Raw genomic sequence first — 57,671 nt, forward strand, 5'->3', positions numbered from 1 at the left:
AACTTATTATCCATGCCTCCCAGCCGGTATATTCATGTTTCAGCTTGGTGCCAACCCCTTCATACAAAACAACAATATCCTTTGTTTTAAGTCGCTCATCATAAGGAGGGTTCATCATTAAAACACCACCTTTGCCAATGGGATGAGTTTCACTAAAAGCAGCCACCTGAAAATCGATGTATTGTTTCAATCCAAAATCCAGAGCCGATTGCCGGGCTATATCAATGGACTTTTTAGACATATCACTTCCTGAAATTCTACAATCGGGGCGATTAACTTTACTTTTGGCTTCCTCAAGAACAGTTTTCCACAATTCCGGATCAAAATTATTCCATCTGGAAAATCCAAACTCTGTTCTTTTGATATTCGGAGCCATATTGGCAGCAATCATAGTTGCTTCCATTACAATGGTTCCCGAACCGCACATAGGATCGTGAAACGGACGAACACCGTCCCAACCTGAAAGCAATATCATTCCGGCTGCCAACACCTCATTGATGGGTGCCGGATGCTCGCCTCCCCTGTATCCCCTTCTGTTAAGAGGTTCACCGGAACTATCCATGGATAAAGTAAATTTATCTTCAGCCACATGGACATTAATCAGCAAGTTGGGTCGTTCCACATCAACAGAAGGGCGTTTACCGGTACTTTCTCGAAACTGGTCACAAATGGCGTCTTTGGTTTTAAGCGCCACATATTTACTATGTTGAAAATACTTTGAAAAAACGACTGCATCAATGGCCAAAGTCTGGTCGTTGCGCAAGTAAGGTGACCAATTAAACGCCTTTACCTTTTCGTACAATTGTTGCTCATCTCTGGCGGTAAAAGTCGTTAGAGGTTGAAGAATCCGGATAGCAGTACGCAAACACAAATTACTTTTATACAACAACTCTTTGTTGGATTCAAAAGAAACGGCTCTTTTTAAAATTTGAACATCTCTGGCTCCCATCTCTTCCAGCTCTTTAGCCAGAACAGGTTCCAGTCCGTGAAAAGTTTTAGCAACAAGTTTCAAAACAGGTATATTTAAATGAATTTTTTACAATGCAAAAATAGTAAAATCAACGGTTAAATCGTTTTAAATAAAACAGGTTAAACCTCAAAAAAGGTTTAACCTGTATTTTGTTCCAAAAGTCTGCTAAATGAAAAAACTATTCAGCTGCTGTCTCACCTTGAGCACGCATGGAGAGAATATCTCTGTCGAAAAGGTACAATCCGCCATCACCCAAGAGATTAAGTTTGTCAATAATAGTCTGAGCAGAAGCCTCCTCCTCAATTTGTTCTTCTACAAACCACTGAATCCAGTTATGTGTTGTAAAGTCCTTTTCATTCAAACATACAGCCACAATGTCATTAATTGACTTGGTAACATATTGCTCGTGCGAAAGAACCTGCTCAAACATTTTATGGACATTATCAAAATCAACAGGGGGCTTTTCAAACGCCGGGATAATGGCTTTGCCACCTCTTTCGTTAACATATGCAATAAATTTCAGCATGTGCATACGTTCTTCATCCGCTTGTGCATACATCCATTTGGATACACCTTCCATTCCTTTGGTTTCGGCCCAACTGGCCATGGCTAAATAGAGGTTGGATGAATAACCTTCTTTTTCTATTTGCGCTACCAAAGCTTTTTCTACTTTCTTATTAAGCATGGTTAATTAGTTTAATTGGTTTATCAATATTAATTCAAAAAACAGTGAAAAGTTCAATTATATCAACTAAAATGCCTAATTTGGAATTATTCTAATTAAACAATTTACATATTAGAATGTTCTATTGGTTGGATGTTACAAAAATGTAACATTCTGACATATGAATAAATTACTGATTATATTACCATTAAATGCCTGCACATTGTAATGTTTTAAAATAATCTGAACTTCCCCTTTAATAAAATCCAATTGCTTTATGATAAAGAAAATTCTTGTAGCAAACAGAGGAGAGATCGCCGTAAGAATCATCCGTACGTGTCGCGAAATGGACATAAAAAGTATAGCGGTTTTCTCAGATGCAGACAGAACTTCCTTACATGTAAGGTATGCTGATGAAGCATACCGAATTGGCCCTCCTCCATCGGCAGAGAGTTATTTAAATATGGATGCAATTATCAAGATTGCAAAAAAATCAAAAGCAGATGCCATACACCCAGGTTATGGCTTTTTGTCTGAAAATGCAGAGTTTGCAGAAAAAGTGCGGAAAGCAGGACTCATTTTCATTGGGCCATCAGCTGAAGCCATCATAGCCATGGGAGATAAAATGAGAGCCCGTGAACTGATGCAAAAAGCTGAGGTCCCGGTTGTTCCCGGTTCCGGAGCCCTGCCCGATGATGAAGCAAAAATAAAAGAGTTGGCATCAGAAATTGGCTATCCTGTTATGATTAAAGCTTCAGCAGGTGGAGGTGGAAAAGGGATGCGTCTTGTTCATAGCTCAAAAGATCTGATCAGTTCAAATAGACGTGCCCGATCGGAAGCAGCATCAGCCTTTGGAAACGATGCGGTTTATTTGGAAAAATACCTGGAAGAACCGCACCACATTGAGTTTCAGATTTTGGCAGACAATCATGGAAATGTCATTCATCTGTTTGAGCGTGAGTGTAGCGTTCAGAGGCGCCATCAGAAAGTAATTGAGGAGACACCTTCCCCATTTTTGACTGATGAAATAAGACAGGAGATGGCTAAACATGCCATAGCTGCGGCAAAATCGGTTAATTACTCCGGAGCAGGAACCATTGAGTTTCTCATGGATAAGCACCATCATTTCTATTTCCTCGAGATGAACACGCGTCTACAGGTAGAGCATCCAATTACCGAGCGTGTAACAGGGGTTGACTTGGTTAAGGCACAAATTCTAATCGCCAACAATGAGCCGTTACATCTTCAACAAGACGAGTTAAAGCAGTCAGGACATGCCATAGAAGCCAGGATATATGCCGAAGACCCTTACCACAACTTTATGCCTGGTGCCGGATTGATTCGTCACATTTCAGAACCATTAGGCCTTGGTATGCGAACTGACGGCTATGTTTTTGAAGGTTATGAAGTTCCGGTTTACTACGACCCGCTTATTTCGAAACTGATTATTTGGGCACCCACACGAGCAGAAGCTATTGACAGAATGAAGCGTGCCTTATATGAATACAAAATCACAGGTATAAAAACCAACATTGCTTTTATACAACGCATCATGGAGGCCAACGATTTTATTGAGGGTAATTACAACACGCATTTTATAGAAGAAAATCTGGATTTTTTGTTGCAACCATCAGTACAATCTAAAGAGATTGAAGATATTGCCATGATCATGGCATATCTTGATTACCAAAACAAGCAAAACAAGCGTAAGGATTTTGTGTCTCATCAACAAAAACATCATTCCAACTGGAAAAATTTTGGACGACTGTTCCGGCACAATCCTTATTAAATGAAGTGATTGTGATAGATAAAATGGACACCATAAATCAAGCCTTATCGGAAAGCTACAATGCAAAGTAAAATAATAATTGGCGAGTACCATTTGGCCTTAATAACTAAATTTTGACACATGAAACGAGCCATGAGGATCAATTCTTACACAGGGGAATGAATATGATGGCGAGTTCCATGTGACCGTTGAATAACAAATTATAGACACATGAAAATGATGGTTCAAAACGGGAAAACAAATAAAACCGTTAAAGTAATTGAAAAAAATGGTGATATTTTTAAAGTATCCATAAACAATAAAATATATGAACTTGATGTTGTAAAAGCAGCAGAAGGGGTTTATTCAATTTTATATAAAGGCCGAAGCATTGGTATGGAGATGATTGAAAGTGGCGAGGCAGGTAATTATAAAGTTAATACGTTGCATAATTACTTTGAGTTGAAAGTAATTCCAGCGATTATATCCAGCTCCAACGGGAATGGGAAAAAGTTGAAAAACCAACTGATTAAAGCTCCTATGTCAGGAAAAATTGTAAAACTAAAAGTTAACAAAGGAGACAAAGTAGAAGCCGGGACCCCTCTCATAGTGCTTTCGGCCATGAAAATGGAAAACGAAATCACAAGTGATATATCAGGTACTGTTGAAAAAATAGACGTTTCAGAGGAAAGCCTTGTCAATGAAGGACAATCGCTGATACATATTAAAAGCAATTAGATCATGTTAATGCCATTCAATGCCATTTTCATTAAAGGACATTGGAATAAACTTACCGTCATTCCATTCCATCAGTTTGGTATACCCTGCTTCCATCAATAATTTTGCTACCTGAGAGAATCCGGAAGTTAATTTCTCAGGATCATGAGCATCACTGTTAATTGTAGCCGGGATGTTGTTTTCGAACATCCATTTAAAATGCTTGCTATCAGGAAAAAGCAAACCGTTTTTGGCAAAGTACTTGGTATTTATCTCTACTATAACATTTTTCTCTTTAGCCATTAACATGGTCTCACGAACCAGATCAACATACCAGTCATCGTCCTCATCAAAATGCTGTTTAACTACATTATGCATTCGAATTTTATCCATGTGACCGATGATATTTGGAGGCTGGTAACGGAGCATCTCTATTTGAAGTTGGAAATACCGAGATACAGCACTTCTCACATTACCGTTAAAAATTTCTGCAACGCCTTGTTCAAACTCTTCATTGCTGTTATCAATGGACCAATGTTGACCGGATGGAAACCGATCCACGTAATGAATGGAACCAACAACATAATCCAGGTTGGCCGCCAAAATGTCGGGATGCAGTGAACCAGCTATCTCAGGTATATAATCCACCTCCAAGGATTTCAAAACCAGAAGGCCATTGAAATTCTTACTTTGTAATTGTTCAATATCCAAAAGGTATTGCGGAAGTTTATCTCCCGGCATTGTCCACCCGGTTTCGAAAGGAACCGGTGCGTGACATGAAAAACCGATAATCTTCATACCTTGCTCCAAAGCTGCGGGAATATATTCTTCCGGTGCTTTTCGCCCGTCACAATAATAGCTATGTCCGTGATAATTGCTCCAACTCATAACATCATCTTTACATCTAACTTCAAAGTACGCAAAATTCAATCAAATAAAAAAGTGGAATTATCAGTGGCATAAAATGGATGGCCGAAAAAAAACCGCTATTTTTGCAGCCTCAAAAAACAACAGATGACATTTAAAGAAGAAATACAACGTCGGCGAACTTTTGGAATCATCAGTCACCCCGATGCCGGAAAAACCACTCTTACCGAAAAGTTATTGCTTTTTGGAGGAGCCATTCATGTGGCAGGAGCCGTAAAATCTAATAAAATTAAAAAAACGGCCACCTCCGATTTCATGGAAATTGAAAAGCAACGAGGAATTTCCGTTGCCACCTCGGTCATGGGATTTAATTATAACGGATACAAGGTAAACATACTTGATACGCCCGGCCACCAGGATTTTGCAGAAGACACTTACAGAACCCTTACAGCAGTTGACAGTGTAATCATTGTTATCGATGGAGCCAAAGGTGTTGAAGCTCAAACCCGCAAACTTATGGAAGTTTGCCGTATGAGAAAAACTCCTGTAATTGTATTTATTAACAAATTAGACAGACCCGGAAAGGATGCCTTTGAACTACTAGATGAAGTAGAAGAAGAACTTCAGATAAAAGTGCGTCCATTGGCATGGCCAATGGGCAATGGCGATCAGTTTAAAGGAGTTTACAACATTTTAGAAGAAAACCTCTATCTTTTTACACCTAACAAACAAGTTTTAGAGGATGGCATTGAGATATCCGACATCAACGATCCTGAAATTGAAGAGTACGTAGGTAAAACAAGTGCTTCAAGTCTGAGGGAAGAATTGGAACTTCTGGAGGGAGTATATCCTGAATTTGATAAAAACGAGTATCTGGCCGGCAACCTGGCTCCTGTTTTCTTCGGTAGTGCATTGAATAATTTTGGCGTAAGAGAATTACTGCACGCATTTTTAAAAATAGCCCCCTCTCCTCTTCCTTCAAAAGCAGAAGAGAGAGTTGTTGATGCTTATGAGGATAAATTCACCGGTTTTGTGTTTAAGATCCATGCCAACATGGATCCAAACCACAGAAACCGTCTGGCATTTGTAAAGATATGCTCCGGCCATTTTAAGCGCAATACCAACTACTTACATATCCGACAGGGAAAACAGATGAAATTCAGCAGTCCCACCGCATTTATGGCCGAGAAGAAATCTATCATTGATGAGGCATTCCCCGGGGATATCGTAGGGATTCCCGATTCAGGAAATTTTAAAATCGGAGATACATTAACAGAAGGTGAAATGCTACACTATAAAGGATTGCCAAGTTTCTCACCTGAACTCTTCAGGTATATTGAGAATGCAGATCCAATGAAAGCCAAGCAACTTGCAAAAGGTGTAGATCAACTAATGGACGAAGGTGTAGCTCAGTTATTCATCAATCAATTCAATGGGCGAAAAATAATTGGGACAGTGGGAGTTTTACAATTTGAAGTCATTCAACATCGTTTGTTACACGAATACGGAGCTTCATGTAGGTACGAACCAATTAACCTATATAAAGCTTGCTGGATAACCTCCGATAACAAAGCTGAATTGGAGGACTTTAAAAAACGAAAAACCCAATACATGGCCAAAGACAAACATGGACGGGATGTATTTTTAGCAGACAGCTCCTATATGCTGCAAATGGCTCAGGAAAATTTTAAAGATATTCGATTCTACTTTACCTCCGAGTTTTAATACAATTCATTTTCGGGTAAGATAAATCATTTGCGTCATATTGGTGAGATGAATCTTGAGATTCATTGCTTTATGCAAGAACCTGACCAGGATTCAAAAATAGAGTAAAAGATGCTGAGATCACAAATTATTAAAAATCAGTGATTCTTCATCAAATCATTGAGAAATTGGTTAAAATTAGATGAGATAGCATCTCTATTTTCCGGTACCATCACATCATATAACGAAAATGTCTGACAGATCATTTCGGTAAACATTATTGCCAAATGCAATAATGCATTCAATTCTTGGCGTCGTTAGACACAAAACAATTTTATAACGGATAATATTGATTCATAATAAATCAATATCGTTTAGTTAAGACCTCACAGGTTTCGATATTCTAATTAAGACAGGATGATAAAAGAAATAATATCAATAGTTACCGGAAAAAACCTGTCAGGTTTTTTCGCTTAATTAAGCGACATTGCATAATAAATACTTAAAAACATATGTTGGAAGTTTGTTATTACTGGGAATAACTATAAATTTGAGTGAATACAATTGAATGTCTTAATAAGGATCATATATGAGTACAAACAAAATAGAAGAAGGCTTACGACTGACATTGGAGAAAAGAGTTGATGATGATGATTTGGCAAATAGACTGGGAACTTCTGGTGTTAAAGCATTTTCAACGTCAGCACTTATTTTGTTTATAGAAAAAGCTGTGACCAACCTCATTAAGCCATATCTTGACGAGAATAAAGAAACTGTTAGTTCCGAAATCAATGTAAAACATTTTAAACCGGTTGGTAAAGGGGAACTAGTGCGGTGCATGGTACATCTTAAATTTATAGAGAATAACAAACTGTTTTTTGATGTCGTTGTATTGGATGAAAGTCTTGAAGAGATTGCCATTGGTGCTCATAGTCGATATGTAGTCGATATTGAACTTTTTCATGCGTCAATTGTAAAACACTAGTTTAATGGAATTTTACGATACTTTCTGGTTTACCTGGGTCATCATACCCTTTTTGATATTTTTAGCACGTGTATCCGATGTTACCATCGGAACACTACGTATTGTTTTCATTTCCAAAGGATATAAGATACTTGCACCCATTCTTGGTTTTTTCGAAGTCTTTATATGGTTATTAGCCATGGGAAAGATATTTCAAAATCTTGATAACTGGATGTATTACGTAGCATATTCCGCCGGTTTTGCGGTGGGGAACTATATTGGCTTAATCATCGAAGAAAAGCTGGCACTTGGCTTTATGAACCTGCGGATTATTACTCACGAACAAGGAGATGCATTAATAAAAAGACTGGCAAACGAAGGGTTTGGAATAACATCATCGGAGGCTCAGGGTACCAGATCCAGGGTTAATATTATCTACTGCGTCATCAAACGAAGTGATTACAAACTGGTTGCTGATATCATTCAGGAATATAACCCGAATGCCTTTTATACCCTCGAGGATATCAGGTTTGCTAATATGGGAGTATTTCCTGTCAGATCTATGATGCGTGGCAATGGAAACTTTCCATGGCGTAAAGGAAAATAGCTGCTAAAATAGCAGTGTTTTCTTGCAAAAACCCTTTGAAACCTTTATATTTGTTATAGGTTCATTGAAATAAAAATCGGTATAGAATCAAGGTTAATTACTTGAAAATAAAACCGCATCAACTGCTAGTGATTGTTAAACTCAACACTAATAACATACCGAGAAAGCTATCCTTTTCAAGGACAGGCCTCAACCTTCGGGTTGCTGTTCGCAGCACAGAGGATCTTCGCGATTAGGGTGCACTCAAATTCCTGTCATTTAGGAGTTTAATTAGTCTCAGTTGATGCGGCCCCATAAAAAAAGCAGCATGGAAATGCTGCTTTTTTTGTTCTATATTTGTGATTTGATGTATCACTACAAATTCCGTAATAAAACATTCTCCTTCATTTCGGCTTTCTGTTTGGAAAAAGCATCAAGAATCTCTTTTAAAGTTTGATAACCTTCAGATTCCTCGAAATGAAAATCTGATGAACCATGTGAATCTATTTTATCAATGATACAATTAACAGACATTTTATCGATGTCAAATGCCGGAGCATAACCGATGTCTCTATCGTCGTCAATTGATAAAACCTCCACTAAAACACCTGCTTCCTCAAGTTTTCTGAGAAGTTCAGAAACCAAGCGAATTGGCAGTTTAAGACTAACCGATATTTCACTCAAAGATGGAGCAGGCTTCTCATCCCTGAAGGCATCTACCAGGTATTTTACAACGAGCAAGCTTACTAAACGCCTATAATGAAAACTCATTTTTTGAGTATCGGCTTCGAACTCAAAGCTTTTTTCATTTTGAAATGCGTATGAAAGTTCTGCACCAAATAAAACAATCAGCCAAGAGATATTCATCCATATCAAAAACAAAGGCAATGCTGCAAAACTACCATAAATGGCATTATACTTTGACATGCCAATCTGGAAGGTAATATATGCAAACTGAACAAATAAGAACAAAGAGCCGGCGATAAATCCTCCAAAAAAACCGGCAGATGGTTTAACCTTAGTATTTGGCATTAAAATAAACATCAACGAAAACACAAGCCAAATTGCAAGGTAGGGAGAAGCCCAGACAATAATGGGTGTAGCCACCCTTCCTACATCAAATATTTCAATGCTGTTAGTTATAAAAACCAAGAAACTGGAAGAAAGCATCATTAGAACGGTAGCCACCAGAACAAATGAAATATAATCACTGAACTTTCTTACAATTGATCGGGAGTGTTTTACATCCCAAACATCATTAAATGATTCCTCAATGCTGCCAAGAATCTTCATTACACTCCACAGAAGAATCACAATTCCAATACCGGCAATCATACCTCCCTGAACATTATCAAGATAGCTGAGAGCAAATTCCTGAACCCAATTCATAACCTCCTGATGACCTGTAAGTTTTGACTGAAGTTCTTCCTCCAATCTCTCCCGAAAGCCAAATCCTTTTGCAATGGCAAAAGCCAAAGCAACAACCGGGACTACAGATAATAAAGAATAGTAAGTAAGTGCTGATGCTTTAATCTGGCAGTTATCAACCATGAATCTTTTTACAGCAAGAACAAAAATGCGGAAAAATCGGATGGTCAAATATTGCCGCTTAGACGTTTTTTCTTTCCTGATGCGCCAAATATCCTCCTGCACAAATTTCTTTACCTTATCTATTTTATTTTTCACGAGCGAACAATTAAAAAATTAGGAAAAGAAAAAGCAGCAAGTCTATAAGCCGGATTCTGTACTGATTAACAGTGTCTGTCATTTATCTAGGATTGCAGTCACCTGCGATCTCCAGCGACCTACCCTCCCCGGCTGAAATCAACAGGGCGAGCAACCCTGCTTCTATAAAGAAACCGGGGTATACATGGTCTTGCAACACGTGTGACGTACGGCTTCCGATGTCACCACCGGAACCGGTGAGCTCTTACCTCACCTTTTCACCCTTATTCCGGCAAGCCGGAACGGTCATTTTCTGTTACGCTGAAATACCCTCACGAGTATCTTCCCGTTAGGAAGCACGTTGCTCTTTGTTGTCCGGACTTTCCTCTGCAAACTACAGCTTACAGCGACAGACCGACCTGCTGCATTATTTTATTTATTCGATACGATACCTCTCATACTGGTCAAACCTAACCAGAAAGGCATCTGGATACCCTTTTCTCTTTACATTTTCCAACTCCTGAAGAGCTGTATTACCTAGGAATCGACCAGTTGTATATCGAAAGATTCTATCCTGCATATAAAACTCATACACAGTCTCGAATTGTTCAAATTCTGAAACATAAACCGGAAATCTGTAGGCTGCAAGCTGTATGGTATATTCCCGGTTTGGGTCAGGAACAAATCCTTCAACCCCTGTTGACTGGTAATCACTTCCTTTTAAAGATATTTTTCTTAGATTTAAAACAAAGGCATCCTGATATCCTTTTGCTTTCACTTGATCCAAATCACGGGCAGCTTCTGCAAAAGTTCTATATTCCCCTACTGTGTATCGTACAAATCCATCGGTTGAAATAAACTCCCGTGCCACCTCTATATCATTAAAAAACTCAGGATTTCCTGGTGGTTCTGCCAAAGCCAGAATTTGAATAGTAAAATATGGCGCAGTTATATCATGCACAGTAATTATTCTGCGAGCTGAACGTAAATGCTCAAGCTTGTCACCATAAGCAAATATCGTGCAAAACAACAGTGGAATTATAATAAAGCTCTTTATCAGGTTCATCACTATAAATTTTGTATTAGGTTCAATCTCCAAAATTCGACATTTTCATTCAATTATGAAAGTTCAATGGTTTCAAAAATTGATATTATTGTAAAAACCGCCAAATTACAACCTCAACGCGTCGGTTTTCGAGATGTTCAGAATCACTACATAATTTGCCTCTACTGCAGTTATTTAACAAATATCTCTCTCCATATCCTCTGGCAATGATATTATTACCAGAAATACCGTTGGATTCCAGATATGATTTTGCTACTTCAGATACATTCTGTGAAGTGGTAAGGTTATTCATCCGATCACCGCGTGCATCGGTATGCGCATTAAGACGAATTACAACATGAGGGTTGTTTTGTAAATAACCTGCCACTTGATCTAAAATTCTGTATCCTTCCTGGGTAATTTCAGAACCAACATATGGTATAATTAAACCACTGATCTCATTCAGCGCAGCTTCCCTAAATATGCGAGTAAGGGTAATACCATTTCTCTCGATCTCGGTTAATTCTAGAATATTGGCGACAAGTTTTCGTGTATGATATTCTGATTTGGAAACTTCAATTTCAAACTCCTGTCCCTCTCTTCTGTAATTATCAGGAATTGTTATCAAAAACCGACCATTGGAACCGGTTGAACCACGAGCAACCACGCTGCCTGTAAAAGAATCTAAGATCCTTACTGATGCGTTTTCAAGAGCATCTTCATCAAAAGAACTATTAACCATTGTTCCAAATGTTGAAGGGAACATAGAAAGATCAACTGTTGGTTCTTCAACAACAGGCTCTTCCACAATAGGCTCTTCAATTACAGGCTCAGGTTCAGAATCGGGCAATCCAATGACAGGGATTACGTCCGCGGGCTCACTTTCAACTCTATCTTCAGGTTCACGAAGCCTCACCGCATATAATTCATCGTTATCACCATCTCCTCTTCTGTTCGTTGAAAAGAACCCATGAGATGGATTATCCGGGTTAATAACAAATGCAAAATCATCAAAGGAAGAGTTCATAGGCTGCATCATATTCTCTACATTTCTCCAGTTGCCATTTACATTGGCAGCTTTAAAAACGTCTAAACCGCCAAAACCAATGTGTCCATCACTGGAAAAATACAATACATCATCCTGACTGATAAAAGGAAAGACCTCATTACCGAAAGTATTAACTTCTGGTCCAAGATTTCGTGGTGGACCATAGTTTCCTCGCCCACGAATTTCTACCATATAAATATCCATTCCTCCATAGCCACCAGGCCGGTTTGAAGCAAAATATAGAAATTTGCCACAAGGAGTCACGGCCGGATATCCTGTATCAAAATCGTTGCTATTAAAAGGTAATTCGCGTTCATTTACCCAGTCCCTTCCATCATGTTCAACAGAAAAAATCTTAAATACAGACCCTCCGCGTACACGTACAACGCGGGTATAATACATTCTTTTCTGATCAGGAGTAAAAGAAGTTGCACCAACGTGTTCAGGGAAAACCAGATTCTGAGAAAAGAGTCTCCGTTCCGAAGAAACACTTCCATTGGTAAGTTCGGAGTAATATAAATCAAGCATACTTCTTCCTGTTCGGTCTCTGCGTCCTCGTTGACCTTCATCCTCGGGAGATGCTGAAGAATAAACAACTCCATCACCGAAATATTGAATACCAAATGACTGACCAAACGTTGGTATTAATGATGGTAAAACATTTATGTCTTGGTCGAATATGGGATTGGCAAGCGCCCATTCACAAGCCCTGATTAGTTCATCTATTTGACCTTGAATACGAGGGTTTTCAGGTCTGGCGCGTCGATATAAATCAATAGCTCCCTCATAAAAACCAATTTTATGTGTGGAAGAAGCGTATAGAAAAAGGTAATGACCAGTTAAATGCTGTTCCAATTCAGAAAAAATACTCCATGCTTCCATGATATTATTCCTGTCGTAATGACAATGCGCCACTTTAATTCTGGATTCAATATCAAGTTCATAACCACTAGCAACAATTCTTTGAAAGAGTTGAAGCGCTTCATAGTACTCTCCCCTGTTGTACTCATTATTAGCACGGCGTAATAAAGCTCCCTGACTCCAGGCAAGCGTAGAGCTTAACAGAAAGAGAAAAATAAATATGGACTTTAGGTATGGTCTCATCTCGTAAAGATTTATTTTCTATAGATTTTCAGATGTATCCCAACTTATTTAAAAACATCTGTGATTTTTTTAACTATTCTGTGTATCCGGAATTCAGGATACAACCAATTAGAAATACCTGATTGAACGCATTCCTGGTCTCCGGTTGAATGAAAAATCAAATTGGAGACTTATTTCATGTGATCCAAATTTTGCATGTCTGTTCATAGAATTAAACGGATAATCGGCCGAATATCGGACTGTAAATTGCCGGTTAATAATATATTCCAGCAAGAAAACCATATCGGATATGGAACGATAGGCCAATCCTACCCAAACTTGATCAGCTAAGAGCACAGATGTGGAAAAATCGAATACTAAAGGTGCACCATAAACTTCTCTAATCATAAGCGTAGGTTTCACTTTCACAGGATGCCAGTCAAACACATAACCTCCATACAAATATTTATGTATATTCTTATAATCTATAGAGTTCTTAAAGCCTTCGCTTCTTTCATCAAATTGATCAGTAAAAAATTTAGGAATAGAAAAACCAATAAAATAATCATCGGAAAAATAATAAGCACCAAAACCAAAATTGAAATTCAATTTTGTTTCTTTACCTGAAAACAAAGGATCCTCGTAATCGATGATAACGGCATCGGTTCCATCGTAGACCATGGAGCTTAAACCAAACTGAAGACCAAAAGAGAGAAACTTTTCATCATAATCCAGACGTAATTTGTAGGAAGCTGCACCAAACAGATCCAATGTATTGGTAAATCCTATCCGATCATTCACGATGGATAAACCAAGTCCAACATCGGTATCTTCAATTGGGCCATGTATATTTAAGGCCTGGTTCATAGGAGCACCCTCCAAGCCAACCCATTGACTGCGATGAATCATCAGTCCGCTAATAATGTCCCTGGTTCCATTGTAAGCAGGGTTTAACAAACCCTGATTGGCAATGTAGTGGTTGAATTGATATTGATTTTGACCAATGATCATTCCGCCACCCACAGTCAACACTAAACCTATTAATATCAGATACTTTTTAATCATAATATAGGGACTTAATTGTAACAGGTTTAAACCTGTTGCAATTGGGTTACTATCTCAATTCTTATCTTCTCAGTTCAATAAATCCGCTAAAGGTTCTATTAATTAACTCTTCATCAATATAAACCTTTACACTAAACACATAAAAATAGACTCCAACAGGTAGTTCTTTTCCAATAGAAACCATATCTCCTGAATTGGCGGTTCCATCCCAATCGTTATTATACCATCGGCCTCTGCTTCTATAAACTACAGTTCCCCAACGATTGAACACTTCCAAATTAGATTCATAGGTGTTGTCCAAACCTTGTATGATGAAGAAATCATTTAAGCCATCACCATTAGGTGAGAAAGCATTTGGTAGAATAAACGATAAACGTTCATCAATATCCTTGTTTCCAACGACTATTGTAATGTTTGCAGTATCATAACGATTCTGTAATCCAGGTTGAGTGTTTCGTACACTGTATTGAACTGAATCAATACCGAAATAACTAACCTGAAGCTTAGAATATGATACTTCACCAGTTTCAGTATCAATTGACAATTCAGCTATTGGAACATTGGCAACATCATTATCCAAATACAAAGTGAATCGTTCAACCTCAGCCTCCAACATTGGGTCAATGAGCATAAATTCAAGATGACCTTCATCAAGGAAAGGATCAAATCGGTCATTTCTGGCAACATCGATAATGCCTGAGAACCTGTCGATACCAAGATAGAACACATCATCATTGGCTCTAAAATCAGGCAATTCACTGTCAATATGTATGATGTTATCCATAAACGCCTCACAGTCGCTGGTTTCATGTTGCGCAACAACAGTATAATAACCGGGGATATCAATGTAGCCAAAGTTGACAGGCGAACCAGTACCAGGACGGATATAGTTAATATCATCAAATATAAATCGTCCATTTCTTAGCAAGAAATACCATACTCCTTGCTCTGAGCCACTGAGTACAAATTCCTGCGAATCAGTGGTACGTGTTAGACGGAATATTTCAGGCGATGGTAAGGCGGTGACGGTAAAACTAGGTTGATCAACGGTTACACATGCGTCACTGGTTTCAATCTCATAATAGATTCCATCTGAGCTACCAATAATACCTTCGAAGAAAATAGAACCTCCATTACCACGACGTGTATAATAGTCCCCATCTGCAACAATGTCGTAATAGACTCCCGTTACAGTATTATCAATTCTTACAGTAACACCATCCCCATCGGAACAATACTCGGTGTCTAAAAAGACATTCGAAACGCCTCCTGAAATAATATTAACCAAAACCTGATTACTACTAGCAGGACACAGATTTCCAGGGATTTCTGCAATGACCCTGTAAAGTTCAGTACCTTGATTTTCAATTATCCATACTAATGGAGCACCAGTTCCAGGCATTATTTCACCGACGGCATCATCTTCATCAATAACCAATTGATAATTGACTCCGACTTCACTTTCTGACAGCGTTAAAGTGACTGAACTGACGCAACCATCTTCACTTTTAGTAAGTTCACCAATTGATAGACTTTCCTCAATAGTAAGTGTAAACTCATCTACTAGTACCTCACAAGCTCCATTGTATGAGGCATAAATTGAATAGACACCTGACTCGGTAATGCTGCCAAATATTATACTGTTTTGAACATCTACATAACGGTTTTGAACTAATTCACCGTCATGATATAATGAGTAATGTACTCCGCTTTCAACACCAGATAGATGAATCTCAGCATAACCACAATCAAATTCGTTGTCGTGACCAGAAATAATTAGATCTGATACATCTGGAGTGTCTCGTATTATTACTTCAACCTCGCCATTCATACTTGAGGTACAACCCGTAATAGAGTTTCGTGCATATACAGTATAGTACCCCTCTTCAATTTGAGACTCGAAGAAAATCTCACTACCACTACCCGTAATAGTATCTCTGTTACGTCGAATTCCTGCATCATCAAAAATTAATGTGTAAATCACATTTTCTTCTGAACCATCAAGACCAATTACAGCACCGACATTGTCATCACAATAAATACCGGAACCAGTTAATTGATATGCTATTGGCAATGAATTGAAACGCAGCTCCACCATACCATGCATCGGTATTGAATCACAATCAGCATTGCTACCTACAATTATATAATCACCTTCATCAGATATTAAACCAAAATCGATTCGCTCGCCAGCAGTAAAATCATCAATAAATGAAACAACTTTATTACTGCCACCTACACCACCTCCAAGTGACCATAAAGTATAGGTTACCCCAAGCTGAGATGATGAAAGCTCAATTTGTACACCTGCATCTCCTTCACAGATAGTTCCGTCTCCTAAAACTAAAAATCTTTGAATAGCGCCAGGTACGTTAACATATGCAGGACTAATAAGAAAATCTGAGCAACCATCTAATTCGGCAAGTATTAGATATGTTGCATTAACATCAACAACCCTTTCAGGAAAGTCAACATTGCTGCCATCACCAATAACAATATTTCCGGTTGGTCCTTGATCGGACCCTATCTGGTACCATAATTCATAAACAACACCAACTTCTGAATTCAGTATTGTTATTAACGCACCATTCTCACAATCTGCACCATCATTATCTACTACAACTTGTACATCCAGTTCTGGCATTGGTTTGGAAGCTAATTCTAGTATTCCATCCATCATAACCTCGCATCCAGTAGCAATGTTGGTAGCCAAAACGCTAAATTCGCCTTCATCAGCATATTCAAAAATGTGCTGTCCACCATTGCCAATAAAAATTTCACCAGTTGGAAGTCCATTGTGCCAAAGTTCATAACTGATTCCAGTCTGTGATTGCGTCAAAAGAATTTGAGCGATGCCTGGATCAGCACAGAAATCATTACCTTCAATAGTGAATATTTCAGGTAATTCATTTCTGGTCAATTCAATGGTTGCAACAATACCAATACACCCAGCTTCTGTAATACCATAGACAGTATAAATGCCTGGTTGGTCAAACAAACCTTCAAAGGCACGTACATCTGAATCATCTGCAGGAAGTGCATCAAGTTCAGCAACTAAAATTGTATTAAAATGTAACTCATATCTAACATTAGCCTGAGAACCTATCAGTCGGATTTCAACACCATCACTTCCTTCGCAGAAATGACCATTGTTATCGGCTTCGATGCCTCTTGGTTCTGGTAATGAATTCATAACAATTACAGCCTCTGACATGGGATATCGACATCCGCTGCCAACTTCAATAAAGACCTGATAGACACCTGGGATTGTGTATAATCCAAAATGGATTTCTCCTCCATCTTCACTTAATATCTCATTTTGAAGTAAACCTTCTCGATACAATTGATAATTTACGCCGACAGTGGATTCAGAAAGGTATAAGTTTACACCCATTCCACCTTCACAAAACTGTCCATTTTCAGGATCCATTAACAGATCATACAAATTTCCAACAGGCGGCAAATCAAGATCAACTTCGCCATTCATCCATGCTGTACAACCGGTTGCCGGATTTGTGGCAAGAATGGTGTATACTCCAACCATATCAAATTCACCGAATAAAAGATCACCACCGGTACCCGTTACCTCAGATCCAATTAACTGTACTCCATCGCGGTAAAGCATATATATGAAATCCTCTTCTGAACCGATCAATTCTATAGAAACAGGACATGTTTCAACTGTTCCTGCTGGCTCAACGTCAAATATAGTTGGTGTTGGCTCCATGGAAACTATTACATCGTCGGGGAACCAAATATTGGGTTCAACACCCAGAAGACGAGTAGCACGAACACGATATGTTCCGGCAGGAACATCGTTCCATACTAAAACGCCTGATTCAACAACGCCTGTGGCATATGGTGAATCGAGATCAGTAACATCATAAAGATCGTATCTTACCCCTTCCTCGTAATCTTCGAGATATAGTTGAACCCCTGTGGCATCTGCACAATAGAAAGGATCAATTGGTAAGATATTAAAGATGAATGGTAGAGCATCTACCATGATTTCTATGGTATCACTTCTGGTGATACATCCCAAAGCTGAACGCGCATCTACATAAACAAGGTCTCCATCTTCAGGATTATTAAAATCATATGTATTATCAGAAATCCATCCTTCAGGAACTTCAACATCATTAATATAGAATAAAAACTCCACCCCATTACCGATAGCTTCCAGAGTAACATCTTGACCTTCAGAAATATGATTTGACGGTAACACGTTAAGTGTTACCTCAGGGTTAGGATTGACAGTCATAATTACACTTGGTGAAATCCCGTTACATGAATTTTCATCACGTACAACGACATATACTTCATCACCATCCTGCAGATCAGTAGTTGAGTAAGTATTTAACAAGCCATCCTGAACTTGAATATCAGCGCCATCTCTCAAAATAAAGAAACGATAATTCCATTCAGGATCAGCAGTGGCAGTAAAGATAACCTCTTCTCCTTCACAAATGGTTTCATCAGTTACATCAACATTCAGATTTACTATAGGAACGGGATTCACAATTAGTTCTCTCACATCTGATGCAGCCACACAACCAAATTCATTGGTGATAACTACATATATCTCGTCGCCATCAAGAGGCGGGAAATGCTCAAACACAGGATTGGTAGTCTCACCTTGAGAATTGCCGTTAAGGAAGAACTCAAAGAGTTCTCCTGCCGATGCAGTAAAACGCACAGTTTCATTGGCACAATGTTCAGGTCGGTTTGGTGAAACAGCCATTGTTGCAACTGGCGTATTAACCTCCATTGTAACAGTTTCTTCATTAAAACAACCATTGGCTCCTTCGCCCACAACTCTTACAACCTGTCCATCCACTAAGCTGTTAGTTGTCCAGGTATTTCCATTTCCAAAGTCCTGCACCAAGTCTCCGTCTAAATAGAATTGGTAATCAATACCTCCTCCTGCAGTAAATATAACATCTTCTCCATCGCAGGCAATGTCATTTGTCTGATCACTTTCTAAAGTAATTTCAGGTAGATCACGGATTTCAATGGTCAAAGGTCCTGTTAAAGTAGAACAAAACTCTGAGCTGGTTCTGACCGAGACCAAATCCCCATCTACGAAATTAGAATATTCAAATATATTGGATTCGGAATTCTGAATAGAGGTACCATTAATTCTGAAGTCGTAATTTACATAACCAGAAGTTGCCTCAATGATAATCGGTTCACCGGAACAAACATTGTTTGTATTTTCAGAAATTGACACCACAGGTAAAGGATGTATGGTTATTGTAATCATTTCTGAGTCAACACATCCATTCACATCGATTACTTCAACCATCACAACATCACCATCGGATAGATCAGATGTTGTGTAAGTATTTAAAGCTCCCGGGCCTTTCACGGAAGTTCCATTAACAAAGAATTCATATGAAACACCTCCTCCGGCAGAGAACGTAACAGGAATTCCTTCACAAACTGCATCATCGGTAACATTAAGAACGGCTGTTGCAAAGGTAACCACCACTTCTATGTCCATCGACTCACTATCACAGTTACCATCATTCACGATAACGGTATAAACACCTGCATCGTTGTTTTCATCTGCATTATTAATAACCAAGGTATTATCTGGTCCTGTTTGGATGGTATTTCCACCAAATATCCATGTGTATGTATATACACCAGTACCTCCTGTAGCTTCAGTAGTCAACGTAAGATTATTGCCTCTACAAACCTGATGTAAAGTTGCATGTGGAGAGTCACTATCCAAAGAAGAGATAACAGGTCGCTCATTGACTGTGACATCAATATCAGCTGAAGCACTTCCGCAACCATTGGCATCAGTAACAACAACAGTATAAGTACCAGAAGCAGATAGTGTAACATTTGTTAATTGCGGCTCTTCCTCGTCGGATTCAAAATTATCAGGGCCATCCCATTGGAAATTATATGGGCCTGCTCCACCGGTAACTGTGACTTGCAAAGTAAAATCACCATCTTCGCATACAGAAAACGCAGCCATTGGAGTCACTTCCGGAGCAGCATTTACAGAAAAATTAATCTCCTCAAAGGCTTCACAACCATTTGCATCAACTATTTCAACGCGAAGTGTATAATCATCGGCACTTAGTGCAGGGTCAGTATTATATTCATTATCTGCTGACCACCCTTGAACCTCAGCACCATCTATTAAAAATCTATAAGATACTCCGCCGCCGGCAGTGTATGTTTCAGATGTATTTTCACAAAACACTAATGCACCATCCAAGGTGGCAGTTGCCTGAGTTACTTCTACAGTTAATGATGCCGGATCACTTTCGCAACCGGTGTCGCTGTCGATGGCTACGACGCTATACTCAACTGCATCAACAAACTGAGCATTAATTATGGTGTAAGTTGAGTTCTCTTCTCCAGGAATGACAGCGCCTGCACGGTACCAGCGGTAAACATAATTACCGCTTCCTCCTGACGGTGTAGCTTCTAATTCCAGATCTTGTCCTAAACAAACCTGATGTGAAGGACTGTTGTCACTATCGATATCCACAGTTGGATTCTCATTCACAATAAGTTCAATCTCCAAACCTACGGGGAACAATTCACATCCATTGGCATCTTCAACAGAAACGATACTATAAATAGTATTTACGACAGGTGACACCGGAATAGAAATGGAATTTCCAGAAATATTATTTTCAGTAAAGGAATCTGTTCCATCACTATACGTAACAGACCAAGGAGCTGTACCAACAGATAATTCTATGATAAGGTTTGTACTTCCCGTTTCGCAAATTGCGGGATCCTCCAATGAAATGATCACTGTAGGCTGAGGATTGACAGTAAACTCAAGTTCTTCAAAATCCTCACAACCATTTGCATCAACTATTTCAACGCGTAATATATATGTACCTGAAGTTAAAGAAGCATCAGTTGTGTATTCATTATCAGCAGACCAGCCTTGTACTTCAGTTCCATCAATCAAGAATCGATATGACACTCCTCCTCCGGCTGTATAGGTTTCAGTTAGTGTCTCACAGAAGGATAATTCCCCATCTAAAGTAGCTGATGCTTCTGTTACAACAACAGTTAATGAAGCCGGTGTGCTTTCGCAACCGGTGTCGCTATCAATGGCAACGACACTATACTCAACTGCATCGGCTATTTGTGCATTGGTGATGGTGTAAGAGATGTTCCCTTCTCCAGGAATGACAACTCCGTCACGATACCAGCGGTAAACATAATTACCGCTTCCTCCTGACGGTGAAGCAAACAACTCCAGATCATTGCCAACACAAACCTGATGGTCGGGGCTGTTGTCACTGTCAACATCAACAGTTGGATTCTCATTTACAACGAGTTCTACCTCCAAACCTACGGGGAACAATTCACATCCATTGGCATCTTCAACAGATATAATACTGTATGTAGTATTGACGGCAGGTGATACCGGAATAGAAATGGAATTTCCGGGAATACTATTTTCGGTAAAGGAGTCTGTTCCATCACTATACGTAACCGTCCAAGGAGCTGTACCAACAGATAATTCTATGATAAGGTTTGTACTTCCCGTTTCACAAATTGCCGCATCCTCCAATGAAATGATCGCTGTAGGCTGAGGATTGACAGTAAACTCAAGTTCTTCAAAATCCTCACAACCATTTACATCAACTATTTCAACGCGAAGGGTATAATCACCGTCAGTCAATGCAGGATCCGTGGTGTATTCAAAATCAGCTGACCAACCCTGAACTTCAGACCCATCCAATAAGAATCGGTAAGAAACTCCTCCTCCGGCAATATAAGTCTCAGTAGTTGTTTCGCAGAATGATGCAGCTCCGGACAAAGTGGCTATTGCCTGTGTTACTTCAACGTCCAATTCATCAGAATCACTAAAGCAACCGGTATCAATATTTGTTACAATAACACTATAGGTTCCTGCATCATCTAAGGTTACGTTACTTAACGTTAATGTTGAACCAGTTTCGGATAACACATCCGCTCCATGAAACCACTGGTAAACATAATTACCAACAGCAGGGTCGGGTGTAGCCGTTAAAACAATAGTTCCATCCAAACAAACTTGGTGTGAAGGAGTGTTATCACTATCAATAAATACAGTTGGATTCTCATTCACAATAAGTTCAATCTCCAAACCTACGGGGAACAATTCACATCCATTGGTATCTTCAACAGATATAATACTATATGTAGTATTTTCTGTAGGTGATACGGATATTGAAAAGGTATTACCGGGAATATTACTTTCGGTAAAAGAGTCTGTTCCATCACTATAAGTAACTGTCCAAGGTGCCGTACCTGTTGTTAATTGAATAATTAGGTTGGTATTGCTACCTGCACAGATTTCAGGGTCTTCAAGTGAAATAGAAACAACAGGAAGTGGATAAACTTCAACAGAGATATCTGTTGTATCGGTACAACCATCATTTGTATGAACTACAACGCGAATCACACGAATTCCTACGTCACCAACAACAGGAGTATATTCTATAAAATCTATCGTGGATTTTGCCTGTACCAACGAACCATCGATGAAAAATTCATATTCATCGCCACCCGATCCAGTGTAGGTTCCTGTTGAACCAACACACAATTCATCTAATCCCAAAAGCTCTGCTTCAGGATTGTCAAAAACCACAACAATTTGTGATTCTACATCGCTAAAACAACCATTGCCATCTTCAACAATAACAGTGTAAGTCCCGGCATCGGTTAATGAAACCGGATTGATTGTTAAGGTTCTTGAGTTATTAGGAATGGGCATACCACCTAATTCCCAATGATAAGTATAATTTCCATCACCATTGGTTGGTTCATCAATTGAAAGTGTGATTGAACCGCCTTCACAAACATCTCCCGTGTAATCAATCGCGCTAATTTGTGGTCTTGGATTGATGGTAATGTTAGTTGAAGCTTCATCAGAGCCGCAACCATTGTTGTCGGTAACTACAACAGTATAAATACCGGAATCGTTTACAACATCAGCTCCATTAATTGAAATTGTAGATGTGGTAGATGGCAACCCCATGTCATCTCCATCTTTTTCCCAGTAATACGAGAAAGGGCCAGTACCTCCATCAACAATTGCCTGAATTGTAAAATCCGAATCCTCACAAGCTTCTTCAGGAGCTATGATGGAAACTTCAGGGTTTTCATTAACGGTAATATTTATTGTTGTGGTGTTTTCACAACCATTTGCATCTCTTACAAACAACGAAAACTGGCCATGATGGTCAGCTCTGGAAGCATTTGATATAATAGGGTTTTGATCAGTTAATGTGGTTGCACCATCAGGGAATGTCCATTCATATAGAACCATTCCGTCAGGTTCTGCAGAGAGTTTAATTTGATCTCCTTCGCAATATGTAGGTTCATCGGAGGAAGCTATTGGAGTGGGTAGAGGGTAAACTTCGAGATCAATCTCCCCGTTCATAACTGCCTGGCATCCACTGGCAACAATCTCAGCTCGTACAGTGTATAATCCCGATGTACTAATATTAGGAAATGAAATAGGATCACCTGTACCATCGATAAGAGTAAAAGTATAAACATCATCTCTAAAAAGTCGATAGCGTACTGCTGTTTGACTACCACTTAAATCAAGAGTAATTGGAGATCCAGAACAAGTTTCTTCTTCGCCGGTTAAATTAAAAATAGTAGGTATAGGTAGAACCGTAGTTTCATCACTCATTGATGTGGAACGAAATCCAGTACTTGTAACCTGGAAGACCTCGAATTTGAGGGTTCTGCTTAAATAAACATCTGCAAGCAATTCAGGATTAAAGTAAAACTCAGCATCTAGTCCCTCTCCTATCTTGGTAATTAAATTTTCTGGAGTATTTATAATCACACCACCAACACTAATTTCCCACTCAAACCCCACAGTTGAACCTAGTATGGTCCAATCATCATTTGGATATAACAGGACAGATCCAGAATTTTGGCAATAAGCTGGCTCAAGACAGTCCAGAATATCATTGATCCCCGCAAGAATAATATATTCTCCAATATCACCTTTTTCCAGTGCCTCTCTAGCTTCCTTTCTAATTCTCTCATATTCCGAAAGAGTTGATGTTTCTCTTTCTTGCGCAAAACCAACGAATAAGCTGCAAAAAGAAAAAATCAACATAAAAAACAATCGCAGTAAATATCTATAATTCATATCCCATAAATTAGGGTAAGACATTCAATATCATTAAAAACAAAAATGCTCGTAATTGAGTCCAGAATAAATGGTTGTTTGAAAAATATTTAACCTTCTTGTAACCATTACATTCCATATAACCCGTTAAATCTTCACAAAAATAATGGAATTCGCCTATTGAAACGCGATTCTAAAGGATAAAGTGCAGTAATTAATCAAAAAAACACCTCTTGCAATGATTTGATGTTAGACATATCACTCTTATAAAATCAGTAATTTGTCACAATTGAAATTCCACCAAACCATAACAATGTAATAATCTTTCAATTACCACACAGATTTTTCATCCATTTTGTGAATTGCATATACTTAAATAATCCTCTTTAGAATTATTTTAATCTATAAACATTTTTTACGATAAATTTCACTATATGTTACAAAATGCTCTAATTCTAAGCACATTTCTTAATTGCAAAAACAAATAACTACACTCTTAAACGACGAAAAAGCTCTGGTTGCTCATCCAATGCAATTTTTGCAATCTTCAAATAATCACTCACCCACTCTTGCAACTCTTTAACTTTCTTGCGCTTAACGGCAGTTTGGTTTTTGGATTCGTTTTTAAGTTTTTCACATTCCAGAGCCTTCGCTCGCAATTTATCCAGATCGGACAAAAGTGTTGCGACATCCTTTTTACTGATGCCATATTTCTTGAGAACAGAGATCCATCTCTCCTCTCCCAATAGACGATTACCAAAAACTGAAACCTGATTCATCCAATCATCAAGTTTAGTTTCTCGAGGACCTTCAAGCTGCAGTGCTTTTGAAATGATGATATCTTTATCGAAAGCAATTCGCGCTATCTGCAACATTTTCATGTATTGTTTTCGAACCAGATTATGCAATTTCTTTCTCTCTTCATGTGCTTTGATCTTGTCTTGTATGACTTTTTCCTGAGCATCATTAAATTGCTTTACCTTCCGGTAAAACATCTCCCCCTCTTTAATTCTGGTTTCATCATAGCCAAACCTACCAGTTGCTTCGACAATACGCGTCTCATTCAGCGAATTACCAATCAGACCAGCCACTTTGACCATAAAATCATCAAACGACAGTTTTGAAAAATGCATCGTTAATAAATTTTGTCTATACAGCATTCTACAAATCTATAATTAATTATTTATTTCAACAAAATTTTTATTTACTTTTTTTATATTTTTATTGATCTATTATAATATTCTAAATTAATCTATTCAATATTTATTCATTTTTCTAATTTAAATTTGAAAAATTTATTTCTGATTATTAATTTTTAAACAATATACCCATTTCTTATTAAAGATTATAAATTATAATTATATCCCTATAATTTTTATATCAGAATCACTAATATTTGATACACAATTCATTTTTTTATATAAAGATATATCAAATTTTAGTTCTACATAAAAATATTCTTCTAACGATTAATAGAAACTTAAGTAGCCTTATAAATTTTATTTAAGCATTATAATTTTATTATTAGACAACATTTATTTAATTACAGATAATATTAAGGCTCTTCAGACTTGAAAGTTTTAATTCCGCAAGAGTTGGCAAACTACCATTTTGACATACATCATAGGCGGATAAATAAAATTGACCCATATTTGCACATTGGAATGTTAATCATGCAGAAGTGAGAGTAAAAAAATATTTCAGCGAATTTAAATCGAACTACAAGGCAAACTCCAAACTTGCCATACCGGTAATTTTATCTCAGGCAGGTCAGGTTATAGTTGTTCTGGCAGATAATTTAATGGTTGGCCGTTTGGGAGCAACTCATTTAGCAGCCGCAGCATTAGCAAACAGTATATTTATAGTTGGAATGATGTTCGGAATCGGTCTGGTTACCGGACTTACTCCTTTAAGTGGAAAAGCTTTTGGCGGAGGCAACAGAAAAGAGGCAACGGAATGGTTTAAGCAGGGAATATTCACATTCCCTGTATTGGCAGTCATTCAAACCATCATATTGGCTGGAATCGCATTGTTAATCCCTTACATGGGACAGCCAAAAGATGTTGTCGATCTGGCTATTCCCTATTATCTGATTCTGGTTCTCACACTTGTTCCTTTCCAGATTTTTTTCATATTTAAGCAATATGCAGAAGGATTAGGTAATACACGAATTGCCATGGTAATTACCATTACAGCCAATTTTCTGAATATTATCCTGAATTACATATTAATTTATGGGAAGCTGGGTCTGCCTGCTTATGGGTTGATGGGAGCCGGATACGCAACTTTTATAGCTAGATTTTTTATGATGGGAATCTTTGTCTGGTTCTTTTTTAAATTTAGTTTTTTCAAAAAGGATATAATATACTGGCGCTACACCCGCTTTAATCTTTCAAAGTCAATCAAATTATTAAAACTTGGAATACCGATTGGTGGTCAGTACATTGTTGAGATGCTTTCGTTCAGCCTCGGTAGTATTATGATGGGATGGATCAGCGCAAATGCCTTAGCTGCTCACCAGGTTGTTATGAGTCTTGTGAGCTTCACCTATATGATTTCAGCAGGTTTGGCAGCGGCAACCACCATAAAGGTAAGTCATTTCAGAGGTCAGGAAAATTTTCAGCAGGTTAGAAAATCCGTTTTTGCTTCCCTGCATATGGTCATTGCCTTCATGACTTTTAGCCTTATTATATTTTTGGCTTTTAGATTTAAAATCCCGGCACTATTTGTACCAGCTATTGAAACGGAGGTCATTGCCATTGGTGCAAGTCTCATGTTTATTGGTGGGATGTTTCAACTGTTTGACGGAGTCCAGGTGGTATCTCTTGGTGCTTTACGCGGTCTTGAAGATGTGAAAATACCTACCATAATGGTAATTGTAGCCTATTTTATTATAGCACTGCCTGTAAGTTATGTGGCTGCTTTTATTTTCAAACTGGGTCCGCAAGGGATATGGCTTGGTTACATGTCGGGTTTAATGATGGTCAGCATGCAACTTCTGTTTAGATTTTTGTGGTTAAATAGGGGGTGAAGTAGATGGTTGATGCGAAGTTTGAAGTTTAAGGTTTAAAGTTATAAGTTTGAGGTTTAAGGTTTGAGGTTTGAATATTGCGGTACTTCGAGGCTATTTAATTTTAAATTCTGAATTATCTGAGACGTCAGAGTTCGTTCGCTATTTACATATGTGATTACAAAGGATCTATTATCCAACCACATTTACCTCTCTTTCAAGTTTTATGGAAAAGGCATAAAAAACATCGTTTTCAATGCGCTCGGCAAGTTCAACAATTTCGTTTCCTGAGGCATTCCCAAGGTTCACAAGAACCAGGGCCTGTTTATGATGAACACCTGCATTGCCTATTGATTTTCCTTTCCAGCCACACTTTTCGATGAGCCATCCGGCCGGAATTTTCACCAGTGAGTTCTTTCCCAGTATGAAATGAGGGATTTCAGGAAATGATTTTTGAAGATTTAGAAATTGAGTGAATGAAATTACCGGATTCTTAAAAAAACTGCCGGCATTCCCAAACTCTTCCGGATCCGGCAGTTTTGACTGCCGGATTTTTATCACAGCCTGACGCACATTTTCAAGAGTTGTTTCTCCAAGCTTATTGACTTCATCAACAAGTGATCCATAATCAAGAATAAAACCTGGTTGCTTTTTCAGTCGAAAATATACGTTTGTTATGACTACCTCTCCTTTCAATGAGGTCTTAAATATGCTTTGCCGATAATCAAACTGACACTCATTACCCGGAATAACAAAATGAGATGCGTCATTAAGGTATAATCCCTCAACTTTTTCAATTACATCCTTAACCTCCACACCATAGGCTCCAATGTTCTGAACTGGTGCAGCTCCCACGTTTCCGGGAATAATTGAAAGATTTTCCAGTCCATAAAAGCCATTTTCAACAGACCAATTTACAAGATGATCCCAAACAACTCCCGCTCCAACTTTGATTATTACCTCCTGATTATTTTCCTGAATCTTTTCAATACCTTGAATCCCGGAATGCAAAACAACCCCGTTAAAATTGGAAACAAACAGTAAATTGCTTCCCCCACCTAAAATTAATATTGGCACATCTCTAATCTGATCTGAGTCAATGATATGTTTCAACTCATCTTCTGAGGTGTAAAAAATATATCTATCTGCGCTGGCATCAATCCCGAATGTGTTAAGGTGCTTTAATGAGAAATTGGAGAGTATCTTCATTCTTATGTTTATCTAAACTCTTTCTTTTATAATAATGTTGAATAATTCAAGCAGTCATGACTGCTTGATCAGCTCTTACTCTGAAAATAACCTGATGCATAATAACCGTAGCCCTGTGGCGCCGATGCAACATCATTCATCACCACCCCAATGCATTTAACATCTTCGGCAATTAAATTGCTTAGAGTAATACCAAAATGCTCTTTATTGGTCACACCAGCTCGAACGACATAAAGATGACATTCAGCCAGATCCATTAATATTCTTGCATCAGAAACCAGGCCAACAGGTGGTGTATCCACCACAATGATATCAAAGTTATCCTTTAGTTTTTCAAAGAAATAGACGGTATTAGAACCGGAAATAAGTTCAGAAGGATTGGGCGGTATGACTCCGGCAGGAATAACAAACAGGTTCTCATGGTTTGTTGGTCTTACAATATCATCAAACTCCACCTGACCAATTAAATAGTTGCTGATTCCCGGATGATTTGCGACATCAAAAATTGCTGAAAGCCTTGGTTTCCTTAAATCAAACCCAACCACAGCGGTTTTTTTACCTGATATGGCAAAAACCGAAGCCAGATTTATGGAGCAAAAGGTTTTCCCTTCGCCTGTGTTGGTAGAGGTAACTGAAATGACTTTACCCGGATTTTGAGATAACAAAAAGCGAAGTTTTGCACGAAGTGACCGAAATGATTCAGCTACAACAGAGTTTGATTGATCAAGAACAACGTTCTCTCCCCCATCCCGGTTTCGCAAAATATCTCCTACAATTGGTACATTGTTTAATATTCCCTGTAAGTCTTCACGGTCTCTGACTCGCGTATTGAACAGCTCCTTTAACCCAATGATGAGAGCTGGGATAATAAGACCTGCCATTAAGCCTTTTGTGTAATTACTTCTTTCGCTTGGAGTAATGGGGCCACTAACCGAAGCCTGGTCAAGTACTTCATTATCGGGCACATTGCTTGCCTTAGCAATTTGCATTTCAGAACTTTTCTGCAACAAAAAGGTATAAATGGCATCATTCAGTTTATGAGTTCTTTCCAAAGCAAGAAAATCACGCTCCAATTCGGGCAAATCTCCTATTTCCCTGGTAAGCAAGCCAATGTGCCGATCAATCTCTGCACGCTGCATATCAATGGTTTCCATCTGCTTTCGAATGGCAGTCAGCAAGGTTTTTTCCGAAAGCTCAATTTGCTTTCTTAACTGCTGCTGATATGGATTGGCTTCTCCAGCCTGACCTGCAATCAATGTTAGTTCATTAAGTAATGCCAGATGATCCCTGACAAACTGCTGAACAATCCCTGCAGGTTCACTGGAAAAAACCGGGAGAAGATAATCATCCTCATTCAGGTCATTATCCTGTATACGTTGTTTAATAATGGTAAAATACTCATAACTAACATCAAGCAATCGCCGTTCTCTTTCCTTCTGAAAAAATTCTGACGACAAACGCTGTGACACTTCAGATGGCATCATAAAACGGTTTTCACGCCTAAAATCCATCAACTCCTGCTGGGTTACCTGTAGTGTATCCGAAACTTGATTCAACTGTCGCTGAATAAAGTCGATGGATCGAGTGGCCATATCGTTCTTCCTCTCCAGGTTGTTGATGATGATTTCCTCTGAAAACACATTTAAAAATCTGACCAATTTTCGAGGTTGAAACCCTGTAACAGAAATAAATGTAATAGAGGAACCTTCCCGATAAGGAGAAACCGATAAACGTGAGCGAAAACGGGAAGCAAGTGCTGCATGGGAGTTGAAAACGATATAGTAATTTCCTTGTTCTATTCTACCATTGGCTGAAGTAGGATTAACCGAAAATTTAAATGCACTATGCTGAATGGTATCTCCAAATGAAATTGTTCTGTCAAAACTTACCGGACCCGAAAATGACTCATTAGCAGAAGTTTTATAATTGTGCAGCCAGTTTCCATCACTTTTTACTGAAACCTGAATTTGTCCATTTCCTAAAACATCAATATTAATAGGCGTGTTTAGAAGTTGTGGATGAAGCGAGTCGAATTTGATTTCAAAAGGCGTTGGGTTGTAGAGCTCGGTATCTTTAAATCTGCCACGTGCATAGTAGGCTACACCAAAATCCAACCGGTCAATGGCACGTCGCACCATTGACTGTGACCGTATGATAAAACTTTGATTCTCAAAACTTCTCATCTCCGGCGAGAGGCCAAAACCTTCGGTCAGTACCGAACGCGAAATAGAACGCTCGCTGCTGATCTGGAATAACATGGTGATGGATGCACGATATTCAGGTGCGGTATAGCGATGGTAAAACCAGGCGGCGCTTAATCCCATTGGAATAAAAATGACGAACAAATACCAGTGCGCCAGAATGAGCCGAATGATTTTTCGTATATCGGAAAATCCATCGGTTCGATGGTTTACTGGTGTTTTGATTCCTCCCTGGTGTGTTGGTACAGCCATCAGTTTAAATATTTAACAGCAATTGATCCAATGCTTATTCAGAAATTAGACAACAAAAAAAATTAATATCTTAAGGTTAACGGCAAATATACAAAAGCTTTATAACAATATTTAAGGTTCGCCAAAATCAACTGAACAATTTACAGACTGTTTAAATTTTGTAATAAATCTGCATTGAAGATTTATAGTCCAGATTCACTCGGGATTAGACTGATAAACAAGATTAAACAGAAAACATGATCAATCTAACCATCTTCCCCAACTGCCCTACCTGCCTGATATCTACTAGTCTAATATCTAATCCCTAATGTCTCGGGAAAAGTCTAACGTTCTATTGTTCTATTGATAGATAAAACTTATTTACAGAAAAACTGACCCACTTTTGAAAAGTTTTTCAAAAATAACGTTCCAATGCCTCCAATTTTATTTCTACGAATGATAAGAAAATCTTCAGAAGATTTTCTTAAAATATTCCCCAAACTTCTATTACTGGCTCCACCTGTGGGCATAAGCACCATGATTTTGTCTAAATAGAATATTTTCAGATCCTCTCTTTTTAAAGTTCGTACCAACCAATCGTAATCGGCAGCAATTTGGTAATTGGTATCAAATAAGCCTGTGAGGTTCAAAACCTCCCGCCGGAAATATACAGTTGGATGCGGTGGCATCCAACCATTTGAAAGCCTGGATTTTGAAAAGCATCCGCTTTTCCAATGACGAACAACTTCGGTGGAATTTTTGGAGGAGATATACTGAAGATCGCCATAAAGAAATTCGAAACCATCGTAAGAAAGTTTTTTTGCTACCGATGACAACACATCAACAGAAGCAAATCTGTCACCTGCATGTAAAAAACCAATCACTTCTCCGGTTGAAATATTTAATCCTTTGTTCATGGCATCGTATATGCCATGATCAGGTTCACTGATCCATTTAGAAATCAGATCCGTATTCTCCTTAATAACTTCAATGGTATTGTCCGTGCTTCCGCCATCAATAATAATATACTCAATAATCGGAAAGTTCTGATTTCTTATTGAATCAAGAGTAACACGTAAATCTTCTGCACAATTATAAGTAACCGTAATTAAAGAAATCTGCATTTCAACCGGATTGAGAGTTTGATTATACAATTTTATGTCGATTTTTACTTCTCAACATTTTCTTACGTCTTCGACCAATAGCGAAAGATGGCACTTGAAAAATCAGAAATCCCAGTACCAGATTTAGTATTAAAAGCTTGAGCATTCCAAAGTCACGCAAAATATAGGAAAGAAATATAAAAATAAGATTGACTGACCCAAGCAAGATGGCAATTTGGATGTGTGAAAACCCTAACGTGAGCATTCTGTGGTGAATGTGTCTTTTATCGGCAACAAAAGGCGACTGACCTTTTGATATTCGGAAAAAGAAAACCCGGATGGTATCTACTATCGGAACGATTAAAATGCCTAAAGCCACCGCCGGTGCCGATGTCATAGTATAAGTAAGAGCAGGACGCACCGACTCAGCATTATACTCCATAAATCTAATGGCAAACACAGAAACAATAAAACCTATCAATAAAGATCCGGTATCTCCCATAAAAATTTTCTGAGTTCTGGAAAATACATTAAAATATAAAAATGCAAGCAACGAACCAATTAATATGGCTCCCAGAACAGGCATGGCGTGATCTCCATTAATAAAAAACCAAAAAGAAAAAGCAGCAGTGGAAATGATGCCTGTTACAGCTGCCAATCCGTCAACACCGTCGATCAGGTTAAATCCATTGATAATAAACACCACAAATACAATGGTAAACGACATGCTTACAAAATAATCTGGTTGCAAACCAAAAAAGCCATGAAAATCGGTAATTCTGAGGTCACCAAAGCCAACTATAATAAAAGCGGCTAAAAGCTGTCCCAAAAGTTTCATAATTGGTGCAGTCACCATAATGTCATCTTTAATTCCAATAGAAAACACAATAAGCAGCGCGGGAATCAAAAACGGAATGGTTCTGTGATCAAACCAATCTAAATAAAATAAATAGGTAAAAATAATTCCAAAAAATATGGCTAATCCTCCCAGCGTGGGGACATTCTCTTTATGTACACGTCGTCTGTTCGGAACATCAAACAAATTCTTGGAATACGATACTTTTAATATGGTGGGAATAGAGATAAACACCAATATAAAAGAGAGAAGTCCGGCAGAAAGAATTTGTAAAATGATGGTATAATTGTTCATCTTTTTCTTAGGCTTTTGGTAATTTTAAACGGGTATTTTGGGTTTTAAATATCAATTTCGCACAAATTTACAAAAAACATCATTATCCATCATATTTACACTTTAATTTATCAAAAAGTTACGATATTCAGATAAAAAGGATGTTACACCCTAGAATAATTTACTATTTTTGATGTTTGAACAATCATCAAAAATTATTTGCAAATTGCATCTATTCAATTATTAAACATATAAATAGACCAAAAACATATGTCTTTGTTTACAAGTAACAAAATAAAGATCCTCAGTCCTGTTCTAATACTGTTTATGCTATATTTCAACAGTTGTATTCCACATCGTGAAATCATCTATTTCCAGGATCTTGAAGATACAAAAGGATATGATAATCCTTTTGGTGAGTTGGAAACAGTCACAGAAAGATACATTTTGCAGCCCAATGATGCTCTGATTATTAGAGTCAGGACATCAAATCCTCAGTTGTATGAGTTTTTTAACATGACCTCTTCTCAAAATGTTGCTCAGGCCACACAATGGACATATCCAATCGATGATAATTACGAAATAGACTTTCCCTTTGTTGGTAAAATCAACTTGAAAGGTTGCACCAGACAGGAAGCAAAAGAAAGAATTATTGAAGCATTGCTTCCATTTCTAAGTGATGCACAAGTGACGGTACGCATAGCGAACCCCTCATTTGTTGCTCTTGGAGAGTTTACAAGTCGTGGCCGAATTGCCATGGGGCGCGATCAGGTAAATATTTTTGAAGCCGTTGCGCTGGCAGGTGATGTGAGACCTTTTGGAAAAAAACGCGAATTAACCATTATCAGACCAACAATGGATGGTTCTGAAACTATTGTTGTTGATTTAACTGATAGGAACCTGATTGATTCCGATCATTTTTACATTTATCCCAATGATATTCTTTATATCAGACCAATGAGAGCCCGACAGTGGGGAATTGGAGAGTCATTCTCCTTTGGAATATTGACATCACTTATTGCATTTTATTTTACGTTAAACGCGATATTGAACTAAAACAACCTGCTTAGGCAAGAGTAGTCAATGAAGCTTTGTTTGAGAAATTTATAATGAACTTTTTTGTGGTTGAGACCAACCACAAATGAAACTAAATCGACCAAAAATACTAACACCTACGTGTTAGTATTTAACATCAATACCAGAATTTAATATTTAGCCCAAAGAATTGGGATTAATGATCTTTTTTAAATGAACTATCAGCTAAAACCTAACAATAATAATAAGCAGCCACTAAAAAGTGACTCAACATCACCGTTTGTCCTGGATTACAAAAAAATTCTGGTTGATATTCTACGTTATTGGTGGTTGTTTATCATTACATTGGGTTTGTCACTGTTTACGGTGTTTATGATGCATCGCTATGCACAGCCCGTTTATCGTGCATCAATGACTATGCTGATGGAGGAGCGAGGAACCGATACACCCCAAAGAAATATGATGGAAGGGTTCGGGTTGAGTGGTGCAATGCGTAGTACAGATAACCAAATCGCTATCCTGAGATCGTTTGAAACAATACGTGAAGCCATTGAGGAATTGGACTTCCATGTTTCTTACTATAAAACCGGAAGGGTTAAAAGCACCGAATTGTACGGAAACGTTCCTTTTACAGTTCATTTCGATTCAATTTCTCCGCAGATAATTAACACCCCAATTTACTTGTCTATTATAAATGAGAACACCTTCAGACTCAATATAGACACAGAACAAGCTGCCACTTTTCATTACGGACGCAATCAGGTTCTGGGCAATACAGGCTCCCTTAGTTTCTCGGAAACGTTTCGTTTCAATGAGCCCATAATGACCCCTTTCCTATCTATTATTGTTGAAAACCACAATCTTAACAGACCCGAAGAGAGAGGGTATTATTTTCAATTTAACAACCCAAATATACTGGCATCTTCATACCAGTCCAGATTCAGCGCTCCCCGCCCCAGCGAAAACACTTCAATTGTAAGGCTTTTTGTTACAGGACATAACAACACTAAAAATATAACATTCCTGAATAAATTGGCCGAAGTCTTCATCAGAATCAATCTTGAACGGAAAAACCAAATAGCCACAAACACCATTCAGTTTATTGAACAACAGTTGATCATTATCTCTGATTCCTTGGCAGAAAAAGGAACTGAATTAAGTCAGTTCAGAACAACGCATCAGATTCAGAGTGTGTCGGCACAAGCAAATCTCTTGTTTTCAAGGCTCGAGAATTTGGCCAATCAATCAACGCAAATCATGCTCACCAGGCAGTATTATGAATACTTGAAGGACTATTTTAGCGCAGACACTATTTTTAATCAAACACTTGCACCCGCTAGCTACCCGGTGGATAACGTTACCATTTCGGCACAAATAAGCAAACTCACAGAGTTAAACATGGAGCGACAGGCTTTAAAGTACACCCTGAATCGTAATACACACAACCCTTATTTTGTAGAATTGGAGCATAGAATGGAAGTTGCAAGACAAACTTTGCTGAGAGGTATTGAGAATCAGGTTGCATTGATTAATGAAGAACTCAGTCGCATAGACGAGAAGCGAGAATTAACCACCAACGAGCTTTACCAGTTACCTGAAAAAGAGCGTCAGCTCTTTGGAATTGAACGTCAATTTGACCTCAACAATGAAGTTTACACTTTCCTTTTACGGAAGCGCAGCGAGGCGCAAATTCAGAAAGCCTCAAACACTCCCGACCACAGCGTATTGGAGTCAGCTCGTGCCACAGGTATGGTATCGCCCACAATCAGCAGCGACAGACAACGTGCCATTCTTATTGGTTTAGTCTTGCCTTTGATTTTTATTGTAATCAGGCAACTTCTTAACAACAGGATACAAACACCCGATGATGTTGAAAGAATTACCAATTTGCCAATCATTGGTCACATCATCCACAACCCAAAGGAGCTTGATAATGTGGTATATAACTACCCAAAATCGATAATAACCGAAACCTTCCGAAGGGTACGATCCCGTTTGGAGTATTTAACGGGAGATAAAGAATCTCCCATAATAGCAGTATCTTCATCCATGCCGGGTGAAGGCAAAACATTTTGTGCACTGAATCTGGCCTCTGTATTTGCAATCAGTGGAAAAAAGACCCTGCTGGTTGGTTTCGATATGCGAAAACCAGGGCTGAATCGTGTTTTATCATTCGATGACAGTTACAAAGGGCTTTCAAACTATCTGATAGGGAAAGCTAAGCTTAAAGAAGTTATTCAACCCGGAAATCCTGAGAATTTATATATTTTACCCTCAGGAACCATTCCCCCAAATCCGGCAGAACTTATCGGTAGTCCCAGAACAGAGGAATTATTTAAAAAATTAAGAGAAGAATTTGATATTATTTTACTGGATACACCTCCAATGGGTGTTGTGGCCGATGGTTACCTGCTAGCAAGACATGCCGACTCTGTGGTATTCCTAACTCGTCAGAACATTACCATTAGAGAGGTTTTTGCTCACACCGTCAGACAAATGAATGAAGAAGGGATAAAAAATATCGGTGTTCTGATTAACGACATCAATATTAAAAAAGGAATTCTTGGATATAACTATGGATATGGGTATGGATACGGATACGGGTATGCTTACGGGTATGGAAACGGATATGGTTATTATGAGGAGTGAGGAAGGGTTTAGAGTATTCAAGTATTGAGTTGAGAGTTGAGAGTTAAGTTTGAGTCCCGCGTTTCGTGAAAGGATTTGTGATTCTTTATAAGACGTGAATGGTATATGGTTTCTTTTAAATTTATAGATGATGGAACGATTCTCTAAGGTTTCTGGAGTTTTGAAATATGTTGTTGCAATATCATTCCTTTGGATTATATCTCTTTCAGTTTATGGTCAACGATATAGCATTTACAACCACCAATTTTATGACCCAATAACAAGGGAATTGTATAAACCGGGCTTAAATATTCATACCTCCATCAAGCCGTTACGGCTTGATCAGGTTGAGAGACATTTCGACACAGATTCTCTTATTCGAAGAGGTATAAGCAAACCTGAGGGGAATCTAAATGTATGGCAAAGGTTCATACATGATGATCTTTTTAGATGGGAAAAAGATGTTGATGGCCCCATCATGATCAGGGTCAACCCAATGTTCAACCTCGAATTGGGAAAAGAGATGGATGAAAGCATCAATACCTGGACAAATACCCGTGCCATCATGTTAGAAGGAAATTTAGGCGAAAACCTTGCCTTTTATGCCGACTTTCATGAAAACCAGGCTGTTTATCCTCGATATATACGGGAGTTTGTAGATGAACGCGGGATCATTCCGGGTCAGGGAAGAACAAAACCATATGGTGATGACGGATTTGACTACTCTCAATCAACAGGTTACTTATCTTACAACGCCGGAAACTGGATAAATCTTCAACTGGGCTATGGTAAAAACTTCATAGGAGATGGACACCGTAGTCTCTTATTGTCTGATAATACTTTCAGCTATCCATATTTTAAAATGACTGCCACTTTCTGGAATCTGAAATACATGGTTATGGTGAGTCAGCTTCAGCACAAGAACACCATTCGGATTGGTGGAGATGAGAGGTTCGACTATAAATACGGCGTATTTCATTATCTATCATGGAATATTGGAGAACGTTTTTCCTTAGGCCTTTTTGAAAGTGTAATTTGGGCAGCCGAAGATGAAACTGGATACCGCGGCATGGACATGAATTACCTGATACCAACAGTTATATACCGTCCTGTAGAGTTTTCTCTTGGTTCTCCCGATAATGTCACCATGGGATTAAACCTACGTTACATTCCCTGGAATGATGCAGCTTTTTATGCTCAATATGTAATGGGCGAGTTCAAATTTGACGAAGTTTTTAGCGGGGACAAATGGTGGGCCAATAAACAAGGATTCCAGATTGGTTATAAAGATTATAACTTTTTGAACATCAGAAATCTTGACGTGCAAACTGAATACAGTCAGGTTCGACCCTATACTTATTCACATTACTACCCCATCACCAATTATGGTCATTTCAATCAGGAGTTAGCGCACCCGTTGGGTGCTAATTTCAGAGAAAGCGTATCGTTTTTAACATACAGGTGGAATCGCTGGTACCTTCACCTAAATACCATGTACGCCATCCATGGTAAAGATTTTAACGACAGCGATGATCAATATAGTTATGGAGGCAATATATTTGCTCCAAATCTGGAGAGACCTTACACCTATGGTCATGAGATTGGTCAGGGATTACGCACAACCATTACTCAGGCCGGAGGAGCCGTTTCATTCTTAATCAACCCGGTTAATAATATGAACCTAAGTATGGGATTAAACATCAGAAGTGAGGTGAATGACATAATTGACAGAACGGATACGCATTTCTATGTTGCATTCAGGACTTCTCTGAGAAATATTTATTATAATTTTTAGATGATTAGGCCAAGAGGTAGAAAGGTTGTGTGGTTGGGGGATAAGATGAAGTGAAGCGCAGTACAGTTTGGAATTCATGTAATAGATTTCTCGCTTCGCTCGAAATGACAATCTGTTATTTTGAGAGAGGTAATACTTAATTGTTATTCTGCAATACTCCGATCTCTGACTTTTATCGCAGGGTTTCCGCGATAAATACCATACGGCTCCAATATTTTTGAAGATACACTGCTAACACTTAATACAGAGTACGTACCACATAAAGTTCCGGGTGTAACCACGGCATGAGCGCCAATCCATACGCCATCTTCCAAAATGACAGGCTTCACCTGTAAATCAAACGTGGGTTTAGAATAATCATGATTTCCGTTTAAAATCATGGCACCTTGCGAAAGGCAACAATTGGCCCCAATTTTCACGACTCCAAGACTATCGATCCAGACGCGCTCACCAATCCATGTATTATCACCAATCTCAATATTCCAGGGATATTTAATGTTAACACCTGGCTTTACCACAACCCGTTTTCCTACTTTGGCTCCAAACATGCGAAGCAGAATAACTTTTATGCTGGATGAAGGATTCAACGCATTGATAAAAAACAGAGCGTTTATAATAAACCATAATGAACGAATGATCGCTCCCCGCCCGGGGTTGAACCAACTATTATCGTATCTCGATAAATCTACTGCTTCCATTAAACTATATGATTTGTTTAATTGTATATTTGCTGACGAACAAATATACAACAAAGATAAAAATTTAAGCGAACAGCTATTTCGGAGTTTTTTATCTTGTTTATCTCAATCAAAATTCGTTATTTTGTCATACGAACTAAAATGGAAGACTTATGAGCAATTCATATGAAACAGACAAAGGGGAAGTTTACGTATATACCGGAGCTACCCAGCAGAATGAGCAATCGAAATGTGGTTGCGGAGGAAACTGCGCTTGCAAAAGCGGTTCGGGAGGGTCTTGTAAATGCGGTGGAAACTGCAAATGTAAATAAACATCCAACCCGGAAGTTAAGGAGCCTACGGATACTTTACATCGACATCTCACTTCAAAATACATTCGTTCAACCTGTTGCTTATAATCAAAGTATCCGTAGGTGCTTACTATAGACCAATAGATTACTAGATATTAGATTATTAGATATTAGATTGTTAGATATTAGATATAAACAATCTTCTTATTATCATCTGATTGAACAATGTGATCAAAAAGCATTATACACTTGTCAATCTAGCATATATACATTATAAAAATATTGACATACCTTAAAAACTGAAATTCCGTGAAACGGAATTTTTCACAAGTTCACCACTCAGGGCCTCAGCAAGAACGATACTCAATCTAACTTCTAAGAGCTTTCATTTCATTAAAAATAAATAACCACATTGTTTTCTTATAGAAATCATGTAAAATTTCATCAAATTAGTTTTTCTTTGTGATCACCAAAAACCACATACAAAGAACAGCTTCAGATGAATGAATTTGTCTCCGGAAATCTGGGAGAATTATCCGCATTATTAACAGCATTCTGCTGGACTTTTACCAGTCTTGCCTTTGAATCCGCAGGGAAAAAAGTAGGATCACTACCCGTCAATCTGATTCGTCTTGTAATGGCACTTTTCTGGCTCGGTTTTTACACACTTATTACCAACGGACATTTTTTCCCGCAAAACGCATCCACGCATGCATGGGTTTGGTTAAGCGTATCCGGTTTAATTGGCTTCGTCATCGGTGACCTGCTTCTATTTCAGGCGTTTGTGGTTACAGGTGCAAGAATATCTATGTTACTTATGTCGCTTTCGCCCCCATTAACAGCCCTGTTTGGCTGGCTAATTATTGGTGAAAAATTATCCATTGCAAATTCTATCGGAATGTTCGTTACAATTTGGGGAATTGCACTGGTCATATTAGCCAAACCTGTAAAAGGGAGAAAAATGCAATTTCACTACCCCGCAAAAGGAATTCTTTTAGCTCTGGGTGGAGCTGCAGGTCAAGGCCTCGGACTGGTACTTAGTAAATTCGGAATGCAGGACGCCGATCCTTTTATGTCGACACAAATTAGAGTGATAACTGGCATTATAGGTTTTTCAATTCTCTTCACGATAACCGGAAAATGGTATCAGGTAAAAGCAGCCATGAAGCATACCAAAGCCATGTGGCATATTACAATCGGCTCATTTTTCGGTCCATTTTTGGGTGTTTCGTTAAGCCTGTTGGCCATAAAATATACCACCACGGGTATTGCATCAACGCTGAACTCTCTAACACCTGTACTCATCATACCCCTGGCATGGTATTTTTTCAAAGAAAAAATAACCACTAAAGAAGTTATTGGAGCCTTTCTGGCAGTAGCAGGTGTTACAATCTTTTTTATTTACTAAAAACCCTCCTACCATTCCACCCTCTCACAATATCACCTTTTCACCTTATCCCCTATCTACCCCATCATCAAAATGATAATACCAATCAAAATCCCGGCTAATAAAATCCCTTTTCGGCCAATGTTGACCTCATGAAACAACATAGCTCCAAAAAAGAATGCCACAACCACACTACCTCTGCGAAGTGTAGACACAACCGAAATAAGTGCTTCAGGAAAATCCAGTGCGTAGAAGTACAAATAATCGGCAATTACCAGAAAAAGGCCAATTAGAGGAATGCTCCAACGCCAAATCAGGGGAAGTGGATTCGCCATAGTCTTTCTGATCACAAAAACAACCGGCAACAGGAGTACAATCTGATAAACGCTAAAAAAAGCCTGAACCGCCATTCGATCGACGGTCTGAATAAGAAACTTATCGAACAGTGCACTGGCAGAGGCAAACAATGTACCTAAAACAGCAAACCAAACCCATTTATTATGCCGGAATGAAATGCCCTCTTTGCGACCGGCAGTTGAAAACATAAAGAAAAAGAAAAGAGTAATGGTTAACCCAATCCACTGAACAATGCTCAACCGCTCAGAATAAATAATCAAAGCTCCCATGAGTGTCCAGACTGGAGCTGTTGCACGGATGGGTGAAGCAATGGTTATGGGTAGATGCTTCAGTGAGAAGTATGAAAAAATCCATGATGTTAAAACAATAATAGTCTTGGATAATATCAACAAATGCTCATGAAACGAAATCACTGGCACATATAAATGGCTGCCTGCCTCAATAATCCCTGCTCCGGAAAGAATAATAAGTGGCAGAAAAACAACACTACTGCTGAAAGTACTGTACAACAACACCAACCACACAGCATTATCTTTTAGCGCATGTTTCTTAATAACTTCGTATATACCCAGAAAAACTGCGGAAGACAACGTAAGGAATAACCAGACCATATCATCAAATTTGAGGCGACAAATTTAATACATATTTAACCGGATTGAAATCTTTATTTAATTTTATTAAATCTGATAATGGACATGAAGTTTGACTAATTCGATAATAATCCATATTTTTAATAAAGCAATTAACGGATAACATGCAATACACACTGTTATGCAATGGAAAAATAGTTGCCGGAAACACTCTATTTACCGGTGATATTCTTATTGGTAATAGCAGAGTAATTGAGATTGCAAAAACCATCAGGAAGCCAACTCCAGATACATTAATCATTGATGCTGAAAACAAATACTTACTACCGGGATTAATTCATTACAATTGCCCGTTTCTCAAATCAGATGAGGAACCAATATCCTCAGCCATCTATATTGCTCTCTCACATGGAGCTACATTTTTAATGGATACTCTGAAGATTAAAAGAGATGAATTCAGCCTTGAAAAGATCAGAACTCTTAAAAACGACTGCCTACCTATTATATCCGATTTCGGTCTTCATCTGGATGCACTCAGGAGCAGTAAACTAACCAAAGATGAACTCGAATTAGGCCATTTGAGAGGTGGCATCACCTCTCTACTGTTGAAGTTTAAACATCTGGACAAATTCATATCAGGAGAATTTAATGATTTAATTGATATGATATCTGAAGAAGAGCTACTCCTGATTTGTGAAACCAGATTTTGCAATCAACAGACGAACATCAAACCGGGGAAGCATGCTTCTGATTTGACAATGCTTAACCAAATCGTTCATACAGTAAGAAAAAAAAGAACCAATGTTCTTTTTTTAGGGATTTGCAGTTCCGAAGAACTTGAAATTATCAATCCGGGTGGTTATCAATCTGAAAACATCTATGCATCTCTGGATATAAATAACATGATGCAGTCAAATGCATCTGAAGTTTACAAGAACCTGGATAAATATCATGCTAATAAGAACTTGCTTATTTCTCCACCAAAACTCGAACCACCTGGAATAAAACAGGATAATTTCATAGAAAACAGTCAACACTTGTCATTCATTTCTGAAACGCTGAAATCAGGTGAGCCGGAAATAGGCTCACTGATAGATCTTTGTGACATGTACGCAACGCGTCCGGCTAAGTTGTTGGGAATCTATCCGCAAAAAGGTCTGTTACAAGCGGGATCAGATGCCGATATTATTATATGGGATCCGGAAAAAATAAATGCGGAGACACCACTGGGTGCAAATCTCTCTCTTTTCCGAAAAGACATTTTTGGACTGATATTGAATGGACATTTCATTAGTGAGGATCAACTGATCAGCACCAGGGAAATGACCGGCAGATATATCCCAAGAAATACAGTTACAGTATAACCATGGTTGCGCCATAACCATATTCACGAAAAGAGGCATCCTGATAGTATAGTCCTTTATACTTGCGATCTAACTGTTTTCGGATTTCGGTTTTCAGCGTACCATTGCCAACTCCATGAATGAATACAATTTTTCGCCCCTTATTCTTTATGTTTTCTGCCATGATGGTGTGGAATTTATCCATCTGAATTTGCAAAATTTCACCATTTGACAAACCAGAAACAGAATCAATCAACTCATGTATATGAAGATCAATTTCAAGTAATTCCGGTGTGGATTTGCGCTTAACTTTGGCAGGACGCGGTTCGCTATTTCCTTCTTTCTCTTTTATAATGGCCGTGGTTTCCTTTTCAGTTAAAAGTTCCAATTTCTGTTCCAATTCATTTTTTATGATGGAAATTAAAACTGCAGGCTGATAAAAGAAATCGTTATTGGTAAAGCTGTTCTCCTTATAAAATTTTCGTGCTTTAATGGAAACGGAAGTCGATACTGGTTTTATGGCAGGATATGGCTTACCCTTTCGGAACAAAATCAATTGAACGTCCCATGTAACATCCAATTCCTGTGCTGCAACCTGATCCACAGGAATTTTCGTATTTGGTTCAATTATTCCCTGGTGTAAGGCATACATATATCCATCCTCACGCAATTCAGAAATGAGATATGAGCAGTAATAATTGCTATCGTTGATTAGATATTGCTCCAGTTCAGACTGGTCTTTTCCGGCTTTAATAAATCCAAGGTAAAACCTTGGATTGAAGTCGTCATGCCCCTCCTCTTCCATCTCTTCATGATAGGCTTCAGGTTCAGAAACCTTTTCGTTTCTCGTAACAACTTGTTGTTTTATTGGCGATTCTATGATATTATCGGATACAATTTGATTTGCTTTTTCAACAATAACCACTTCAAAAATGGGAGCAGGTACTTCAAAACCATCTTCGTCTTCCACAAAAACAAGATTTCCCTCGGTTCGGGTAACAATACCACCACCCACTTCATTTAAAAACCTGACTCTATCGCCTTTCTCTACGCGCATAACATGATAATTTACCGGATTTAACTCTTTGTTTCGCAAAGTTAGTTATTTTTGCAGCCGAAAAAAGAAGAAAATCAATTATGCCTGTTCCGGAAATAAATATTTCAGATTTTAACTATCATCTACCTGACGAGAGAATTGCCAAGTATCCTTTAGCCAATAGGGACGAATCCAATTTATTGGTTTACAAAAACCTGTCAGTAAATCATACAAATTTTAAAAATTTGACGGAGTATTTACCTGATAACACTATGTTGGTTTTCAATAATACAAGGGTCATCAGAGCCCGCATCCATTTTTTTAAATCAACCGGTGCTAAAATTGAGATATTTTGTCTGGAACCACACAGTCCATCAGATGCGGCAATGGCATTTCAGCAAACCCATGAAGTAGAATGGGTCTGTTTGGTAGGAAATTTAAAAAAATGGAAAGGGGAAACTCTATCCGCCGTTGCCAATACAGCAGTTGGCGATGTAGAAGTTTCTGCTCTGTTGACAGATAGAATTAATGATGCATGCATCATTAAATTCTCATGGAAAAACCAGCATGTCAATTTTGCAGACATTTTGGAAGGAATGGGACAAACCCCTATCCCACCTTACCTCAACAGAAAATCTGAAATCATTGATACTGAAAGGTATCAAACAGTATATTCAAAACTCAATGGCTCGGTGGCAGCTCCCACTGCAGGTCTCCATTTCTCCGAAGCCATTCTGAAAAAAATCGAAGAACAAAACCATAAACGACTGGAAATCACTTTGCATGTCGGAGCAGGCACTTTTCAACCCGTGAAAAGTGAAAAGATAAGTGGTCACGCCATGCATACAGAGCAGTTTGAAATAAGCTGTACATCCATTGAAAAACTCATCAACCACAACAACCCGGTTGTTGCTGTTGGTACCACGTCGGTTCGTACGCTCGAGTCGCTTTACTATGCCGGAGTCAGGATTATTAATGGATTGCCATACAATAAAATAGAACAATGGGATGGTTTTGAATTACCTTCGGATGCGTCTGTAAAATGTGCCTTAACATCTCTTTTGAACCAGCTGAAACGATCAAACGAGGACAGTTTTAAGGCATCCACCTCTATCATGATTGCACCCGGCTACAAATTTAAAATCGTACATGGCCTGATTACCAATTTCCATCAGCCAAAAAGCACGCTTTTATTGCTTATTAGCGCACTTATAGGCGATAACTGGAAAGAGGTTTACGAATACGCCATGAATAACGATTTCAGGTTCTTAAGTTACGGAGACAGTTCTATTTTGATTCCTTAATTACCGCCGGATTTTCTACGCTCAAGCTCCTCTTCCAATATCTCTTCAATGTCGGCTACACAGGTACCACAGATGGTTCCGGCATCTGTTTCGTCCTGTATTTCAGAAAAAGAGGTCAACTCTTTTTCGCGTATCACACGAACAATATCGCCCTTAGTTAACTGCATGTGGCGACATACAAATTCATCATTTTCAAACATAGTCTCATAAATTTTAAGTTCAAATTTAAATGATTCAGCCATATTTTCCACAAAAAATCTGGTTCAGAATATGCTGACATCATAAAAAAATGGAACAATTATTGATATGAAAACGGCGACAGGAAAATCAGCCACCGCCTAGTTTTAACAAACATTAACAGCCATCACTCCGTTTTTGGCTGTTGCTTATATACTTTTGATAAACGTTATCAGAAATTAAACATAATTCGCTAATCGGAAAAACGATAAAATTATGAATCAAACTGTTGACATCAAAGAACTTAATGAAAGAATAAAGCAGGAAAGTTCGTTCGTGGACCTGTTGACCATCGAGATGAACAAGGTAATAGTTGGTCAGAAACACTTGGTTGAAAGTCTTTTAACCGGACTACTAAGCGATGGACACATCCTTTTGGAAGGTGTTCCCGGACTAGCAAAAACCCTTGCAATTAACACTTTGGCAAGCATAGTAGATGCCAAATTCAGCAGAATTCAGTTTACCCCAGACTTGCTGCCGGCCGACCTTTTAGGTACGATGATTTACAGTCAGAAAAACGAAGAGTTCGTGGTAAAAAAAGGTCCATTGTTTACCAATTTTGTATTAGCGGATGAGATAAACCGTGCCCCTGCAAAAGTGCAAAGTGCACTTTTAGAAGCAATGCAGGAAAGACAGGTTACCATTGGCGATAAAACCTACAAACTACCTGAACCATTTCTTGTATTGGCCACGCAAAACCCCATTGAACAGGAAGGAACCTATCCCCTCCCCGAAGCTCAGGTGGACAGGTTTATGTTGAAAGTGGTGATTTCATACCCACAAAAAAACGAAGAGCAGGAAATCATTCGTCACAATCTTGCTCAAACTTTCCCAAAAGCATCCACAATACTTAAGCCCGATGACATCATCAGAGCCAGAAAGGTTGTAAAGGATGTATATATGGATGAAAAAATTGAGAAATACATTGTTGATATTGTATTCTCCACTCGATTCCCCGAGAATTACAAATTGGAGAAATACAAAGATATGATATCCTATGGAGCCTCTCCACGTGCCAGCATCAGTCTTGCCATGGCATCAAAAGCTTACGCTTTTATAAAGCGTCGCGGATATGTCATTCCTGAAGATGTGAGAGCCGTTTGCCATGACGTTATGCGCCACAGAATAGGACTATCTTACGAAGCAGAAGCCAACAACATCACATCAGAGGAAATCATCAGCGAAATTTTGAACACTGTGGAAGTACCATAATCAGGGAGCAATGAGCAGTGAGCAGTGATAACGAGCACTAACACCTGAACACTGATAACTGACAACTGAACATTGATAACTGATAACTGGTAACTGGTAACTGACAACTGAATATTCAATGGATACAACCGACATATTAAAACGAGTTCGACAAATTGAAATAAAAACGCGCGGTCTCTCCAGCAATATTTTCGCGGGAGAGTACCATACCGCGTTTAAAGGTCGCGGAATGATGTTTAGTGAAGTTCGGGAATATCACTATGGTGACGACATCAGGAACATCGACTGGAACGTAACAGCCCGTTTCAATCACCCTTATGTTAAAGTTTTCGAGGAAGAGCGGGAGTTAACAGTCATGTTGCTGATTGACGTATCAGGCTCACGGGAGTTTGGAACAACCTGGAGATTCAAAAAGAACATCATCACCGAAATAGCGGCGGTATTGTCCTTTTCAGCAATACAAAACAACGATAAAACCGGTGTCATATTCTTTTCAGACAAAATTGAAAAGTTTATTCCGCCCAAAAAAGGCCGTAAGCACATCCTTCATATAATAAGGGAGTTAATCACATATACACCCGAACGAAGAGACACCAACATTTCTGAAGTATTGCGCTACCTGACCAACGCCATAAAAAAGAGATGTACTGCTTTTGTTATTTCTGATTTTATTGACGACAATTTTGAGGATGCACTGAAAATTGCCAACCAAAAGCATGACTTGGTAGCTCTGCGTGTTTATGACCCAAGGGAGACACTCCTTCCGGATATAGGATTTGTGCAGTTTAAAGATGCGGAAACAGGAGAGAACCAATGGATAAACACATCCAACAAAAACACACGGCAAGCTTTTAATACATGGTGGGAGGAGAATGAAAAAAATCTCTACTCCACATTTACAAAATGTGGGGTTGATAACGTTTCAGTCAGAACCGATGAGGATTATGTAAAAGCATTGATGTCGCTATTCAAAAAAAGAAATTAAAATGACAGGAAAGAAATTACTGAACGCTAAAATACTTCCGGCATTGTTGCTGATGTTCATTTTTCCGGCCATTCATATTGCCCAGAATGTTACTGTATCGGCAAAACTCGATTCCACTCTGATGGTTATTGGCGGACAGATGGATTTTACCATTGAAATATCGCAACCGGATAATATTCAATTGGCATTTCCAAACATCAGCGATACCATTACAAAGAATATTGAGGTGGTAAGAGAATCAAGACCGGACACAACACACCTCGACAATCAAAGACTTGCCATTACAAAGCGATACAGAATTACATCCTTCGACAGCGGCTTGCATTATATACCACCATTGAGGTTTGAATACATGGAAGGTGAACTTGCCAGGCGCGCTGAAACCCAGTCGTCTGCCTTGCTGGTGGTAAACCCATTTACAGAAGTTGACCCTTCCAAAGGTTTTTTCGATATCAAGTTGCCGTTTAATCTGCCCTTCTTACTATCAGAATTGTGGCGATTCAAATATTGGATCCTGTCCATTCTGATTATTGGTTTGTTGGCATATTTTGGATACTATTTCTATAAAAAGCGGGAGATTCCAGTAAAAGAAATCTTTTTTCCCACCAAACCCAAAGAGCCGCCACATATTATGGCTCTTAAATCACTGGACAAAATTAAGAGTGAAAAATTGTGGCAATCGGGACAAGTTAAATCATACTATTCGCAGCTTACAGATACTTTGAGGCGATATATGGAGGATAGATACAACTTCCCGGCCATGGAACAAACCACAGGGGAAATCATGAGTGCACTGAAATATCAGGAGTTACCTGATAAAAATCTCTTTCATAAAATGGAGACAGTTCTTAGCACAGCAGATTTGGCAAAATTTGCCAAATATGAACCATTGCCGGATGAAAATGACAACTGCCTGATTTCAGCTTATTTCTTCGTAAATCAAACAAAGGAAGAGCCTGTACCAACCAGGGAAGCACTGGAAAAAGAGTTAAAGGAAGCATCCTCCGAAGACAAGCAGGAGGAACGAGACTAAAATTTGTTTTTACAGATTTTCCATGATTAAATGAGAACTTTAATATGAACTATACATTTCTTCATCCAAACTATTTCTATTTGTTGTTGTTGCTGATACCAATGATAGCATGGTACATCTGGAAGCAAAAAACCGCTTATGCATCGCTGCAGATCAGTACCCTGAGAGGGTTTGCAAGTTTAAAAAAGTCGAAGAAAACTTATCTCAGGCATCTGCCTTTTGCCTTAAGATGTCTGACTCTCATATTTTTAATTATAGCCCTTGCAAGACCACAAAGTACCAACCGGCTTCAAAATGTAACCACCGAAGGGATTGACATCATGATATCTTTAGATATTTCCGGTAGTATGCTAGCCATGGATTTTGAACCAAACCGCATGGAAGCAGCTAAAGAAGTCGCTATTGATTTCATCAGAATGCGACCACATGACCGGATCGGGTTAACCATCTTTGCAGGTGAAGCATTTACTTTATCCCCTTTGACACTCGACCACAGCGTGTTGATAAATTTAATGCGGGATGTCAGAACCGGCATGGTGGAAGATGGCACAGCCATCGGAATGGGGCTAGCTGCAGCGGCTAACCGTCTTAAAGACAGCGATGCAAAGAGCAAAGTAATTATTCTCTTATCGGATGGAGAAAACAACCGTGGACAAATAGCACCACTTACCGCAGCCGAAATTGCCAGAACCTTCGGCATAAGGGTTTACACAGTTGGCGTTGGTTCCATCGGGACTGCACCATTTCCCGTTAATACTGTTTTTGGAACCCAAATACAGAATGTTGAAGTGCGAATTGATGAAGATATGCTGACCGAGATTGCAGGTTTAACTGGAGGAAAATACTTTAGAGCGACCGACAGAAGCGGACTAGATGCCATTTACAGAGAAATTGACGAATTGGAGAGACACCAGATTGAAGTTCAGGAATACACGAGGCATTCGGAAGAGTTTCTTCCATTCGCACTACTCGCCATGCTCTTTTTGTTAACTGAAATATTGTTGAGAAATACAGTTTTTAGGACGTTGCCTTAAGAAGTTTAAAAGTTTTAAGTTGGAAGTTTAAGGTTTTAGTTTGGTGGGTGATTAGGTTGTAGGGTTTAGATTTTTGTAAAGATTATTATTGAATAAATAAAAAAGATATAGCCATGTTTCGATTCGGAAATCCGGAATATTTATACTTGCTTTTGCTGATACCGGCATTGGCGTTTATTCAGCTCATTTTCAGCTATCGCAAACGAAAGGCACTTGAACGGTTCGGCAACACCGAACTGCTCAGTCATCTGATGCCGGATGTATCAATGTATCGGCCTGTTGTGAAGTTTTATCTGTTGTTGTTGGCATTAATGGGACTTATATTCACGTTGGCAGCACCACAATTTGGGACACGTCTTCAAACTGTTCAGCGACAAGGAATTGAAATCATGATTGCGTTAGATGTTTCCAATAGTATGAACAGTCAGGACATACAACCAAGCAGGCTGGAAAGAGCCAAACAGGCCGTAGCCCGTTTAACCGATCGTTTGGTAAACGATCGGATCGGGATTGTTGTATTTGCGGGAAATGCTTATGTTCAGCTACCCATTACATCAGATTATGCATCGGCAAGAATGTTCCTCAACAACATCACAACCGATATTGTACCAACCCAGGGAACAGCCATCGGACGAGCTATTGAATTATCCATGCAGTCCTTTACTCAACAGGAAGATGTAAACCGCGCCATCATAGTTATCTCTGATGGAGAAAATCATGAGGATGATGCGATTGGAGCAGCACAACGTGCTGCTCAAAATGGGATTCTTGTATATACAGTTGGTATGGGATCGCCTGAAGGAGGCCCTATTCCTGTAGGTGGTTCAGGGAATTTCCTTCGCGATAGAAACGGGAATGTGGTAATAACCAGGCTCGATGAACAGATGCTTGCAGATATAGCACATGCCGGTAACGGGGAATATATTCCAGCAAATAACATCAGAGCAGGCATCAACCAATTAATGAACGAACTTTCGGATTTGGAACGAGCTGATTTTGAAACAAAAGTCTATACCGATTTTGAAGATCAATTCCAATACATCGCTTTTTTGGTGCTGCTGATTCTGATTATTGATTTTATTATTCTTGAAAGAAAAAATAAACTCCTGAGGAACATTGACTTATTTACAGTTAATAAAATTGAGAAGGAAAAAGGAAGTTTAACGGTGAAATAATCATGGCGGTTATGAAGATCAATAAAAATATAATAAACGTATTCATTATCTTTTTTCTGCTGCTTTTTACAGCAGAAACATTTGCGCAGGATGAAAGAAGATTTGTGCGAAGAGGTTTGGAACTCATGGAAAAGGAAGAGTATGAACAGGCCGAAGTCCAATTCCGCGAAGCATTACGTCGCAATCCAAGTTCTTTTGAAGCCGGTTACAACCTTGCTTCAGTTTTATTCCGTCAGGAGAGATTCGACGAGGCCATTGAGCGTTTTCAGGCCATTGCTCCACTTACCAACGATCCTGAATCGCTTGCCAGATTATATCATAACTTAGGGAACAGTTTTTTATACAGTCAGGAATTAGAACAAAGTATTGAATCCTATAAAGAGTCGCTTCGACATAATCCTCTTGATGATGAAACCAGGTATAATCTAATCGCTGCCAAAAAGCTGAGAGATCAGCAAGAAGAACAGCAAGATCAGGATCAGGATCAGGATGATCAGCAACAAGAACAGCAACAAGAGCAACAGCAACAACAAGAGCAGGATCAACAGGAACAGGAGCAGGATCAACAAGATCAGCAACAACAACAGCAGGAAACGGAAGGGATCAGCAGAGAAGCTGCGGAACGATTATTGCAAGCTGTTGAGGAGAATGAAAGAGACATCATGGAGAAAATGAATCGTCATCAGGACGAACAACCTGTAAGAATTGAGAAAAATTGGTAATTTTATTCCGAAAAACTCAAACTAAAATGATTTTCAGAGCGTTTTTTGCGTAAAGCGCGCAAAAAACAGAATTTTACCAAAAGGAACTTAATCAAATCATCTAATTGTGAAAAAATTAACCATATATATTTTAGCATTACTGTCCGTATGTACCTCAGCATTGGCTCAGGAAACTGAATTTAAGGCCACTGCACCATCAACAGTTGTACAGGGAAACCGGTTTCAATTGGTATATACCATTAACAAGGAAGCCGATGACATACGCGTTCCAGACATTACTGATTTTCAAATATTAATGGGGCCAACCATATCTCAAAGTTCATCTGTCCAAATAATCAATAATCAGGTGAGCAGATCTACACAATACTCATACACTTATGTACTAAGAGCAGATAATACAGGAAGGTTCACAATCCCTGCTGCAACCATCCAGGTCAATGGCCAGAGGGTACAGAGCAATCCTGTTACCATTGAAGTCATTGAATCCGAAGCCGATGCTCCTGCATCTCAACCCGGACAGCAATCTCAGCCATCAGGAGGAACCTTGTCCGATGATGATATTTTTATCACCATGACGGCCAACAAAAGCGAAGTCTGGCAGGATGAACCTCTGGTTGTTACCACAAGAATTTATACAAGAGTTAATCTTGAGGGGATTGCCGATGTTAGGCAACCGGAGTTAAGAAATTTTTTGGTTGAAGAGTTGGAGTCTGAATCGGGGAGCATTCAATGGAGCATGGAAAACATCAGAGGTAGAAACTACCGGGTTGGAACATTTAATCAAAGAGTTTTATACCCACAAACCACCGGGAGAATAACCATAGAGCCAACATCCATTGAATTTTTGGTAAGGCAAAGACAGGCAAGACAGTCACACAGCATATTTGGTGACTTTTTTGACTCATACAGAACGGTAAGAAAAAGAGTTTCCACCGATCCAATTACCATACAAGTAAAACCTCTACCCTCTCCCCGTCCGGCTAATTTTTCGGGGGTAGTTGGAAATATTTCACTCAATGTGACAGCATCAGCAACAGATGTAAAAGTAAACGATGGAATTACTGTTAGAGCAGAGATTTCCGGAACGGGGAATCACAGGCTTGCGCGCAATCCTCAATTTAACTTTCCTCCCGATTTTGATGTCTTTGACCCAAATGTATCAAACAACATCAGGCAAACTGCCCAGGGAGGAAGAGGGACTCGCACCGTCGAAACACTGATTATTCCCAGACATTCAGGCACCTTTGAAATTCCACAAGTCGAGTATAGCTATTTCAATCCTTCAACCGGAAGATATCAAACACTCAGAAGTGAACCAATAACTATAAATGTTGAACGTACAGCTGGTGTATCAGATGCCACAACCCCTGTTGCGGCATCTCCCGGCAGAGCCGCAACCCGTGAAAGTGTAAGGGTTTTGGGACAAGACATCAGGTTTATTCGAACTTCTCCAATGGTTCTGCAACCAGGAAATGTCTTCCTTTTCGGTAGCAGATTGTTTGTGTTGGCATACGTTGTGCCAATCATTCTGTTCTTTATCATCTTCTTCCTCAACAAAAAAAGAATTAAAGAAAACGCAGATGTTCAAAAGGTACGTAACAGAAGAGCCAACAGAATTGCCAGAAAAAACCTTAAAAAATCTGCTCAATTACTTAAAAAGGGTGACCAGGAAGGATTTTACGAAGAGCTGGCAAGAGCTCTTTGGGGGTATACAAGCGATAAACTTTCAATACCCCGTGCTGAACTCAATAAAGATAATGCAAGAAACATCCTAATCAACAGTGGAGCAGAAGAACAAATTTCTGATGAGTTCCTGGGAATAATAGACACATGTGAGTATGCCCGCTATTCTCCGCAAAACGACCACAGTGAGAGAGATGAACTTTATAAGAAAACTCTGACAACCATTAGCAAACTTGAGCAACAGTTGAGAAAGAGGAAAGGTTGAAAGGGTTGGAAGGTTGAAAGGGTTGGAAGGTTGAAGGGTTGGAAAGGTTGGAAGGGTTGGAAGGGTTGGAAGGGTTGGAAGGGTTGAGAGGTGGTTAGGAAGGGAATTGTCTAGATTTTTGGACAAATAAACAAATAAGAGATAAGGATTAATGTTTTGTAGTTAAATTGCAAACTATATAAAAGCTATGAAGTTAAGTCATATATATATTGTAACTATTCTGTTTATTTTCACTTCATTTAGTGTTAAGGCTGATTTTAACCTGATCATTGAACAGGCAAACCAGCATTACATGGAAAGTGAATATGGAGAAGCCATTGAACTGTATGAAGAAGTTCTAAAATCGGGAATGGTTTCGGCAGATTTATACTACAATCTCGGAAATGCTTATTACCGGCACGGATATCTGCCATCAGCCATCTTAAATTACGAAAGAGCTCTTTTGCTTGCACCTCAGGATAGAGATATCAGGCATAATCTGAATCTGGCCTACAGCCAGATTACTGATAACATTGAACCAGTTGGTGAGTTTTTTCTGGTTCGTTGGTTTGCTTCATTCCGCAACAGCGCAAATCCGGATACCTGGGCATGGATATCAATTATTACTTTTATCCTGTTTCTTGCCGGACTTTTATTCTATTTCTTCTCAAGAAGCATCCTTTTTCGTAAAATCAGTTTCTTCTTTGCTCTACTGGCTGTTTTAGTTTCAGGTATTTCTTTTGCATTTGCAAACAATCAAAAACAACGACTCGAGAACCGCAACAGAGCCATCGTATTTTCACCATCGGTAACAGTGCGAAGTGCACCTGAGGCTCGCGGAACTGAGCTGTTTGTGTTACATTCAGGAACTCGCGTTCGAATACTTCAGGTGATGGGTAATTGGTACGAAATTGAAATTGAAGATGGAAATGTTGGCTGGGTGCATGCAGAACACCTTGAGGTGATTTGAAGAGTTCAAGTATCAGTTATCAGTGGACAGTGAGCAATGTTCAGTTAGCAGTGGGCAGTTAGAAATTGAAGGTTAGATAAATTTTACTGCCCAACATCTTTTGGAGGCACCAAACCAACCACAAAAAGATTATTAAACTTACCATCTTACAAAGAACTCAGTTCTTCCGGGAACTGAATTGCAGCCAATTGAACCACCGTGTGCTCTTAATATTTGTCGTGAGTAGCTTAATCCGATACCCGATCCATCTTCCCGCGTGGTGAAAAAAGGCACGAATATTTCATCTTTTATTTCATCCGGAATTCCCGGCCCATTATCAACAACAATGATTTCAGTAACATGGTCGGATAGCAGTCGACCCGAAATTTCTATTATATTGTCTCCCTCCTCATCAAAAGCTTGTATGGAATTCTTTATCAAATTAATAATAACCTGAACCATCAATTGCTCATCCATTCTGGCTTCAAAATCTGTTTCGGGTTTTGAAAAATGTATTGATACTTTTTTCCCTTCTTTCATGGGAGAAATAAGTATGCTGATGCGATCGAAAAAGGCAGAAATTCCAACTGCTGACAATCGTAAATCAGGCATTCGCGAAAATAGCCGATAGCTTTCAACAAAGCGCATCAAAGCATCTCCCCGTTCTTCTATGGCATCCAAACCATTGATGGTTTGCTCAACAATGCGGGGCTTTATCTCATTTATCGGATTATTCTTCCACATTTCACCCAATGACTGTGCAATGGAGGTAACAGGAGTGAGTGAATTCATAATTTCATGATTCAACACCCTTATAAGCTTCAACCAAGAATCCAACTCTTTGCGCTCCAGCTCCCCCTTAATATCTTGCATAGTTACCAGTATAACAGTTTCATCGCGCAACCTGATGGCCGTACTTCTCACGATTAATTGCAAGGTTTCTTTCTCCTTCCTTATAACTATGCTTCGCTCCTTGTGGTTCTCTGAGTTCAAGAGCAGATTTCTCAACGAGGGGTTTACTTTATCAAGCTGACGCAGATGCGTCAGTGTGGATAATCCCAATAACTGAAGAGCCGATTTGTTGTTGTTAAGAACAAACTCCTTTTCGTTAAAGACCAAAACCGCAGTGTCTATGTGTTGCAAAATTTCACTAAAATACCGTTCAGCCATGCGAACTCTGATGCTTTTTTCCTGAATGATGCGATTAAGATTGTTTAATGAGCTATGCAGCTCATTTAAAAATGCGCTTCCGGTTTTGGTAGAAAAAAGGGTGCTGGTATCATCATTCTTAATGGATTCTATAAAATAATGAAGCTTTTTATATGGTTGCTGAATATACTTGATTAATCTGCCGGTCATCCAGATGGTAATCAATGAAATGGTTATAACAATCCAGACATCAACATTTCTGCCAATTAGTACACCAATTGTCAGCGATGCCAATACAATAAAAGAGATGCGCCAAACCACGCTGTTTCTAAGCAGTTTATAAATCATATTTCTTAATTTTATTGTATAAGGTTTGTCTCGTAATCCCCAATTGCATGGCCACTGATGTCATATTCCCCTGGTGTCGCATAATCGCTTCTTCAATCAAACTTTTCTCCATCTGCTCCAATGTACCATTAAACTGGTTCATGCTTTTTTTGCTCTCAATTTCACGAAACATGAAATCAGCAGGTTGTATTTTTTCCTGATCACTTAATATTACTGCCTTTTCTATGGCATGTTGTAATTCGCGCACATTTCCCGGCCAATTGTACGATAGCAAAAGCTCCATGGCTGAATCTGATATGGTCAACCCTGTTTTATGATACTTTTCGGTATATTTTAAAAGAAAATAGTTTACAAACCCCGGGATATCAGCTTTCCGTTGTCGGAGAGGAGGAATTTCTATATGAATGGTATTGATTCGATAAAGTAAATCTTCACGGAAATTTCCGTTATCCACCATTTTGGGCAGCTCTCCATTTGTGGCTGAAATTAACCGGATATTTACCGGACGAGGGTCATTTTCACCCAACCGCGTAACCGTTCTGCTTTGCAGAACGGTTAACAGCTTTGCCTGCATGGGCAAAGGCATGTTTCCTATTTCATCAAGGAAAAGAGTGCCTTCATTGGCCTCTTCAATTTTTCCGATTCTATCGTTTTTAGCATCGGTAAAAGCCCCCTTTTTATGTCCAAACAACTCACTTTCAAACAAACCCTCAACAATTGCTCCCATATCAACCATCACCATGGAATTTTGTTTTCGAGCGGATAACTGATGTATCTTTTTCGCAACAACCTCTTTTCCTGTGCCGTTTTCTCCGGTAAGCAACACATTGGCATCAGTTATCGCAACTTTTGAGATGATTTGCAAAACCTTCTTCCAACTGTCGGACTCTCCTTCAAAAACTTCATCTTTTGAATCAGCAGATTTGCTTTTTACGCTGACATCGCCTTTTGCTCTTTTTCTGCCGGCAGATACCCGGCAGGCCGATTCAATGACCTGAAGCATTTTCGCATTCTCCCATGGTTTGGTAACAAAATCGGCAGCACCCATTCGAACAGCTTTAACGGCAAGTTCAATTCCACCATACGCAGTGATCATGATCACACTTAAGCTGGGATATTTATCCAGAACCCGCTTTAACCAATATATTCCCTCGTTGCCGGTATTGATTCCGGCAGAGTAATTCATGTCGAGCAAGAGGAGATCATAATTGGTTTTTCCCAATTCGTGTAGAAGTGAATTGGGAGATGCCAATGTTTTTACTTTGCGGCATTTGCCGCAAAGCAA

40 protein-coding genes and 1 other RNA gene (2 of these 41 only partly in view) are annotated in these 57,671 nt (G+C 38.8%); 21 read left to right on the forward strand and 20 right to left on the reverse strand.

What is annotated here, in order from left to right; translation table 11 throughout:
- Together EV194_RS06485 and EV194_RS06490 are read right to left on the reverse strand one after the other, a co-directional pair.
- Nucleotides 1-1,012, reverse strand: the 5' portion of a protein-coding gene (locus EV194_RS06485) for a THUMP domain-containing class I SAM-dependent RNA methyltransferase (protein ID WP_132433233.1). The gene continues 164 nt to the left of window position 1, outside the view; 1,012 of the gene's 1,176 nt are visible here — the first part of the coding sequence; it begins with the start codon at nucleotides 1,010-1,012; the stop codon falls past the left edge of the window.
- A 136-nt stretch (nucleotides 1,013-1,148) separates the two neighbouring features.
- Nucleotides 1,149-1,655, reverse strand: coding sequence for a ferritin (locus EV194_RS06490; protein WP_132433234.1), 507 nt, complete (start codon nucleotides 1,653-1,655; stop codon nucleotides 1,149-1,151).
- A 256-nt stretch (nucleotides 1,656-1,911) separates the two neighbouring features.
- Between EV194_RS06490 and accC the strand changes: the two genes are divergently transcribed.
- Complete coding sequence (accC, locus tag EV194_RS06495) at nucleotides 1,912-3,423, forward strand: acetyl-CoA carboxylase biotin carboxylase subunit (RefSeq protein WP_132433235.1); 1,512 nt, start codon at nucleotides 1,912-1,914, stop codon at nucleotides 3,421-3,423.
- A gap of 210 nt (nucleotides 3,424-3,633) precedes the next feature.
- On the forward strand, nucleotides 3,634-4,140 hold the full coding sequence (locus tag EV194_RS06500; protein ID WP_132433236.1) for an acetyl-CoA carboxylase biotin carboxyl carrier protein subunit: 507 nt from the start codon (nucleotides 3,634-3,636) through the stop codon (nucleotides 4,138-4,140).
- A gap of 6 nt (nucleotides 4,141-4,146) precedes the next feature.
- On the opposite strand, the gene EV194_RS06505 is transcribed toward EV194_RS06500, so the two are convergent.
- Nucleotides 4,147-5,007, reverse strand: a complete 861-nt coding sequence (locus EV194_RS06505) for a histidinol-phosphatase (protein WP_132433237.1) — start codon at nucleotides 5,005-5,007, stop codon at nucleotides 4,147-4,149.
- Between the two features lie 126 nt (nucleotides 5,008-5,133).
- Between EV194_RS06505 and EV194_RS06510 the strand changes: the two genes are divergently transcribed.
- The 3 genes from EV194_RS06510 to EV194_RS06520 all read left to right on the forward strand — a co-directional run bounded on the left by EV194_RS06510 (nucleotide 5,134) and on the right by EV194_RS06520 (nucleotide 8,261).
- Nucleotides 5,134-6,711 (forward strand): peptide chain release factor 3, encoded by a 1,578-nt coding sequence (locus EV194_RS06510; protein WP_132433238.1) that lies wholly within the window; start codon nucleotides 5,134-5,136, stop codon nucleotides 6,709-6,711.
- Between the two features lie 568 nt (nucleotides 6,712-7,279).
- Entirely contained in the window at nucleotides 7,280-7,675 is a 396-nt protein-coding gene (locus EV194_RS06515; protein WP_132433239.1) for a thioesterase family protein, read from the forward strand.
- A gap of 4 nt (nucleotides 7,676-7,679) precedes the next feature.
- A complete protein-coding gene (locus tag EV194_RS06520; protein WP_132433240.1) occupies nucleotides 7,680-8,261 on the forward strand; it encodes a DUF2179 domain-containing protein in 582 nt (193 codons plus the stop codon).
- Nucleotides 8,262-8,615: 354 nt separating this feature from the next.
- Here EV194_RS06520 and EV194_RS06525 read toward each other — a convergent pair whose 3' ends face one another.
- The 7 genes from EV194_RS06525 to EV194_RS06555 all read right to left on the reverse strand — a co-directional run bounded on the left by EV194_RS06525 (nucleotide 8,616) and on the right by EV194_RS06555 (nucleotide 25,402).
- Nucleotides 8,616-9,926 carry a YihY/virulence factor BrkB family protein gene (locus EV194_RS06525; protein WP_132433241.1) on the reverse strand — a complete coding sequence of 437 codons (1,311 nt, stop codon included), beginning with the start codon at nucleotides 9,924-9,926 and terminating at the stop codon, nucleotides 8,616-8,618.
- A 29-nt stretch (nucleotides 9,927-9,955) separates the two neighbouring features.
- Nucleotides 9,956-10,331: RNase P RNA component class A (rnpB, locus tag EV194_RS06530), an RNA gene on the reverse strand.
- A gap of 10 nt (nucleotides 10,332-10,341) precedes the next feature.
- Entirely contained in the window at nucleotides 10,342-10,971 is a 630-nt protein-coding gene (locus tag EV194_RS06535; protein WP_243699343.1) for an SPOR domain-containing protein, read from the reverse strand.
- A gap of 85 nt (nucleotides 10,972-11,056) precedes the next feature.
- Nucleotides 11,057-13,102 (reverse strand): OmpA family protein, encoded by a 2,046-nt coding sequence (locus EV194_RS06540; RefSeq protein WP_132433242.1) that lies wholly within the window; start codon nucleotides 13,100-13,102, stop codon nucleotides 11,057-11,059.
- 108 nt (nucleotides 13,103-13,210) lie between these two features.
- Nucleotides 13,211-14,146: a PorP/SprF family type IX secretion system membrane protein gene (locus tag EV194_RS06545; RefSeq protein ID WP_132433243.1), complete on the reverse strand. Its 936-nt coding sequence runs from the start codon at nucleotides 14,144-14,146 to the stop codon at nucleotides 13,211-13,213.
- A 61-nt stretch (nucleotides 14,147-14,207) separates the two neighbouring features.
- Nucleotides 14,208-24,290, reverse strand: a complete 10,083-nt coding sequence (locus EV194_RS06550; RefSeq protein WP_132433244.1) for a T9SS type B sorting domain-containing protein — start codon at nucleotides 24,288-24,290, stop codon at nucleotides 14,208-14,210.
- Nucleotides 24,291-24,757: 467 nt separating this feature from the next.
- A complete protein-coding gene (locus tag EV194_RS06555; protein ID WP_132433245.1) occupies nucleotides 24,758-25,402 on the reverse strand; it encodes a hypothetical protein in 645 nt (214 codons plus the stop codon).
- Between the two features lie 548 nt (nucleotides 25,403-25,950).
- On the opposite strand from EV194_RS06555, the gene EV194_RS06560 reads away from it, so the two are divergent.
- On the forward strand, nucleotides 25,951-27,300 hold the full coding sequence (locus tag EV194_RS06560) for an MATE family efflux transporter (protein WP_132433246.1): 1,350 nt from the start codon (nucleotides 25,951-25,953) through the stop codon (nucleotides 27,298-27,300).
- A gap of 171 nt (nucleotides 27,301-27,471) precedes the next feature.
- Here EV194_RS06560 and murB read toward each other — a convergent pair whose 3' ends face one another.
- The 4 genes from murB to EV194_RS06580 all read right to left on the reverse strand — a co-directional run bounded on the left by murB (nucleotide 27,472) and on the right by EV194_RS06580 (nucleotide 33,173).
- Entirely contained in the window at nucleotides 27,472-28,488 is a 1,017-nt protein-coding gene (gene murB / locus EV194_RS06565; protein ID WP_132433247.1) for a UDP-N-acetylmuramate dehydrogenase, read from the reverse strand.
- 68 nt (nucleotides 28,489-28,556) lie between these two features.
- A complete protein-coding gene (locus tag EV194_RS06570) occupies nucleotides 28,557-30,941 on the reverse strand; it encodes a polysaccharide biosynthesis tyrosine autokinase (protein WP_132433248.1) in 2,385 nt (794 codons plus the stop codon).
- Nucleotides 30,942-31,297: 356 nt separating this feature from the next.
- Nucleotides 31,298-32,044: a glycosyltransferase family 2 protein gene (locus tag EV194_RS06575; protein WP_132433249.1), complete on the reverse strand. Its 747-nt coding sequence runs from the start codon at nucleotides 32,042-32,044 to the stop codon at nucleotides 31,298-31,300.
- Between the two features lie 22 nt (nucleotides 32,045-32,066).
- Nucleotides 32,067-33,173, reverse strand: a complete 1,107-nt coding sequence (locus EV194_RS06580; protein ID WP_132433250.1) for a glycosyltransferase family 4 protein — start codon at nucleotides 33,171-33,173, stop codon at nucleotides 32,067-32,069.
- A gap of 306 nt (nucleotides 33,174-33,479) precedes the next feature.
- On the opposite strand from EV194_RS06580, the gene EV194_RS06585 reads away from it, so the two are divergent.
- The 3 genes from EV194_RS06585 (at nucleotide 33,480) to EV194_RS06595 (ending at nucleotide 38,610) form a co-directional block, all read left to right on the forward strand.
- A complete protein-coding gene (locus tag EV194_RS06585) occupies nucleotides 33,480-34,208 on the forward strand; it encodes a polysaccharide biosynthesis/export family protein (protein WP_132433251.1) in 729 nt (242 codons plus the stop codon).
- 192 nt (nucleotides 34,209-34,400) lie between these two features.
- Nucleotides 34,401-36,836, forward strand: coding sequence for a polysaccharide biosynthesis tyrosine autokinase (locus tag EV194_RS06590; protein WP_132433252.1), 2,436 nt, complete (start codon nucleotides 34,401-34,403; stop codon nucleotides 36,834-36,836).
- Between the two features lie 130 nt (nucleotides 36,837-36,966).
- The gene (locus tag EV194_RS06595) at nucleotides 36,967-38,610 is read left to right on the forward strand and encodes a hypothetical protein (protein WP_132433253.1); all 1,644 of its coding nucleotides are present in this window, start codon (nucleotides 36,967-36,969) and stop codon (nucleotides 38,608-38,610) included.
- Nucleotides 38,611-38,753: 143 nt separating this feature from the next.
- On the opposite strand, the gene EV194_RS06600 is transcribed toward EV194_RS06595, so the two are convergent.
- Nucleotides 38,754-39,308: a WcaF family extracellular polysaccharide biosynthesis acetyltransferase gene (locus EV194_RS06600; RefSeq protein ID WP_132433254.1), complete on the reverse strand. Its 555-nt coding sequence runs from the start codon at nucleotides 39,306-39,308 to the stop codon at nucleotides 38,754-38,756.
- 152 nt (nucleotides 39,309-39,460) lie between these two features.
- Here EV194_RS06600 and EV194_RS16870 point away from each other — a divergent pair, with 152 nt between their 5' ends.
- Nucleotides 39,461-39,619 carry a hypothetical protein gene (locus EV194_RS16870; RefSeq protein WP_165921816.1) on the forward strand — a complete coding sequence of 53 codons (159 nt, stop codon included), beginning with the start codon at nucleotides 39,461-39,463 and terminating at the stop codon, nucleotides 39,617-39,619.
- Between the two features lie 478 nt (nucleotides 39,620-40,097).
- A complete protein-coding gene (locus EV194_RS06605) occupies nucleotides 40,098-41,006 on the forward strand; it encodes a DMT family transporter (RefSeq protein ID WP_132433255.1) in 909 nt (302 codons plus the stop codon).
- A gap of 56 nt (nucleotides 41,007-41,062) precedes the next feature.
- Here EV194_RS06605 and EV194_RS06610 read toward each other — a convergent pair whose 3' ends face one another.
- A complete protein-coding gene (locus EV194_RS06610) occupies nucleotides 41,063-41,953 on the reverse strand; it encodes a DMT family transporter (protein ID WP_132433256.1) in 891 nt (296 codons plus the stop codon).
- Nucleotides 41,954-42,096: 143 nt separating this feature from the next.
- Between EV194_RS06610 and EV194_RS06615 the strand changes: the two genes are divergently transcribed.
- Nucleotides 42,097-43,296 (forward strand): amidohydrolase family protein, encoded by a 1,200-nt coding sequence (locus tag EV194_RS06615; protein ID WP_132433257.1) that lies wholly within the window; start codon nucleotides 42,097-42,099, stop codon nucleotides 43,294-43,296.
- Here the strand turns inward: EV194_RS06615 and EV194_RS06620 are convergent.
- A complete protein-coding gene (locus EV194_RS06620; protein ID WP_132433258.1) occupies nucleotides 43,286-44,332 on the reverse strand; it encodes a DUF2027 domain-containing protein in 1,047 nt (348 codons plus the stop codon). The two genes, EV194_RS06615 and EV194_RS06620, sit on opposite strands and share 11 nt — an antisense overlap.
- Nucleotides 44,333-44,412: 80 nt before the next feature.
- Here EV194_RS06620 and EV194_RS06625 point away from each other — a divergent pair, with 80 nt between their 5' ends.
- Nucleotides 44,413-45,615 (forward strand): S-adenosylmethionine:tRNA ribosyltransferase-isomerase, encoded by a 1,203-nt coding sequence (locus EV194_RS06625; RefSeq protein ID WP_132433259.1) that lies wholly within the window; start codon nucleotides 44,413-44,415, stop codon nucleotides 45,613-45,615.
- Here the strand turns inward: EV194_RS06625 and EV194_RS06630 are convergent.
- On the reverse strand, nucleotides 45,612-45,815 hold the full coding sequence (locus EV194_RS06630; RefSeq protein ID WP_243699344.1) for a (2Fe-2S)-binding protein: 204 nt from the start codon (nucleotides 45,813-45,815) through the stop codon (nucleotides 45,612-45,614). The two genes, EV194_RS06625 and EV194_RS06630, sit on opposite strands and share 4 nt — an antisense overlap.
- Before the next feature lie 253 nt (nucleotides 45,816-46,068).
- On the opposite strand from EV194_RS06630, the gene EV194_RS06635 reads away from it, so the two are divergent.
- The 8 genes from EV194_RS06635 (at nucleotide 46,069) to EV194_RS06670 (ending at nucleotide 54,910) form a co-directional block, all read left to right on the forward strand.
- Nucleotides 46,069-47,064 carry an AAA family ATPase gene (locus EV194_RS06635; RefSeq protein WP_132433260.1) on the forward strand — a complete coding sequence of 332 codons (996 nt, stop codon included), beginning with the start codon at nucleotides 46,069-46,071 and terminating at the stop codon, nucleotides 47,062-47,064.
- A 118-nt stretch (nucleotides 47,065-47,182) separates the two neighbouring features.
- On the forward strand, nucleotides 47,183-48,049 hold the full coding sequence (locus EV194_RS06640) for a DUF58 domain-containing protein (RefSeq protein ID WP_132433261.1): 867 nt from the start codon (nucleotides 47,183-47,185) through the stop codon (nucleotides 48,047-48,049).
- Nucleotide 48,050: 1 nt separating this feature from the next.
- Nucleotides 48,051-49,082 (forward strand): hypothetical protein, encoded by a 1,032-nt coding sequence (locus EV194_RS06645; RefSeq protein WP_132433262.1) that lies wholly within the window; start codon nucleotides 48,051-48,053, stop codon nucleotides 49,080-49,082.
- Nucleotides 49,083-49,126: 44 nt separating this feature from the next.
- Nucleotides 49,127-50,116, forward strand: coding sequence for a vWA domain-containing protein (locus EV194_RS06650; protein ID WP_132433263.1), 990 nt, complete (start codon nucleotides 49,127-49,129; stop codon nucleotides 50,114-50,116).
- A gap of 113 nt (nucleotides 50,117-50,229) precedes the next feature.
- Nucleotides 50,230-51,291 (forward strand): VWA domain-containing protein, encoded by a 1,062-nt coding sequence (locus EV194_RS06655; protein WP_132433264.1) that lies wholly within the window; start codon nucleotides 50,230-50,232, stop codon nucleotides 51,289-51,291.
- Between the two features lie 11 nt (nucleotides 51,292-51,302).
- Nucleotides 51,303-52,013 (forward strand): tetratricopeptide repeat protein, encoded by a 711-nt coding sequence (locus tag EV194_RS06660; RefSeq protein WP_132433265.1) that lies wholly within the window; start codon nucleotides 51,303-51,305, stop codon nucleotides 52,011-52,013.
- 106 nt (nucleotides 52,014-52,119) lie between these two features.
- Nucleotides 52,120-53,961, forward strand: a complete 1,842-nt coding sequence (locus EV194_RS06665; protein WP_243699345.1) for a BatD family protein — start codon at nucleotides 52,120-52,122, stop codon at nucleotides 53,959-53,961.
- Between the two features lie 187 nt (nucleotides 53,962-54,148).
- Nucleotides 54,149-54,910: a tetratricopeptide repeat protein gene (locus EV194_RS06670; protein WP_132433267.1), complete on the forward strand. Its 762-nt coding sequence runs from the start codon at nucleotides 54,149-54,151 to the stop codon at nucleotides 54,908-54,910.
- Nucleotides 54,911-55,048: 138 nt separating this feature from the next.
- Here EV194_RS06670 and EV194_RS06675 read toward each other — a convergent pair whose 3' ends face one another.
- Both EV194_RS06675 and EV194_RS06680 read right to left on the reverse strand, forming a co-directional pair.
- Entirely contained in the window at nucleotides 55,049-56,386 is a 1,338-nt protein-coding gene (locus EV194_RS06675; RefSeq protein ID WP_132433268.1) for a sensor histidine kinase, read from the reverse strand.
- Nucleotides 56,376-57,671: the 3' portion of a sigma-54-dependent transcriptional regulator gene (locus tag EV194_RS06680; RefSeq protein ID WP_132433269.1), read on the reverse strand. Its footprint extends 63 nt past the window's final position; the window shows 1,296 of its 1,359 coding nt (coding positions 64-1,359); the start codon falls outside the window, past its right edge; the stop codon is at nucleotides 56,376-56,378. Before EV194_RS06680 ends, EV194_RS06675 begins: the two co-directional genes overlap by 11 nt.

The organism is Natronoflexus pectinivorans, from assembly GCF_004345615.1.
In the GTDB taxonomy this organism is placed as follows: domain Bacteria; phylum Bacteroidota; class Bacteroidia; order Bacteroidales; family Marinilabiliaceae; genus Natronoflexus; species Natronoflexus pectinivorans.

Bases quoted from the DNA above. Each gene is read 5' to 3' on its own strand.
- EV194_RS06490 (WP_132433234.1), bottom strand. From the start codon at position 1,655: ATGCTTAATAAGAAAGTAGAAAAAGCTTTGGTAGCGCAAATAGAAAAA.
- accC (WP_132433235.1), top strand. From the start codon at position 1,912: ATGATAAAGAAAATTCTTGTAGCAAACAGAGGAGAGATCGCCGTAAGA.
- EV194_RS06500 (WP_132433236.1), top strand. From the start codon at position 3,634: ATGAAAATGATGGTTCAAAACGGGAAAACAAATAAAACCGTTAAAGTA.
- EV194_RS06505 (WP_132433237.1), bottom strand. From the start codon at position 5,007: ATGAGTTGGAGCAATTATCACGGACATAGCTATTATTGTGACGGGCGA.
- EV194_RS06510 (WP_132433238.1), top strand. From the start codon at position 5,134: ATGACATTTAAAGAAGAAATACAACGTCGGCGAACTTTTGGAATCATC.
- EV194_RS06515 (WP_132433239.1), top strand. From the start codon at position 7,280: ATGAGTACAAACAAAATAGAAGAAGGCTTACGACTGACATTGGAGAAA.
- EV194_RS06520 (WP_132433240.1), top strand. From the start codon at position 7,680: ATGGAATTTTACGATACTTTCTGGTTTACCTGGGTCATCATACCCTTT.
- EV194_RS06535 (WP_243699343.1), bottom strand. From the start codon at position 10,971: ATGAACCTGATAAAGAGCTTTATTATAATTCCACTGTTGTTTTGCACG.
- EV194_RS06540 (WP_132433242.1), bottom strand. From the start codon at position 13,102: ATGAGACCATACCTAAAGTCCATATTTATTTTTCTCTTTCTGTTAAGC.
- EV194_RS06545 (WP_132433243.1), bottom strand. From the start codon at position 14,146: ATGATTAAAAAGTATCTGATATTAATAGGTTTAGTGTTGACTGTGGGT.
- EV194_RS06550 (WP_132433244.1), bottom strand. From the start codon at position 24,290: ATGAATTATAGATATTTACTGCGATTGTTTTTTATGTTGATTTTTTCT.
- EV194_RS06555 (WP_132433245.1), bottom strand. From the start codon at position 25,402: ATGCATTTTTCAAAACTGTCGTTTGATGATTTTATGGTCAAAGTGGCT.
- murB (WP_132433247.1), bottom strand. From the start codon at position 28,488: ATGAAGATACTCTCCAATTTCTCATTAAAGCACCTTAACACATTCGGG.
- EV194_RS06570 (WP_132433248.1), bottom strand. From the start codon at position 30,941: ATGGCTGTACCAACACACCAGGGAGGAATCAAAACACCAGTAAACCAT.
- EV194_RS06575 (WP_132433249.1), bottom strand. From the start codon at position 32,044: ATGCAGATTTCTTTAATTACGGTTACTTATAATTGTGCAGAAGATTTA.
- EV194_RS06580 (WP_132433250.1), bottom strand. From the start codon at position 33,173: ATGAACAATTATACCATCATTTTACAAATTCTTTCTGCCGGACTTCTC.
- EV194_RS06585 (WP_132433251.1), top strand. From the start codon at position 33,480: ATGCTATATTTCAACAGTTGTATTCCACATCGTGAAATCATCTATTTC.
- EV194_RS06590 (WP_132433252.1), top strand. From the start codon at position 34,401: ATGAACTATCAGCTAAAACCTAACAATAATAATAAGCAGCCACTAAAA.
- EV194_RS06595 (WP_132433253.1), top strand. From the start codon at position 36,967: ATGGAACGATTCTCTAAGGTTTCTGGAGTTTTGAAATATGTTGTTGCA.
- EV194_RS06600 (WP_132433254.1), bottom strand. From the start codon at position 39,308: ATGGAAGCAGTAGATTTATCGAGATACGATAATAGTTGGTTCAACCCC.
- EV194_RS16870 (WP_165921816.1), top strand. From the start codon at position 39,461: ATGAGCAATTCATATGAAACAGACAAAGGGGAAGTTTACGTATATACC.
- EV194_RS06605 (WP_132433255.1), top strand. From the start codon at position 40,098: ATGAATGAATTTGTCTCCGGAAATCTGGGAGAATTATCCGCATTATTA.
- EV194_RS06610 (WP_132433256.1), bottom strand. From the start codon at position 41,953: ATGGTCTGGTTATTCCTTACGTTGTCTTCCGCAGTTTTTCTGGGTATA.
- EV194_RS06615 (WP_132433257.1), top strand. From the start codon at position 42,097: ATGCAATACACACTGTTATGCAATGGAAAAATAGTTGCCGGAAACACT.
- EV194_RS06620 (WP_132433258.1), bottom strand. From the start codon at position 44,332: ATGCGCGTAGAGAAAGGCGATAGAGTCAGGTTTTTAAATGAAGTGGGT.
- EV194_RS06625 (WP_132433259.1), top strand. From the start codon at position 44,413: ATGCCTGTTCCGGAAATAAATATTTCAGATTTTAACTATCATCTACCT.
- EV194_RS06630 (WP_243699344.1), bottom strand. From the start codon at position 45,815: ATGTTTGAAAATGATGAATTTGTATGTCGCCACATGCAGTTAACTAAG.
- EV194_RS06635 (WP_132433260.1), top strand. From the start codon at position 46,069: ATGAATCAAACTGTTGACATCAAAGAACTTAATGAAAGAATAAAGCAG.
- EV194_RS06640 (WP_132433261.1), top strand. From the start codon at position 47,183: ATGGATACAACCGACATATTAAAACGAGTTCGACAAATTGAAATAAAA.
- EV194_RS06645 (WP_132433262.1), top strand. From the start codon at position 48,051: ATGACAGGAAAGAAATTACTGAACGCTAAAATACTTCCGGCATTGTTG.
- EV194_RS06650 (WP_132433263.1), top strand. From the start codon at position 49,127: ATGAACTATACATTTCTTCATCCAAACTATTTCTATTTGTTGTTGTTG.
- EV194_RS06655 (WP_132433264.1), top strand. From the start codon at position 50,230: ATGTTTCGATTCGGAAATCCGGAATATTTATACTTGCTTTTGCTGATA.
- EV194_RS06660 (WP_132433265.1), top strand. From the start codon at position 51,303: ATGAAGATCAATAAAAATATAATAAACGTATTCATTATCTTTTTTCTG.
- EV194_RS06670 (WP_132433267.1), top strand. From the start codon at position 54,149: ATGAAGTTAAGTCATATATATATTGTAACTATTCTGTTTATTTTCACT.
- EV194_RS06675 (WP_132433268.1), bottom strand. From the start codon at position 56,386: ATGATTTATAAACTGCTTAGAAACAGCGTGGTTTGGCGCATCTCTTTT.